47 protein-coding genes and 1 riboswitch (2 of these 48 cut by a window edge) are annotated in these 57,671 nt (G+C 43.9%); of the genes, 36 read left to right on the top strand and 11 right to left on the bottom strand.

The window, feature by feature from the left end; translation table 11 throughout:
- Window positions 1-3,219, top strand: the 3' portion of a protein-coding gene (metH, locus tag ACOSVQ_RS16565) for a methionine synthase (protein WP_491983591.1). Its footprint begins 462 nt before the window's first position; the window shows 3,219 of its 3,681 coding nt (coding positions 463-3,681); its start codon lies beyond the left edge, outside the window; the stop codon is at window positions 3,217-3,219.
- A 69-nt stretch (window positions 3,220-3,288) separates the two neighbouring features.
- On the opposite strand, the gene lysC is transcribed toward metH, so the two are convergent.
- A complete protein-coding gene (gene lysC, locus ACOSVQ_RS16560; protein WP_491983590.1) occupies window positions 3,289-4,641 on the bottom strand; it encodes a lysine-sensitive aspartokinase 3 in 1,353 nt (450 codons plus the stop codon).
- Between the two features lie 116 nt (window positions 4,642-4,757).
- Window positions 4,758-4,935: riboswitch (Lysine riboswitch) on the bottom strand.
- Window positions 4,936-5,152: 217 nt separating this feature from the next.
- Here lysC and ACOSVQ_RS16555 point away from each other — a divergent pair.
- Window positions 5,153-6,274 (top strand): pyridoxal-phosphate-dependent aminotransferase family protein, encoded by a 1,122-nt coding sequence (locus ACOSVQ_RS16555; RefSeq protein WP_491983589.1) that lies wholly within the window; start codon window positions 5,153-5,155, stop codon window positions 6,272-6,274.
- A gap of 34 nt (window positions 6,275-6,308) precedes the next feature.
- Here ACOSVQ_RS16555 and ACOSVQ_RS16550 read toward each other — a convergent pair whose 3' ends face one another.
- The 4 genes from ACOSVQ_RS16550 to ACOSVQ_RS16535 form a co-directional block, all read right to left on the bottom strand.
- Complete coding sequence (locus tag ACOSVQ_RS16550; protein ID WP_491983588.1) at window positions 6,309-8,075, bottom strand: PglL family O-oligosaccharyltransferase; 1,767 nt, start codon at window positions 8,073-8,075, stop codon at window positions 6,309-6,311.
- 158 nt (window positions 8,076-8,233) lie between these two features.
- Window positions 8,234-11,056, bottom strand: a complete 2,823-nt coding sequence (gene uvrA / locus ACOSVQ_RS16545) for an excinuclease ABC subunit UvrA (protein ID WP_491983587.1) — start codon at window positions 11,054-11,056, stop codon at window positions 8,234-8,236.
- 146 nt (window positions 11,057-11,202) lie between these two features.
- Entirely contained in the window at window positions 11,203-12,072 is an 870-nt protein-coding gene (gene galU / locus ACOSVQ_RS16540) for a UTP--glucose-1-phosphate uridylyltransferase GalU (protein ID WP_491983586.1), read from the bottom strand.
- 147 nt (window positions 12,073-12,219) lie between these two features.
- Window positions 12,220-12,867, bottom strand: coding sequence for a LuxR C-terminal-related transcriptional regulator (locus tag ACOSVQ_RS16535; protein ID WP_491983585.1), 648 nt, complete (start codon window positions 12,865-12,867; stop codon window positions 12,220-12,222).
- 291 nt (window positions 12,868-13,158) lie between these two features.
- Between ACOSVQ_RS16535 and ACOSVQ_RS16530 the strand changes: the two genes are divergently transcribed.
- The 27 genes from ACOSVQ_RS16530 to ACOSVQ_RS16400 all read left to right on the top strand — a co-directional run bounded on the left by ACOSVQ_RS16530 (window position 13,159) and on the right by ACOSVQ_RS16400 (window position 44,534).
- The gene (locus tag ACOSVQ_RS16530; protein ID WP_491983584.1) at window positions 13,159-13,686 is read left to right on the top strand and encodes a single-stranded DNA-binding protein; all 528 of its coding nucleotides are present in this window, start codon (window positions 13,159-13,161) and stop codon (window positions 13,684-13,686) included.
- Between the two features lie 138 nt (window positions 13,687-13,824).
- Entirely contained in the window at window positions 13,825-15,816 is a 1,992-nt protein-coding gene (csrD, locus tag ACOSVQ_RS16525) for an RNase E specificity factor CsrD (RefSeq protein ID WP_491983583.1), read from the top strand.
- A 6-nt stretch (window positions 15,817-15,822) separates the two neighbouring features.
- Window positions 15,823-17,271 (top strand): MSHA biogenesis protein MshI, encoded by a 1,449-nt coding sequence (locus tag ACOSVQ_RS16520; RefSeq protein ID WP_491983582.1) that lies wholly within the window; start codon window positions 15,823-15,825, stop codon window positions 17,269-17,271.
- Window positions 17,268-17,909, top strand: coding sequence for an MSHA biogenesis protein MshJ (locus ACOSVQ_RS16515; RefSeq protein WP_491983581.1), 642 nt, complete (start codon window positions 17,268-17,270; stop codon window positions 17,907-17,909). The genes ACOSVQ_RS16520 and ACOSVQ_RS16515 overlap by 4 nt, the downstream gene beginning before the upstream one ends.
- Window positions 17,902-18,264, top strand: coding sequence for an MSHA biogenesis protein MshK (locus tag ACOSVQ_RS16510; protein WP_491983580.1), 363 nt, complete (start codon window positions 17,902-17,904; stop codon window positions 18,262-18,264). The genes ACOSVQ_RS16515 and ACOSVQ_RS16510 overlap by 8 nt, the downstream gene beginning before the upstream one ends.
- Window positions 18,265-18,278: 14 nt before the next feature.
- Window positions 18,279-19,982: a pilus (MSHA type) biogenesis protein MshL gene (gene mshL, locus ACOSVQ_RS16505; RefSeq protein ID WP_491983579.1), complete on the top strand. Its 1,704-nt coding sequence runs from the start codon at window positions 18,279-18,281 to the stop codon at window positions 19,980-19,982.
- A 5-nt stretch (window positions 19,983-19,987) separates the two neighbouring features.
- Window positions 19,988-20,830 carry an ExeA family protein gene (locus ACOSVQ_RS16500; protein ID WP_491983578.1) on the top strand — a complete coding sequence of 281 codons (843 nt, stop codon included), beginning with the start codon at window positions 19,988-19,990 and terminating at the stop codon, window positions 20,828-20,830.
- A complete protein-coding gene (locus ACOSVQ_RS16495; RefSeq protein WP_491983577.1) occupies window positions 20,830-21,993 on the top strand; it encodes a tetratricopeptide repeat protein in 1,164 nt (387 codons plus the stop codon). Before ACOSVQ_RS16500 ends, ACOSVQ_RS16495 begins: the two co-directional genes overlap by 1 nt.
- Window positions 21,983-23,707, top strand: coding sequence for an MSHA fimbrial ATPase MshE (mshE, locus tag ACOSVQ_RS16490; protein WP_491983576.1), 1,725 nt, complete (start codon window positions 21,983-21,985; stop codon window positions 23,705-23,707). Before ACOSVQ_RS16495 ends, mshE begins: the two co-directional genes overlap by 11 nt.
- A gap of 8 nt (window positions 23,708-23,715) precedes the next feature.
- Window positions 23,716-24,939, top strand: coding sequence for a type II secretion system F family protein (locus ACOSVQ_RS16485; protein WP_491983575.1), 1,224 nt, complete (start codon window positions 23,716-23,718; stop codon window positions 24,937-24,939).
- Window positions 24,940-25,058: 119 nt separating this feature from the next.
- The gene (locus tag ACOSVQ_RS16480) at window positions 25,059-25,628 is read left to right on the top strand and encodes a type II secretion system protein (RefSeq protein ID WP_491983574.1); all 570 of its coding nucleotides are present in this window, start codon (window positions 25,059-25,061) and stop codon (window positions 25,626-25,628) included.
- A gap of 31 nt (window positions 25,629-25,659) precedes the next feature.
- Window positions 25,660-26,175, top strand: a complete 516-nt coding sequence (locus tag ACOSVQ_RS16475) for a prepilin-type N-terminal cleavage/methylation domain-containing protein (protein WP_491983573.1) — start codon at window positions 25,660-25,662, stop codon at window positions 26,173-26,175.
- A 112-nt stretch (window positions 26,176-26,287) separates the two neighbouring features.
- Window positions 26,288-26,767, top strand: coding sequence for a pilus assembly FimT family protein (locus ACOSVQ_RS16470; protein WP_491983572.1), 480 nt, complete (start codon window positions 26,288-26,290; stop codon window positions 26,765-26,767).
- Complete coding sequence (locus ACOSVQ_RS16465; RefSeq protein WP_491983571.1) at window positions 26,767-27,309, top strand: type IV pilus modification PilV family protein; 543 nt, start codon at window positions 26,767-26,769, stop codon at window positions 27,307-27,309. Before ACOSVQ_RS16470 ends, ACOSVQ_RS16465 begins: the two co-directional genes overlap by 1 nt.
- Complete coding sequence (locus ACOSVQ_RS16460) at window positions 27,309-28,007, top strand: PilW family protein (protein WP_491983570.1); 699 nt, start codon at window positions 27,309-27,311, stop codon at window positions 28,005-28,007. The genes ACOSVQ_RS16465 and ACOSVQ_RS16460 overlap by 1 nt, the downstream gene beginning before the upstream one ends.
- Window positions 27,997-28,446 carry an MSHA biogenesis protein MshP gene (locus ACOSVQ_RS16455; RefSeq protein WP_491983569.1) on the top strand — a complete coding sequence of 150 codons (450 nt, stop codon included), beginning with the start codon at window positions 27,997-27,999 and terminating at the stop codon, window positions 28,444-28,446. The genes ACOSVQ_RS16460 and ACOSVQ_RS16455 overlap by 11 nt, the downstream gene beginning before the upstream one ends.
- A 2-nt stretch (window positions 28,447-28,448) precedes the next feature.
- Window positions 28,449-32,039 carry a hypothetical protein gene (locus ACOSVQ_RS16450; protein ID WP_491983568.1) on the top strand — a complete coding sequence of 1,197 codons (3,591 nt, stop codon included), beginning with the start codon at window positions 28,449-28,451 and terminating at the stop codon, window positions 32,037-32,039.
- A gap of 149 nt (window positions 32,040-32,188) precedes the next feature.
- Window positions 32,189-33,232: a rod shape-determining protein gene (locus tag ACOSVQ_RS16445; protein ID WP_042489310.1), complete on the top strand. Its 1,044-nt coding sequence runs from the start codon at window positions 32,189-32,191 to the stop codon at window positions 33,230-33,232.
- 57 nt (window positions 33,233-33,289) lie between these two features.
- Window positions 33,290-34,177 carry a rod shape-determining protein MreC gene (mreC, locus tag ACOSVQ_RS16440; protein WP_491983567.1) on the top strand — a complete coding sequence of 296 codons (888 nt, stop codon included), beginning with the start codon at window positions 33,290-33,292 and terminating at the stop codon, window positions 34,175-34,177.
- Window positions 34,167-34,655, top strand: coding sequence for a rod shape-determining protein MreD (gene mreD / locus ACOSVQ_RS16435; RefSeq protein ID WP_491983566.1), 489 nt, complete (start codon window positions 34,167-34,169; stop codon window positions 34,653-34,655). The genes mreC and mreD overlap by 11 nt, the downstream gene beginning before the upstream one ends.
- 1 nt (window position 34,656) lies before the next feature.
- A complete protein-coding gene (locus tag ACOSVQ_RS16430) occupies window positions 34,657-35,259 on the top strand; it encodes a Maf family protein (RefSeq protein ID WP_491983565.1) in 603 nt (200 codons plus the stop codon).
- A 16-nt stretch (window positions 35,260-35,275) separates the two neighbouring features.
- Window positions 35,276-36,745, top strand: a complete 1,470-nt coding sequence (gene rng / locus ACOSVQ_RS16425; RefSeq protein WP_491983564.1) for a ribonuclease G — start codon at window positions 35,276-35,278, stop codon at window positions 36,743-36,745.
- An 11-nt stretch (window positions 36,746-36,756) separates the two neighbouring features.
- Entirely contained in the window at window positions 36,757-40,641 is a 3,885-nt protein-coding gene (locus ACOSVQ_RS16420; RefSeq protein WP_491983563.1) for a YhdP family protein, read from the top strand.
- 30 nt (window positions 40,642-40,671) lie between these two features.
- Window positions 40,672-41,499 carry a carbon-nitrogen hydrolase family protein gene (locus ACOSVQ_RS16415; RefSeq protein WP_491983562.1) on the top strand — a complete coding sequence of 276 codons (828 nt, stop codon included), beginning with the start codon at window positions 40,672-40,674 and terminating at the stop codon, window positions 41,497-41,499.
- 46 nt (window positions 41,500-41,545) lie between these two features.
- Complete coding sequence (gene tldD, locus ACOSVQ_RS16410) at window positions 41,546-42,991, top strand: metalloprotease TldD (RefSeq protein WP_491983561.1); 1,446 nt, start codon at window positions 41,546-41,548, stop codon at window positions 42,989-42,991.
- Window positions 42,992-43,205: 214 nt separating this feature from the next.
- Window positions 43,206-43,625 (top strand): ribonuclease E inhibitor RraB, encoded by a 420-nt coding sequence (rraB, locus tag ACOSVQ_RS16405; protein WP_491983560.1) that lies wholly within the window; start codon window positions 43,206-43,208, stop codon window positions 43,623-43,625.
- Window positions 43,626-43,739: 114 nt separating this feature from the next.
- Window positions 43,740-44,534 (top strand): glycosyl hydrolase 2 galactose-binding domain-containing protein, encoded by a 795-nt coding sequence (locus ACOSVQ_RS16400; protein ID WP_491983559.1) that lies wholly within the window; start codon window positions 43,740-43,742, stop codon window positions 44,532-44,534.
- Between the two features lie 83 nt (window positions 44,535-44,617).
- Here the strand turns inward: ACOSVQ_RS16400 and ACOSVQ_RS16395 are convergent, their stop codons facing one another.
- The 5 genes from ACOSVQ_RS16395 to argR all read right to left on the bottom strand — a co-directional run bounded on the left by ACOSVQ_RS16395 (window position 44,618) and on the right by argR (window position 50,205).
- Window positions 44,618-45,004 carry a DUF2061 domain-containing protein gene (locus ACOSVQ_RS16395; protein ID WP_491983558.1) on the bottom strand — a complete coding sequence of 129 codons (387 nt, stop codon included), beginning with the start codon at window positions 45,002-45,004 and terminating at the stop codon, window positions 44,618-44,620.
- Window positions 45,005-45,172: 168 nt separating this feature from the next.
- On the bottom strand, window positions 45,173-45,610 hold the full coding sequence (locus tag ACOSVQ_RS16390; RefSeq protein WP_491983557.1) for a universal stress protein: 438 nt from the start codon (window positions 45,608-45,610) through the stop codon (window positions 45,173-45,175).
- A gap of 66 nt (window positions 45,611-45,676) precedes the next feature.
- Window positions 45,677-48,256: a TRAP transporter permease gene (locus ACOSVQ_RS16385; RefSeq protein ID WP_491983556.1), complete on the bottom strand. Its 2,580-nt coding sequence runs from the start codon at window positions 48,254-48,256 to the stop codon at window positions 45,677-45,679.
- A 140-nt stretch (window positions 48,257-48,396) separates the two neighbouring features.
- A complete protein-coding gene (locus tag ACOSVQ_RS16380) occupies window positions 48,397-49,365 on the bottom strand; it encodes a TAXI family TRAP transporter solute-binding subunit (protein ID WP_491983555.1) in 969 nt (322 codons plus the stop codon).
- Between the two features lie 369 nt (window positions 49,366-49,734).
- Complete coding sequence (argR, locus tag ACOSVQ_RS16375) at window positions 49,735-50,205, bottom strand: transcriptional regulator ArgR (protein WP_165312363.1); 471 nt, start codon at window positions 50,203-50,205, stop codon at window positions 49,735-49,737.
- A 323-nt stretch (window positions 50,206-50,528) separates the two neighbouring features.
- On the opposite strand from argR, the gene mdh reads away from it, so the two are divergent.
- Both mdh and ACOSVQ_RS16365 read left to right on the top strand, forming a co-directional pair.
- On the top strand, window positions 50,529-51,461 hold the full coding sequence (gene mdh / locus ACOSVQ_RS16370; protein ID WP_491983554.1) for a malate dehydrogenase: 933 nt from the start codon (window positions 50,529-50,531) through the stop codon (window positions 51,459-51,461).
- Between the two features lie 318 nt (window positions 51,462-51,779).
- Window positions 51,780-53,192 carry a basic amino acid/polyamine antiporter gene (locus ACOSVQ_RS16365; RefSeq protein WP_491983553.1) on the top strand — a complete coding sequence of 471 codons (1,413 nt, stop codon included), beginning with the start codon at window positions 51,780-51,782 and terminating at the stop codon, window positions 53,190-53,192.
- 58 nt (window positions 53,193-53,250) lie between these two features.
- Here ACOSVQ_RS16365 and ispB read toward each other — a convergent pair whose 3' ends face one another.
- Window positions 53,251-54,222 carry an octaprenyl diphosphate synthase gene (gene ispB, locus ACOSVQ_RS16360; protein ID WP_491983552.1) on the bottom strand — a complete coding sequence of 324 codons (972 nt, stop codon included), beginning with the start codon at window positions 54,220-54,222 and terminating at the stop codon, window positions 53,251-53,253.
- A 268-nt stretch (window positions 54,223-54,490) separates the two neighbouring features.
- On the opposite strand from ispB, the gene rplU reads away from it, so the two are divergent.
- From rplU to ACOSVQ_RS16335, 5 genes are all read left to right on the top strand, one after another.
- Window positions 54,491-54,802 (top strand): 50S ribosomal protein L21, encoded by a 312-nt coding sequence (gene rplU, locus ACOSVQ_RS16355; protein WP_010320620.1) that lies wholly within the window; start codon window positions 54,491-54,493, stop codon window positions 54,800-54,802.
- A 21-nt stretch (window positions 54,803-54,823) separates the two neighbouring features.
- Complete coding sequence (gene rpmA, locus ACOSVQ_RS16350) at window positions 54,824-55,081, top strand: 50S ribosomal protein L27 (protein ID WP_004409945.1); 258 nt, start codon at window positions 54,824-54,826, stop codon at window positions 55,079-55,081.
- A gap of 212 nt (window positions 55,082-55,293) precedes the next feature.
- Window positions 55,294-56,469 (top strand): Obg family GTPase CgtA, encoded by a 1,176-nt coding sequence (cgtA, locus tag ACOSVQ_RS16345; protein WP_491983551.1) that lies wholly within the window; start codon window positions 55,294-55,296, stop codon window positions 56,467-56,469.
- 145 nt (window positions 56,470-56,614) lie between these two features.
- Entirely contained in the window at window positions 56,615-57,376 is a 762-nt protein-coding gene (locus ACOSVQ_RS16340) for a threonine/serine exporter family protein (RefSeq protein WP_491983550.1), read from the top strand.
- Between the two features lie 2 nt (window positions 57,377-57,378).
- Window positions 57,379-57,671 carry the 5' portion of a threonine/serine exporter family protein gene (locus ACOSVQ_RS16335; protein WP_491983549.1) on the top strand. It continues 181 nt past the right edge of the window, so only the first 293 of its 474 coding nucleotides appear in the window; its start codon is at window positions 57,379-57,381; the stop codon falls past the right edge of the window.

The raw sequence follows: 57,671 nt of genomic DNA, 5'->3' as shown, positions 1-57,671 counted from the left end.
ATCGAATTCGATCAGTTAGTGACGGCTTATTCTGAATCTACACGTGCGCTAATAAAAGGCGGCTGTGACCTGATTCTGATTGAAACTATTTTTGATACCTTGAACGCGAAAGCGTGTGCTTTTGCTGTTGATGCAGTGTTCGAAGAGCTTGGTATTCAATTACCTGTCATGATCTCCGGTACGATTACCGATGCATCTGGTCGTACTCTTTCTGGTCAAACAACCGAAGCATTCTATAACTCTTTACGTCATGTTCGTCCTATCTCATTTGGCTTGAACTGTGCTTTAGGCCCAGACGAGCTGCGTCAATATGTCGAAGAGCTTTCTCGCATTTCAGAATGCTATGTATCTGCGCACCCGAATGCGGGTTTGCCGAACGCATTTGGTGAATATGACCTGTCACCAGAGGATATGGCTGAGCATATTGGTGAATGGGCTCAGGCAGGTTTCCTCAACTTGGTTGGTGGCTGTTGTGGTACGACACCTGCTCATATCGCTGCGATGGCTAAAGTGGTTGAGGGTGTTACGCCGCGCGAGATTCCTGAGATTAGCGTTGAATGTCGACTCTCTGGCCTAGAGCCATTGAGCATTGCCGCTGATACTCTATTCGTTAACGTTGGTGAACGTACCAACGTTACCGGCTCCGCTCGCTTCAAGCGTCTCATCAAAGAAGAATTGTACGATGAGGCTTTAGACGTTGCCCGTGAGCAAGTTGAGAATGGCGCTCAAATCATCGATATCAACATGGATGAAGGTATGTTGGATGCGATGGCTTGTATGGAGCGATTCCTCAAGCTGTGTGCATCAGAGCCTGAAATCTCGAAAGTGCCAATCATGGTTGACTCTTCGAAATGGGAAGTTATCGAAGCGGGTCTGAAATGTATTCAAGGTAAGGGCATCGTAAACTCTATCTCGCTAAAAGAAGGCGAGGAAAAGTTTATTCATCAGGCGAAACTGATTCGTCGTTACGGTGCAGCCGTTATCGTAATGGCGTTTGACGAAGTTGGTCAGGCAGACACTCGTGAACGTAAAATTGAAATCTGTCGCCGCGCTTACAATATTCTTGTTGAGCAAGTAGGTTTCCCTGCGGAAGACATTATTTTTGACCCGAATATCTTTGCCGTTGCAACTGGTATTGATGAACACAATAACTACGCGCTTGATTTCATCAATGCAGTAGCAGACATCAAACGTGAGCTTCCTCATGCGATGATTTCTGGTGGTGTATCTAACGTTTCTTTCTCTTTCCGCGGTAACAACTACGTGCGTGAAGCGATTCATGCTGTGTTCCTATACCACTGTTTCAAGAATGGTATGGATATGGGTATCGTTAATGCTGGCCAGCTTGAGATATACGACAACGTTCCAGAGAAACTGCGAAATGCGGTTGAAGACGTTATTCTCAACCGTGACAACGGTGCAACAGAGCGTCTGCTTGAGATAGCAGAAGAATACCGTGAAAACGCAGTAGGCAAAGAAGAAGACGCATCTCTACTTGAGTGGCGTACTTGGCCGGTTGAAAAGCGTTTAGAGCACGCACTGGTTAAAGGTATTACTGAATTTATCGTTGAAGATACTGAAGAAGCCCGCTCTAAGGCATCGAAGCCACTTGAAGTTATCGAAGGTCCATTAATGGACGGTATGAACGTGGTGGGTGACCTGTTTGGCGAGGGCAAAATGTTCCTGCCGCAAGTAGTGAAATCGGCTCGCGTAATGAAGCAGGCGGTTGCTTACTTAGAGCCTTACATTAACGCGATGAAGCAGTCTGGCTCTTCAAACGGCAAAATTCTACTCGCGACAGTGAAAGGCGATGTTCACGATATCGGCAAGAACATTGTTGGTGTTGTACTGCAATGTAACAACTACGAGATCATCGACCTTGGCGTGATGGTGCCGTGTGAGACCATTCTTAAAGTCGCACGGGAACAGAAGGTGGACATTATCGGTCTTTCCGGTTTGATTACTCCATCTCTGGATGAAATGGTGCACGTTGCTAAAGAGATGGAACGCCAAGGCTTTGATTTGCCGCTGCTGATCGGCGGCGCAACAACCTCTAAAGCGCATACGGCTGTGAAGATTGAGCAGAACTATCACCAACCTGTGGTGTATGTGAACAACGCATCGCGCGCCGTTGGTGTGTGTTCAGCATTGCTCTCTGATGAGCGTCGTTCAGAATTCGTAGAGCGTCTAAATCTGGATTACGAAAGAACCCGTGAACAACATGCTCGTAAAAAACCGAAGAGCCGTCCTGTAACTCTGGAGCAAGCGCGTGCTAATAAAGCTGCAATTGATTGGCAGACTTATACGCCACCTGCACCAGTTAAACCGGGTATTCATGTATTCAAAGACTTTGATGTTTCTGTGCTACGTCAGTACATCGACTGGACGCCATTCTTCATGACTTGGTCACTGTCTGGCAAGTTCCCAGCGATTCTCGATCACGAGTTGGTCGGGGAAGAAGCTCGCAAGCTGTACAAAGATGCCAATGATTGGTTAGACCGTATTGAGCAAGAAGGTCTGATGAAGGCTAATGGTATTTGCGGTTTGTTCCCAGCAGCGAGCATTGATGATGATATTGAAGTGTATGCGGATGAATCGCGTCAACAAGTGATAAAAGTGCTGCACAACCTTCGTCAGCAGACTGAGAAGCCAAAAGGTGCTAACTATTGTTTGTCTGATTTTGTTGCCTCAAAGCATAGTGGTAAACAAGACTGGGTAGGTATGTTTGCTGTTACTGGTGGTATTGGCGAGCGAGCGCTGGCGGATGACTTCAAAGCCAAAGGTGACGACTACAATGCGATCATGGTGCAAGCGGTTGCCGACCGTTTAGCAGAAGCTTTTGCTGAATATCTACACATGAAAGTACGTACTGAGATATGGGGTTATGCACCTGATGAGAATCTCAGCAACGAAGATTTGATTCGTGAAAAGTATCAGGGTATTCGTCCAGCACCGGGTTATGCGGCTTGTCCTGAACATACGGAAAAAGGCGCTATTTGGGAGCTGCTAGGCGTACAAGAACAGATTGGTATGGAACTGACAACCAGTTACGCAATGATGCCCGGCGCATCTGTTTCCGGTTGGTATTTCTCGCACCCTGACTCACGCTATTTTGCTGTAGCACAGATTCAAGATGATCAGGTTCAGAGTTATTCCGAGCGCAAAGGTTGGGACAGTGTTGAAGCCGAAAAATGGCTAGGTCCTAACATCAACGGTTAGAATCACCAACTCTATAAATGAAAAAGGTCACCACTTGGTGACCTTTCTTTTACTTGACGATCTATCTGATTATCGATTCTCGAACAGATCCAAATGCAGCTTCTGAATTACCGCTTTAGATTCATGAGCATCAACAAGGAAGCAAAGGTTATGGTCACTTGCTCCGTAGCAAATCATACGTAGGTTAAAGTCGCCTAATGTGCTGAACACTTCTTTCGCATAACCTTTTGTCTCCATGTGGTTACCAATCAAGGCAACAAGACATAGGTTATGTTCCACTTCTACCGTACACAGCTCTTGTAGTTCTTCTCTTGCTTCTTGTGGTAGCTCTGGTGCGCCACCTGAAGTGTCTGTCTTATCTAGAGTCAGTGACACACTGATTTCAGAGGTCGTGATAAGGTCAACAGAGATTTTGTATTTCGCTAGAATTTCGAACACTTTTGCCAAGAAGCCATAAGCATGGAACATTTTCGCACTGCGCAGTGTCACCATTGTTTGGTTGCAACGTAGAGCCAGTGCGCGGAACTGTGGCGAGTTCTCCACTTGTTGACGAATCCACGTGCCACCTTTTTCTGGCTCTTTAGATGAACCGACAAACACTGGGATTTCATGGCGTAGTGCTGGTACTAGAGTCGAAGGGTGCAGAATTTTTGCCCCAAAGTTAGCCATTTCAGAGGCTTCACTAAAGCTTATCTCTGGAATTGGCGCAGCTTTTGGCGCTATGCGTGGGTCTGTTGTGTAGATCCCAGGTACGTCTGTCCAAATCTCTAAGCCAGAAGCTTTTACTGATTCAGCAATCAGAGCAGCAGAGTAATCACTGCCACCGCGACCAAGTGTTGTGGTATTACCTTGCTCATCAGAGCCGATGAAACCTTGAGTAACCACCACATATTCAGCACAAAGTGGAGCAAGCTTCTCTTGTGCCAGTTTAGCGATTTCTTCAACTTGTGGCTCTGCGCGACCGTAGTTATTGTCCGTTCTTAATACTTCGCGAATATCGAAACGAATAGTATTTACGCCGCGCTCACGCATTAATTGAGTCAGAATATAGGTCGACATCAATTCGCCGCAAGCAACAAGATGATCGGTTAATTTCTTACTTGATTGGAAAGAGGCAGCTTCAGCAGCGCTTGCGATGCTATCAAGCATCGAATGTACTTCTTTTTCTACTTTGGTTGGATCTGCTAATTGGTCGATAATCGCATCATGGATATCAGCCAATTGCTTCATAATGTTAAGTCTTTGCTCAGCATCTTGAACACCATTAGCAAGCTCAACAAGTAAGTTCGTTACGCCAGAGCATGCACTGCTGACGACTAATCGTGTTTGTGGATTATTTTCAATAATTGCAGAGCAACGGCTCATTGCTTCAAAATTTGCAACACTTGTTCCACCAAACTTGGCGACATTGAATGCGCTCACTACATTTCTCCCGGACTTCCTAGAAATAAAAAAGGGTTGGTAATCCAACTTCCAATGTTTTGAAGAGAGTTTCTTAGAGCAAAAAAGAGGTGTAACAACAGGCAGGTTGTATAAAATTCCTCAGAAGCTCTTCATCAGCATAGCACTGATGACAGTTGAAGGGATTCAACCCTTACAACCGATAAGCCAAAGCCACAACTTAGACTCATCTCGGCACTACTCCCCCTGAATGTTTTGTTTTGGAGTTGAGGCTCCACAAAACATCTGCCTGGGCAGTGCTCCTCTTCTGCCATACTCTCACTGCTGATTGCAGCTTGTTAGAGTACAGATAGCTCACTCATTGAACGGTTTTGTGAAACTGATGTCAATTGTAAATTTGTGATAAGTGAAAATAAATGTGTCGAAAGAGTCAGGCAGCATAGACCTCTGTCGAATTGTCGATGTTTAGATTCTGCCGTACTCTATATTTTCGTCTGTGAACGCTTATCTACTAATAAAATTGGGAGCACCTATGACTATACAAAGCTTCATTCCTCCACATAGAATTTTGATGGGACCTGGACCATCAGATATCTCTCCTCAAGTTCTTCAGGCGCTAAGCCGCCCAACTGTAGGGCACTTGGATCCACTATTCGTTGCAATGATGGACGAGCTGAAGGTGCTTTTGAAATATGCCTTCCAAACTGAAAACGAGTTTACTATCGCGGTTTCAGCTCCTGGTAGCGCTGGGATGGAAGCGTGTTTTGTAAACTTAGTTGAACCCGGTGATAAGGTTATCGTTTGTCGAAATGGTGTTTTCGGTGAACGTATGCGTGAGAACGTGGTTCGCTGTGGTGGTATCGCGATTACGGTAGAAGATGAGTGGGGAACTCCTGTTTCTGTCAGTAAAGTTGAACAAGCGATTAGCCAACATCCGGATGCGAAAATTCTGGCGTTTGTTCATGCAGAAACTTCAACTGGTGCTCTCAGTGATGCTGAGACCTTAGGTGCTTTGGCGAAGCAAAATAACATGCTGACGATTGTTGATGCGGTAACCTCTCTAGGTGGTGTGCCTCTGCTGGTGGATAAGTGGCAATTGGATGCAGTTTATTCTGGAAGCCAAAAATGTTTGTCTTGCGTACCGGGTCTCTCTCCTTTGACACTCTCTTCGAAGGCGATCGAAAAGATCCAAGCGCGGAAAGCTCCGATCCAAAGTTGGTTTTTAGATCAAAGCTTAGTGTTGGGCTATTGGAGTGGCGGCAGTAAACGCAGCTACCACCATACAGCGCCAGTAAACAGCTTATATGCACTACACGAAGCACTGCTTATTTTGAAAAATGAAGGGTTAGAAAATGCTTGGACCCGTCATAAAGCAATGCATGAGAAGCTCAAAGCTGGTTTAGAAAAACTTGGATTTAAGTTTGTAGTCGATGAGGAATATCGTCTGCCTCAATTAAACGCTGTGTACATTCCCGATGGTGTTGACGACGCAAAAGTACGTAGCCATCTACTTAATGAATACAATTTAGAAATTGGTGCAGGTCTTGGTGCACTTGCAGGTAAGGCGTGGCGTATAGGTGTGATGGGCTATGGTGCTCGTTCTGAAAATATTGCCCTGTGCTTAAGAGCACTTGAAGAGTCTCTAACTCAATAAATGAAGGTAAGAAAGGTGGCATTAGCCACCTTTTTTATTCTGTATCTACGTCTGTTTCTACTTCGTTTTCAATTAAGGCTGGGTAGGCTATTTGGCTAAAATCTAAATCTGGAAACAAAAACATCGCTTCAGTTCTTGTCTGTTCGGCTCGGCTGGCATCGCCGATAGCTTGGTAAGCCTTGATCAGATTTTCATACAATCCCGGTCTTGGTTTGTTTTGAATAATATCCAACGACCAATCGATATAGGGTTGAATATATTCCGCTTTCTTTTCATTTAGCCCTAGGTCTAAATAAGTGCTGTACATCTCCCAATCCAGTCTATCTTTAATCAAAACTGGGTTGACGACCTTATTCAATATATCCAGTTGTTTAGGGGTAGATGTTTCAAATTTAGTGAGATAGTAATTGGTATGCAGCACACTCACCATATAAAAACTGGTGATTATAGGCAAAGTTAAACTTGCGATCCGAAGCAGTGTCCTGCTGAATTTACTAAAACGAAATACTCTGTATTTCGCGACACGTTGGTCTATCCAAAACAGCAAAATCATAAAGGTTAGCCAGTGAATGCTCGACTGGTAAAAAGGAGCATCAACTAGACTATGAATGACGATTGGTAGCAACAGTGCAAACATGGCTAGACGGGTGCCTTTTTTGGCGGAGTAAATCCTGATAAGCACAAAGCTTGCCGCCAATATCATTCCTAAAACGGGTAACAAACCACCTTCGATACCCCAAAATAAAATTTCGTTGTGCGGATGCTCCATTGAAGGAACGCCCGTTTGATAGTTCGGGTTAAGCTGGTGCTGTCTAGCGGTATAGAGAATGTAACTCGACTCGAACTTTCCATAGCCGTAACCGGTAAATGGCTTTTCTATCAACATATCGATAGCTTGTGGAAGCACTTTGCCGTAAGGAATCGACGAGATATAAGGTTCGGTTTCGGTATCTTGATTATGATGGTAGTACAAAGTACCGAAGCCAATAATCAGCCCTGAAACAGCCGCGATCACCCAGTTGATAAAACGCTGGCGAGGAGAGAATCGGTACAAATACGGTAATATGAACAAAAGCCCTAATGCTGCTGAAACCCAGCCAACTAAAGAGTGCAACACTAATAATACTGGGATTGAAACCACAGGTGTGATGTAGAGTAGACTGACTTCACTGAGTTTCTTGTTGTATTTCTTAGGCTGACGAGCCAACAAATAACCTGAAAGAATCAACCCTGTAGCGAGAAAACTTGCCATCGCATCAGGGTGCTGAAAAATACCATAAGGCAAATTTCGAATTGTATCGTAGTCAAACAGGTTGCCCGGATTTAACAGGGTGTATTGATAAAGGCCAAACATCCCTTCAATGACACTTCCGAATACAATATAGAGAAGAAATTTCTGCTTACTTTTATTGCTGAAGTGAAATTGTTGTAAAACAAATAACAGTGAAAACCCAGCCCATAAACCAATGATCCTGCTCAGTTCGCTATGCCATTGCGCGTTAGTAAAAAACAAAGGGATCGACATGATCACACAACATATCCAAAGACCGATCGTCAATTTGGAATATCTTACGTGTCGATAGCTCCCTATTTGATATAAACCGAGAGCAATCGGGAAACTAATGGCAATCCATGTGGTGGCGTTAAAAGGGAGGGACAATCCATCACCGCCTAAATTTGGCATAAAAACGTGCATTGCTACTAGATAAACAAAGCTAACCGCCATGAGGAACGGTTTGTTTTTAGGCACACTCGGTGCTTGAGGCTCAAGTTGTGTTCCGCTTAACAGCAAGGTTGCCATAAGTGTATTGATGTCCTTTACGAATAAACTGCTACGCTAAGCAGGTAAATTAGGGGCAAGAGCCCTAATCTACCGTTTTTTTCCGATTCGATATATCTTTTCTATCTCAACGTAGTTTTTCTACTACAACATGGCTTTTTTACTACAGCATAGTTTTTCTATTTCAGCATAGGTTTTAAGAAACGAGCTGTATGGGAAACTTTACTCTTCGCGACATCTTCAGGCGTACCTTCGGCAATGATGTCACCACCGCCTTGGCCACCTTCTGGCCCTAAGTCAACGATCCAGTCAGCAGTCTTAATCACATCAAGGTTGTGTTCAATAACTACAACTGTGTTGCCGTGATCTCTTAGGCGATGTAGAACATTTAGTAGTTGCTGAATATCGTGGAAGTGCAGACCTGTAGTTGGTTCATCCAAAATATAAAGTGTCTTGCCTGTATCTCGTTTTGAAAGCTCTCTAGACAGTTTGACCCGTTGAGCTTCACCACCAGATAAGGTTGTTGCTGATTGACCTAGGCGTATATAAGACAAACCTACGTCCATTAAGGTTTGTAGTTTGCGTGCGATGACAGGTACTGGTTCAAAAAACGTATGAGCATCTTCGATAGTCATATCAAGAACTTCATCAATCGTTTTGCCTTTGTAACGAACTTCTAAGGTTTCGCGGTTATAGCGTTTTCCTTTACATACATCACAAGGAACGTACACATCAGGTAAGAAGTGCATTTCTACTTTGATTACGCCATCGCCCTGACAAGCTTCACAGCGACCACCGCGAACGTTAAAACTGAAGCGTCCCGGCTTGTAGCCACGAGAGCGAGATTCCTGAGTTCCAGAAAACAGCTCTCGAATCGGTGTAAAAATACCAGTGTAGGTTGCTGGGTTTGAGCGTGGCGTTCTACCAATAGGACTCTGGTCGATATCGATAACTTTATCGAAATGCTCGAGACCTTTAATCGATTTGTATGGAGCAGGAGTTGAAGTTGTTGCGCCATTTAAAGCAATGTGGGCGATGTTGAAGAATGTATCATTGATCAACGTTGACTTGCCTGAGCCCGAAACGCCAGTTACACAGGTAAACAGACCGACAGGAATTGATAAGTCGACATTTTTCAGGTTGTTACCTGTTGCACCAATCAGCTCTACTGTTTTGTTGGCGTCTATTGGTGTTCTCTGTTTTGGTACCGCAATCTCTTTCACACCGCTTAGATATTGTCCTGTAAGCGAGTTCGGATTGTTGATGATATCGGTGACGTTACCTTCAGCTACAACACTACCACCATGTACGCCTGCGCCTGGACCAATATCAATCACATGGTCAGCCAGACGAATCGCATCTTCATCATGCTCAACCACTAATACGGTATTACCCAAATCTCGAAGGTGCTCTAGAGTTTTCAGCAGTCTTTCGTTATCTCGCTGGTGGAGACCAATTGACGGTTCGTCCAATACATACATTACACCGACCAGTCCAGCGCCGATTTGGCTTGCTAAACGAATTCGCTGTGCTTCACCACCCGAAAGAGTCTCTGCACTTCGTGATAAATTCAAATAATTCAGACCCACATTGACCAAAAATTGCAGACGGTCGTTGACCTCTTTCATGATTTTTTCGGCAATTTGTGCCCGCTGACCTTCAAGTTTCAAAGACTGGAAGAACTCAAGTGCCTCAGCAATGCTAAGTTCCACCACTTGTGGTAGCGCGGTGTTATTCACGAAGACGTTGCGAGCTTCTAAGCGTAGGCGAGTGCCTTCACAGTGCGCACAGGGCTTGTTGGAAATGTATTTCACTAACTCTTCACGAACAGAATTGGATTCAGTATCGCGGTAGCGGCGCTCTAAGTTATTTAAGATACCTTCAAACGGGTGGCGTTTTACGCGAATGTCACCACGATCATTGATGTAATTAAATTCAATTTCGGTACGACCTGAACCGTGCAGGATAATCTCTTGCAGCTTCTTACCTAACTTATTGAATGGGGTATGAAGGTCAAAATCGTAATGAGCTGCTAAAGAGCTGAGCATTTGGAAATAGTAGTAGTTCTTTTGATCCCATCCGCGAATAGCACCTTCAGCCAAGCTGAGTTTTTCATCTTGAATAACGCGGCTAGGGTCAAAATATTGCTGAACACCAAGACCATCACACGTCTGACAAGCACCTGCTGGATTGTTAAATGAGAACAAACGTGGTTCAAGTTCACGCATACTATAACCACAATGCGGGCAGGCAAAGTTAGCAGAGAAAATCTGTTCTTCACCTTCTTCATCCATTGGAGCTACTACAACGTTGCCGCCGGACAGTTCCAGTGCTGTTTCAAACGATTCAGCCAAACGTTGCTGTAAATCAGAGCGTACTTTGAAACGGTCAACGACTACTTCAATGGTGTGTTTCTTATGCAGTTCTAGCGTTGGTGGATCGGACAAATCACAAATGTCGCCGTCGATCCGCGCACGAATAAAGCCTTGAGCTGCTAAGTTTTCTAATGTCTTAACGTGTTCACCCTTACGCTCTTTCACGATTGGCGCCAGCAACATCAGCTTCGAACCTTCTGGAAGTTCGAGAACTTTATCTACCATTTGGCTGATGGTTTGAGCTGCAAGTGGTGTTTTGTGCTCAGGGCAGCGTGGTTCGCCGACACGAGCAAACAGCAAACGGAGGTAATCGTAGATTTCGGTAATGGTACCTACCGTTGAGCGAGGGTTGTGAGATGTCGACTTCTGCTCAATTGAGATTGCTGGTGATAAGCCTTCAATATGGTCTACATCTGGCTTTTCCATCAAAGACAAGAACTGGCGAGCGTAAGCAGAGAGAGATTCAACATAACGTCTCTGACCTTCTGCGTATAAGGTATCAAAGGCTAAAGACGATTTCCCTGAACCAGAGAGGCCGGTAATGACAATCAGTTTGTCACGAGGAATCGTGAGATTGATGTTTTTCAGGTTATGGGTACGAGCACCACGTACTTCGATTTTGTCCATTTGATTTGCTCTGTCTTGCTTGTGAAAGGCTAAGTCGAGCAAGTATTACATAGAGTGAGAAATGTGCAAGAAATACTGGATATAAAAACAGTTAACAATAAAAAGAGCCGCGTGATAGCGGCTCTCAAAAACAATCAATAAGTCTATTAGCTCTTACGTGTAGAGTGTTTTGCTAAAGAAACTTGTTGCTCGTTTTTCTTATAAAGATTTTCGTAGCAGTAGTTAGTTGCTTCGATGTAACCCTCTACGCTACCGCAGTCAAAACGCTTACCTTTAAATTTGTAAGCCAGCACACAACCAGATTTTGCCTGTTTTAAAAGCGCGTCGGTGATTTGGATTTCACCACCTTTACCTGGTTCAGTTTGCTCGATAAGTTCAAAGATATCTGGAGTAAGAATGTAGCGACCAATAATCGCTAGGTTACTTGGCGCAGTGCCTGGTTCTGGTTTTTCAACCATGTCATCAACACGGAAAAGATCATCTTTAATCATTTCACCAGAAATAACACCATACTTATGCGTTTCATCAGCAGGCACTTCTTGTACGGCAACGATTGAACAGCGGAACTGGTTATACAGTGCAACCATCTGTGCCAATACGCCTTTATCTTCGTTAACGCAAAGGTCATCCGCCAGAACAACAGCAAATGGCTCATCACCAACAAGCTCACGGCCAGTCAGAATTGCATGTCCTAAGCCTTTCATTTCTCGTTGGCGAATAAAGGTAAAGTTAGCCGTTTCAATAATGTCTCGGATATCGACCAATAGATCTTCTTTGTTCGTCCCTTGGATTTGATGTTCTAGCTCGTAGTTCATATCAAAGTGATCCATGATCGAGTGCTTTCCTCGACCTGTCACTATGCACATCCCGTTCATACCCGCTTGAATTGCTTCTTCAACGCCATACTCAATAAGAGGTTTGTTAACGATTGGCATCATTTCTTTTGGCATTGATTTGGTCGCTGGTAGAAAACGAGTACCGTAGCCAGCTGCCGGAAAGAGGCATTTCTTAATCATTTTTGCGCCCTGCTAAACTAATTGTTTATTGTCTTTAAACGGTTATGTCATGTTTAAACATAGATTTGTTTCAGACTTTAGCATGATATTTTCGTGAGATTCAGCACATTCTGTGTCGCGAGAATGAAAATGTGCTGATTGGCTCATTTATGAGAGCAGGTTCTGATTTGCCCAACTGATAGCTTGGACTCGGTTTTTTACGGATAGCTTTTTAAATATCTGATATAGATGAGATTTCACTGTGAACTCGCTAATAAAGAGGCTTTCTGCCATCTGCATATTAGAGGCTCCAGTCTGTAGACAGCGTAGAATCTGAATTTCTCGCGCAGTTAAGTCAACCGATGCTTGAGCATGATGCGCTTGGAAATGATATCGGTAGTAATGAAGAAGTTGGCTAGATGCATGGCGAGGGAGCCAGTTTTGCCCGTTAATAATTTCTCCTAACCCCTCACAAATGCTTTCTGGACTATCGCTAAGGTAAAACAATCCTTTTAAATTGCCAAAAGTGAGCAGCTCTTCTGTGTGCAATCTCTTATCTACATTGAACAAAATGGTTTCAAAGTGAGGGCTGGTAATTTTCAGCGCTTTCAAATTTTGCCTAATTAATAGATGCTCCTGATAATTAATCAGCAAAATTTTATGTTTATCAGTGTGGTAGTTTTGTAAAAGTTGCTCGGGAAGAATTTGCGGAATTGGTAAGGCAAGGAGCTCTAAAGCTTTTCCCAGTTGCTGAGGGACGCTCGTATCGTCCATGCAGAGAAAATATATGGTTCTAGCATAGTTATGTTTTGGCATGGATTATTCCTTAACAGGATGCGGTGAAATGCCTCAACAATGCCTAAAATTATACGGTAGAGCGAATTGAGATAATGAGTTTGCGTGGGATTTCAATTGATTAGGTAAATGAGATTTCTATCATGTTGCAAATGAAAGATTTCTCCCGAAAATTAGATGCTTACAAATGAAAGTGGCATGAGTTTTTGATAACAATTTCAGCGGTCATTTAAGCACAGGAAAAAGCGTGTTATCCTACCTGACTGTTTGAAAATTTTTCAAAATTTATACGATTTATAGACGGAGCGAAACATGGCAAGCCGTGGCGTGAATAAAGTAATTTTGGTTGGCAACTTGGGTGGAGATCCTGAAGTTCGCTATATGCCGAGTGGCGGTGCTGTTGCGAACATCACGATTGCAACGTCAGAAACATGGCGTGATAAAGCAACGGGCGAACAGCGTGAAAAAACTGAGTGGCACCGAGTTGCTCTGTATGGAAAACTTGCTGAAGTAGCGGGTGAATACCTACGCAAAGGTTCTCAAGTTTACATCGAAGGTCAATTGCAAACTCGTAAGTGGCAAGATCAAAGCGGCCAAGAACGTTACTCTACTGAAGTGGTTGTTCAAGGTTACAACGGCATTATGCAAATGTTGGGTGGTCGCCAACAACAAGGCGGTGGCATGAACCAAGGTCAGCCACAACAACAAGGCGGTGGTTGGGGACAACCGCAGCAGCCAGCGAGACAGAGCCAACCTGCTTATCAGCCAGCAGCTCAACAAGCTTCGCAGCCTCAATACAACGAACCACCAATGGATTTTGACGACGACATCCCGTTTTAATTGTCATGATTTTAAAAAAGCCGCAAATTTTGTGGCTTTTTTTATATACTTAGCCAACTGTTTACGTAAATTTTTGCGAGCAGCCTCCTTCGATGACGACTGCCAGTCATCGGTAAATTGAAAGGGAATTCAATTTTTATGCGCTACACGCCAACGCTAAAACTCAGTACTCGCTTAGTGGTTTTTGTCACATTGATTGTGACCAGTGCGATGTTTATTTTGTTTATTGGCGGAACCTTATCTTTCCAGCGTTTAGGACAGGAATATCTCAATCACTACATGCAAGGTATTGTTGAAGTAGTAGATAAAGAGATGGAAGATCCTGATGCAGCGTATTCAATGCAGCGTTGGATGCCGAAGATGCTGCAAGCAAGTAACATCGTTGAGATGGAGCTATCTTCTCAGGCAGGAATCATTTATCGATTCAAAGATACTTCTTCCAAAGTAGACCCTGCGCGTTTGTATCAAGCGGATTTCCCGTTACAGCGCATTCAGGGGTATTCCGTTCATTTTAAAGTTGTTCCCCCTTATGTTGGCTTTAGTTATTCCATTGGAGCGATGTGGTCGATAACACTTGCTGTGTTATTTATCGTTTTCTGTCTGGTACAAAGCGTAAAGTGGTTGCGTTCTCAGCTTTTAGGCTCCGAGTTGCTCGAAGAGCGAGGTCGTATGATCTTAGCTGGCCGTGTTGAACAGTATGCAAAAGGGGACGATAAAGAGTGGCCATATACCGCAAGCGAAGCTTTAGATGTCTTGATTGAAGAATTGCAAGACGCCCGTCAAGAGCGGAGCCGCTTTGATACGTTTATCCGCACTCAGACATTCCTTGACCAACTAACAGGCACTGCAAACCGAGTTCTTTTTGATAGCAAACTTGAATCCGCTCTTCAGGAAAGCGGCGCGCAAGGCGGCGTGTTAATGCTGCGTATTGATGATCTTGATTTGGCTAAAGAAGAGAATGAAAAACGGGTTATCGATGACTTTGTAGTCGAAGTTGGAGAGTGTATTTCTAATGTGATTAGCCGTTACCCGGATGTTATTTTGTCTCGCTACTATGATTCAGTTTTCGCCTTGTTTATGCCTCATCAAACAGCAAAAGATGTATCTCACGTGGCTTCCCAATGTTTGAAATTTATTGAGCGTCTAACTCCGCCAAATCCACTGGATCAAGACAACTGGTTCCACATTGGCGTTAGTATGTACAAGGAGGGTGAACGTAGAGGTCGTATTATCGATGAAACTGAAACCGCTTTGAAAGGTGCTCAACTGCAAAGAGTGAATGCTTGGAACCAGTTTGAGAAGGCAGCAATATCAGATGACAGAGGAAGTGTACGTTGGCGTACTTTGTTCGATAAGGCTCTTATTGATGACAATATCATCCTATTCCGACAGGCTTGCTATTTGTCGAGTAGTTCTAATGACTTAGAATTATTGCATAACGAATTGTTCGCTCGAATTAACGATCCTGATAAAGGGGTGCTTAAAGCATCTCGATTTAGTTCTGCGATAGAGACAGTGGGGTATGAAGCTGTCTTAGATAAAGCAGTGATGAGAAGAACTTTGCAATTGATAAAGTCTTCGGTGAATGAATCACCTTTATCCGTAAACCTTTATGTACTTCCATTTTCTGATAAACAGTATTTTCGTTGGTTTCGCAATGAGTTAATGCAACTAACGTTCAGCCAGCGTGGTCAGTTATCGTTTGAATTTTCTGAAGGGCATTTAGTGCAGCATCTGGACTATATGCGCCCAGTCTTAAGAACAATATCAGCGCTAGGATGTGAGTTAGTTGTTGGTCAAGCGGGGCGAACAATTGTTGCAACCCACTATATCAAAGACTTAAAAATCAACTATCTTAAATTACATCGAAGCTTAATAAAGCAAATCGATCAAAGACATGAAAATCAGTTGATTGTGCGAAGCCTTTTAGGGGTTTGTAAAGGAACACAAACCAAGGTCATTGCAGTGGGAGTTGAAACACAGTCCGAGTTGCAGGTGTTACAGAATCTAGGTGTAGATGGTGTTCAGGGAAGGTTATTTGAAAATGAGCAGCCATTAAATCCAAACAAATTACCTGTGACGGAAAGTCAAATTAAGCCCGGTAAACGAAACCGATGGCGAACAAAGTAGTGATAAATGAAGATTGATGCATTATTAAAGCGGTTCTCAAGAAAAAAATCTAAGCAGCTGGCAGTGTATGCAGTGATTCAACCTGATGCGATTTATTTCTCGTCATCAGAGTCACTCACTTTGCCTGAACACTACCCGCTCAAGGGGCAACAGTGGCCGCAAGCTTTAGTTAATGCACTTCTCACTACTGGAACCAAAGGGTTCAATGTCCACGTTGTTCTGCATGCTCAATTATTCCAAAGCTACCAAATTGATAAGCCATCCATTCCTCAAGAGGAGTGGCCAAGCGCACTACCATTTTTACTAAAAGACCTTATTACTGAAAAATCTTCTGAGGTAATTGCCGATGCTTACCCGCTCGAAGGTAGCAATAAAGCTCAAGCCTATGTGATTAACAAGAAGGTTGTTTTAGAAGCAAGTAGTTTACTTGAGAGTGTTGGTTGCCATCTTGAGAGTATTGTTCCCGAGCAAGAGGTTTGGGGACGCAGCAAAGGCGATTTAAAAAATTACCTGTTAGTACAACGGAGTAAAGGCAGTCATTTTAAGCTGGATGCTTTTGTCAAAGAACGTTGTATTTTTCAACGCACTCTTCGTGGCGTGGTTGCGCCTATCACTGGCGTAGCCAGCACGGCACTGCAATTGGATGGTCTTGCTCTTGAGCTGCAACGTTCAATTGACTATTTATCTTCTCAGTTTAAAGGCACCTCTCTTCATCAGTTAAAAGTGTGTTGTGACGAAGAAGAACATACCGAATTAGTACAAGCCTTAGGGGAGCGTTTAAGCGTTAAAGTTACTCCGCTGGTGGAAGGTGCGGAACATATTGTCTCTGGAAAAGTATTAGCAGAGAGAGCGCCTCTTGTTCCTGAAGATGCGATTAACTTCTATCAAGAGCACCTTAAGCCTAAAAAAGAGTTAATGACGCTGTCTTCTATCGGTGTGGTTTGGGGAGCGGTTGCTCTCATCATGTTGTGTTTATTTGCATGGTTTCAGTTTCAAAATATTCAAATACAACAGCAGCTTAAAATAGCAAATCAACAGAACGCTCAACTGACTGGGCAACTGGGTGAGCTAAAGCAAAAACAGGCGAAGCATTTACCATCGGCAGAAAAAGTTGCGGCTTCGGCCAGATTAAAAAAAGAAATTGCATCACAACAGGCATCGTTAGCGGCAATAGGTCAATACGATGCAAGCCAACAATTGGGCTATTCCGGTGTGATGGATGGATTAGCCAAGCTTTCTCGTCGAGATATCAGCTTAAGTGAAATTGGCATCAGCGAAACGACTCTAGATGTGAAAGGGATAGCGAGAGATGCTAATACCATCCCTACGTGGATAGCACAGTTTAAAGACGAAGTGAGTTTAACTGGCCGTAGTTTCGAGCAGTTGACAATCGGGCGTGATGAGCAAGATGTTGTGACATTTGAACTGAAATCAAAACGAGGTGAGGATAAATGAACGAACGCTGGCAAAAATGGAGTCAACGGTTCGCAGACAGAGCGCCTCGTGAGAAGTGGTTGATTGCCATATGCGGTTTAATTGTCATCGTCATGATGATACAGACTTTATTGATTGATCCTCTGCTTCAGCAGAGAAAAGATGCTCAGCAGAAATTGATGTCTCAACAATCTTCCAATCAACGAATGCAAAGTGAAATCGTCATTTTGCAACGAGAGTTGGCAAAAGATCCCAATGCCGACATCAACAAAGAGCTAGAGCAACTTCAAGAGCAGAGTCAGGAACTGTCGATGCAGCTGGCTGAAGTCATGAGTAACTTGGTTTCACCATCACAGATGGCTAACTTGCTGCAGAGTGTGCTAGACCATAGTGCTAAATTGAAATTAGTGAGTTTAACGTCGTTGCCTGCAAGTCCAATAAATGAGACAGATAGCAATGCGCAATATTTCCTACATCCGGTTCGGATGGAGCTGAATGGCACTTACTTCGCTATCAGAGATTATTTGCACGCGTTAGAAAGCCTGCCTGTGAAATATTATTGGCGTAGTTTTCAGTATCAAGTTGAAACCTACCCTAATGCGAAATTGGTAGTAGAAGTTTATACGCTTGGAACTCGTGAGGAGTTTATCGGTGGATAGAGTATCGAAGGCAAAACGAATCTCAATGGGTAGTCATGCATGGTGGATGTCGGCGCTTGCGGCTATTTCGGTATCTGTATCAGCGAACCAAGAACAAGATCCAACGGCTCCTCTGGGTTGGGCAAAAACAGAACAAGTGAAAAAAACAAAAAAAACTGTGCCTGTTCCTGAGCTACAAAGTATTGTTTGTAAAGATAATAACCAATGCTATGCCATTTTAAATGATAAGGTGGTTGATAAAGGCGACAGTGTGTCTGGTTACAAAGTTTCGAATGTCACATCGTCTCAAGTCGAACTTAAGCAAGGCAATAAAAGTTGGACACTCAAGTTGTTCTCTCTGGACATTAAGAAATAAGGTTAAGAATTCGTATGCGTAATATGATCATCGGCGCAGTAGTGGTGAGTTTAGTGGGTTGCTCGATGGGGCATCGTGAACCTGTTGAAGCCAAACAATCGCTGAATCAAGCTATCAATGAAGCGAATAGCCGCAATCTGGATAATCTACCTCCATCGGTAGAGGCAGACCTTATGCCTGAAATAGACGGAGCTATTGCAACCACAGAGCACAATCTAAAGCGTTTTCGAATTCAGGCTAATGGTGTTCAAGCTAAAGCGTTTTTTGCCAGCTTAGTGAAAGGTACGGAATACAGTGTAGCTATTCATCCAATGGTGGATGGTCAAGTGACTGTAAACCTTTCCGAAGTTACTTTGGATGAAGTGCTAGACGTTGTCCGAGATCTCTACGGTTACCAAATTGAAAAAGTAGGCAAGGTAATACAGGTTTACCCTGCGGGCCTACGTACGGTGACTATTCCGGTTGATTACCTACAGTTCAAACGCAGTGGTCGCTCACTGACTACGATCACCACTGGCACGATTACCAATACGGATACTAGTTCAAGTGACAGTTCGTCATCAACGAATCGTTCAAGCAGTTATAGTAATTCTAGTGACGGAAGTAGTGGTAATAGTGATGTTAAATCGAGTACTGACCGAGGTGGTACAGAGATTGAAACCATCAGTGAGAGTGATTTTTGGCCACAGCTTCAAACTGCGGTGACGCAATTAGTGGGCTCTGGTCGTGGACAAAGTGTTGTTGTCACTCCGCAAGCAAGCGTGATTACCTTGCGTGCCTATCCAGATGAAATCCGTGAAGTTCGCCGTTTCTTAGGTATCTCCCAAGAGCGTATGCATCGTCAGGTCATCATGGAAGCTAAGATCTTAGAAGTAACGTTGAGCGATGGTTATCAGCAGGGGATCAACTGGAACAAAATGTTCACTTCAAACGGAGTGAATTACAGCATTGGTGTTGGAGATACATCGTCGGCGGGTACTGTCGTGAATTCTGGTTTAGGTAGTTTGGGCAGCACAGTTGCGGCGTTACCAGGAATAGGCACTATCGGCACATTACTTGGTGGGCAAACAAACATTGTAATGTCGAGTGGCAGTTTTGAATCCGTTCTCAGTTTCATGGCAACGCAAGGTGACTTAAACGTACTTTCAAGTCCTCGCGTTACCGCTGCAAATAACCAAAAAGCAGTTATCAAAGTGGGTACGGATGAGTACTACGTTACTGATTTATCAAGTGTGGTAGGCAGTGGCGATAATTCAGAAGCATCACCTGACGTAGAGCTAACGCCGTTTTTCTCGGGTATATCTCTGGATGTGACTCCTCAAATCGATGACAAAGGCCACGTGTTATTGCACGTACACCCTGCGGTTATTGAAGTTGAGCAACAAAACAAGACCATCACATACAACGACAAGGTGATCTCTCTGCCTTTGGCGAGAAGTTCGATTCGTGAATCAGACTCAGTTATCCGTGCTAAAGATGGCGATGTGGTTGTGATTGGTGGCTTGATGAAAACCAATACTCTGAACCAGACGTCAAAAGTGCCTTTCTTGGGGGATATTCCTGTATTAGGTCATGCGTTCCGCAACACATCTCAAGTGACACAAAAAACAGAGTTAGTCATTTTGCTAAAACCAACAGTAGTTGGCGTAAACACTTGGCAAAAAGAATTAGAGCGTTCACGAGATTTGTTGCAAGAGTGGTTCCCTGATTCTGAGTAATCACTATGTATTTGGACCACTTTGGTTTTACTCAACAGCCTTTTAACTTAACGCCTGATACGAGTTTGTTTCTGGGGCTAAATCCTCACTATGAAGCGATTCAAACCGTAAGTGCTGCTCTGCAAATGGGCGAAGGCGTGATTAAAGTAACGGGTGAAGTTGGAACCGGTAAAACTATGGTGTGTCGGATGTTGCTGACCCACTTAAAAGATTATGTTCAGCTTATTTACTTACCGAACCCCGCTTTAAGCGGTGATGATTTACGCACAGCCATAGCGACAGAACTCAATATCGATGCACGTTCTAAAGTTGGGTTAGTTGAAGAGATTCAAGCACGGCTTATAGAACATCATCGTAATGGTAAGCGAGTCGTTGCCTTATTGGATGAAGCGCAAGCTCTGTCTGATGAAGCTTTGGAAGTGTTGCGATTATTCGGCAATTTGGAAACAGAACAGACAAAGTTATTACAGTTGGTATTGATAGGTCAGCCTGAACTGGATGAAAGACTTGAGCAGTTTCATCTGCGACAGTTTCGCCAGCGTATTACCTTTAACGCGAAGCTAAGGCCGTTAGATATGGCTGAAACCGTGGCTTATATTGACAATCGCCTGTCCAAATCGGGTTATGAAGGAAAGCTGTTTAGCTTGAATCAGAAGAAAGCCATTTGGAAAGCGTGTCAGGGTACACCTCGTCTTATTAATCAGGTGTGCCATAAAGCCTTGTTGCTAGCGTTCTATGAAAAGACGCAACAAGTGAAGAATCAACACATATATGCCGCGATTCACGATACCTACGATACCTGTAAACCGAAACACAAAACTCCAGTTATCTGGGGATGGAGCCATTGATGAGTGTTATGAACAAAGCTTTATCTCAACTTGCCGATAAGCAGCAATCATCAATTGATCCAATTGAAAAGGCACATGTTGAACCAATTAAAACTCGTCCGGTTTGGGTGTGGATGATGGCTGGGTTTGGTTTGAGTTTAGCTGTAGGTGGTTGGGCGGTATCTCAGCAAGCTCCGCAAATTCAAACTACGCAAGTACTTACTCAACCTATAGAAGTCAAAGCGTTGGTTGAACCTGCGCCTAGACTTTCGTCACCGACACAAAAAGTGAATCAAGCGGAGGTGGTGGTTTATCACTCTGCATCCATTGAAAAGCCACTATTAGAATCTGAAGATGTAACAGAAATCGCATTGGCTTCACAACCAGTAGAATCAACAGAAGTTACTCCAGACGCAACAGCAACCAATACTGCGTCTGTAAATCAGGTAAAGATTCAAAAGCCGTTGCTATTGGCGAGCAATGTGTCTTCAACACCAGCTAAACCAGAGACAGCGCCTGAAGTACCTGTTTCTGCCCAGAGCAATAAAGCAACATCTGACAATATCGTAACCATTGAACAAGTTGAAATGAGTGCTGAAAAACTGGCAGAAAAAGCGATTTCACGTGCCATAAAAGCGATGGATGCGAATGATTTCCAGAATGCGGTGAGCGCATACAGCGAAGCGCTTCGCTATACACCGGACAATGAATCTGTTCGTCAAAAACTGGCTGCTTTGTATTACGGCAAAGGTGAAGTGCGCAAAGCATTCGATCTGATGCAGCGAGGAATCGAGCTAAATCCAGAAGGTGAAACGCTAAGAATTGCGTTGTCTAAGTTACTGATGAAAGAGCAGCAATCTGAAGCCGCATTAACACCACTTGCGTACTTACCTGCTTCAGTGAGCGTTGAATATTTGTCACTACGTGCAGCACTTGCTCAAAAAGTGAAACAGAATGAAATCGCATTGGAAAGCTACCAGAAGCTCACAGAGCAAGATGCCAATAATGGCCGTTGGTGGTTGGGCTTAGCAATTCAACAAGAACGTTCATTTTTGTTAGAAGAGGCCAAGGCGTCTTACCAAAATGCGTTAACAAAAGTTGGGGTATCGATTCAGTCACAAGCCTTCATTCGAAATCGTCTAGATGTGCTGAATCACCTAGAGGAGAACAACAATGCAAATTAAGTTAAGAAAACGACTGGGTGACTTACTCGTCGAAGAAGGCATTGTTACTGACGACCAGATTGGGCAGGCATTGTCAGCTCAGAAAAATACTGGACGTAAACTGGGTGATACCTTAATTGAGTTAGGCTTCTTATCTGAGCAGCAAATGCTGAGCTTTTTGTCTCAGCAATTGGCAATTCCTCTTATCGATCTAAGCCGAGCAACGGTAGATATCGATGCGGTACAGCTTCTATCAGAGGTACATGCTCGCCGTCTGCGTGCGCTAGTGATAGGGCGCAGTGGCGATACTTTACGTGTCGCCATGAGTGATCCTGCGGACTTGTTTGCACAAGAATCATTACTCAACCAGTTGCCTCAATACAGTTTTGAATTCGTAATTGCACCAGAGAAACAGCTGGTGGATGGCTTTGATCGCTACTATCGCCGCACTAAAGAAATCGCCTCGTTTGCAGAACAACTGCAAGCTGAGCACCAAGTGACTGAAGCTTTCGATTTCGATATAGCCAACGATGACAGTGAGGAAGTGACGGTTGTAAAACTGATCAACTCTCTGTTTGAAGACGCCATTCAGGTCGGCGCGTCGGATATTCACATCGAGCCGGACTCTAATTTATTACGTATTCGTCAACGTGTAGATGGTGTTCTGCATGAAACCGTACTTAATGAAGTCGGTATCGCTTCTGCGCTAGTTTCACGTCTGAAGCTAATGGCTAACCTTGATATCTCGGAAAAGCGTTTGCCGCAAGATGGTCGCTTTAATATTCGCGCCAAAGGTCAGTCGGTGGATATTCGTATGTCGACGATGCCTGTGCAATATGGTGAGTCAGTCGTAATGCGACTTTTGAATCAGTCGTCAGGTATTCGCGAGCTGGATAAATCAGGCATTCCTGACATCTTGTTGCAGCGCTTCCGACGTCAGCTTAAGCGCCCACATGGTATGATTCTTGTTACTGGCCCAACAGGCTCTGGTAAAACAACGACGCTATATGGCGCTCTGACTGAGCTCAATGAAGTCGGCAAAAAGATTATTACTGCGGAAGATCCTGTTGAATATCGCTTGTCACGTATTCAGCAGGTGCAAGTAAACTCGCGCATTGGACTGGATTTCTCGACTCTGCTAAGAACCTTCTTGCGTCAAGACCCAGACATCATTCTGATTGGTGAGATGCGTGACCAAGAGACGGTTGAAATCGGTTTAAGAGCTGCACTAACTGGTCACTTAGTTCTGAGTACATTGCACACAAACGATGCAGTAGAGACAGCTTTGCGCTTGATTGACATGGGCGCTCCCGGCTATTTGGTTGCGAGTGCTGTGCGTGCCGTTATTGCACAGCGATTAGTACGTAAAGTTTGTCCTGATTGCAAAACGCATGACGAGTTAGATGAAGCTAAAAAACAGTGGCTGACGGTTCGCTTCCCCAATCAGGTGAACACTCCGTTTGTTCGTGGCCGTGGGTGTCAAAACTGTAACCTTACGGGCTATCGAGGTCGTATCGGTGTATTCGAAATGCTTGAGCTGGAACATCATATGATGGATGCCCTGCGTGCCGACGATGCAATTGGTTTTGCAGCTGCTGCGCGCGCGTCTGAAAATTACAAACCATTACTCGCTTCTGCTATGGAGCTGGCGATAAAAGGTATCGTCAGTTTTGATGAAGTGATGGCGCTTGGTGAAGGTGATGCAGTCGCTGCTGCTGAACCCATTTATCTGTAAGGGATAGTATGCCGACCTATCAGTACCAAGGGCGAAATTTAGATGGCAGTGCAACCAAAGGTAGCTTAGAAGCACCGAATGAAGATATTGCTGCTGAGACACTGATTAATAAAGGAATTATTCCAACCTCGATAAGCCAGGGGAAATCAGGTGTCAGTGTTGCCACTATTGATTGGAAAGAGCTGTTTGCTCCCGTTGTACCATTGGAAGTACTGGTTATTTTTTGTCGCCAGTTATACAGCTTGGTCAAAGCTGGCGTTCCTCTACTGCGTTCGATGAGAGGTCTAGCTCAGAATTGTGAAAACAAACAGCTAAAAGAAGCGCTGGAACAAATTTGTAGTGAAGTGACTAACGGCCGTAGTTTATCGGCAGCGATGCAACTTCATACTAGGGTATTCAGTTCTCTGTTTGTTTCTATGGTACACGTAGGTGAGAACACGGGTCGGTTGGATCAAGCATTACTTCAACTGGCAAACTATTACGAACAAGAAGTAGAAACGCGAAAACGAATAAAAACAGCGATGCGTTATCCTACATTTGTTATTGGTTTTATCGTTATTGCGATGTTCATTTTGAACGTTAAGGTCATTCCGCAGTTCGCCACTATGTTTAACCGCTTTGGTGTTGATTTGCCGTTACCAACAAGAATTCTGATTGGTATGTCGGATTTCTTTGTGAACTACTGGTTATTGATGTTGGCTGCTATGGCTGCAGCATTTTTTGGTTTTCGATCTTGGTTGGGAACGTCAAAGGGAAGAGAAAGTTGGGATAAATTTCGATTACGAATGCCAATTGTTGGCGGAATCGTTAATCGAGCACAGTTATCTCGCTTCTCACGTACGTTTTCTCTGATGTTGCATTCAGGCGTTCCGTTAAATCAGTCTTTGGCGTTGTCAGCTGAGGCTTTGGATAATAAATTCCTCGAAGCCCGATTATTAGAGATGAAAGCGGCTATTGAAGCGGGTAGTAGTGTTTCTTCAACAGCGATTAATGCCAATATTTTCACGCCATTAGTTATTCAAATGATTTCGGTTGGTGAAGAGACCGGCCGAATTGACGAATTGTTGTTGGAAGTCTCGGACTTTTATGACCGAGAAGTGGATTATGACTTAAAGACATTAACGGCAAGGATCGAACCGATTCTTTTAGTCATCGTAGCGGGTATGGTTCTCATTCTTGCATTGGGCATTTTCTTGCCTATGTGGAACATGATGGATGCAATGAAAGGCTAGTCACGTTGGATAAAGTTATTGTCAAAACATTGGCTTTAACGGTTTGTTGACATTGCTCATGTGTTATTCCGTATGTGAGATTGTATAATTGCCAGTATACATGGGATAGTGGTACTAGAATGAAAAAGAAGCCTTCGGGTTTTACCTTGCTTGAATTGGTTATTGTTATTGTCATTGTTGGTTTGCTTGCAGCTACGGCTTTGCCAAGATTATTTGGCACCATTGATGATGCGAAAGAGGCAAGTATTCAAGGCATAGCGAGCGGTTTCTCATCTGGCGTGATGGGAGCTCGTACTCAATGGGAAGCTCAGACAAGGCCCACAGTTACATCCGGCGGGGAAAAATATAACGTCGTTGATTATGACGGAGTTGAGTTTTGGTTAACCCGTTCCAAAACAAGTTCAGGCAATAGCACGGGTTTTAGCGATGGCTATCCAATTGCCTTAAAAGAAAACAGTTTTCCTGATTCGATTACGGATCAAACGTGTGTGGACTTGATGGAAAATTTGCTTCATAGCTCTCCAAAGGTCGGGACTGCGAGTGAAGCTAGTAGTGACTCTACTCTGCAATATTCAGCTATGGCTGATAATGAGAGTGCAAGTTGTACTTACATACAGCAAGAAAAGAGCAGTGCATATCAGTTTGTTTACAACATTAAAACCGGCCGTGTAGCGGTCACTTTAAATTAATCTTTAGTCTATTTAGTAAGAGAGACATTTCATGAAAAGACAAGGTGGTTTTACCCTTATCGAATTGGTAGTGGTAATCGTAATTCTGGGTATCCTTGCAGTAACCGCTGCTCCTCGTTTCTTAAACCTACAAGGTGATGCTCGTGTTTCTGCGCTTCAGGGTTTAAAAGGTGCAATGGATGGTGCAGCTGGTATTGTTTACGGTAAAGCAGCAATTCAAGGTCTTGAAGGTCTGGCTGGTCAATCTTTATTAGATACTGATGGTACAACAACATTAGTTACAACGGATTTCGGATACCCTTCTGCTGACGCTACTGGTATGGTTTCGTCGGTTAAAGGTCTAAGTACAGATTGGGGGTGGGCTGCCTCATCTGACACAACTTTAGTAGCTACATTTCCTTCCGGTACTACTATCACTGTAGGTGATAATTCAACGGATAATGGTGCAGCTATAATAGCGACCAATTGTTATATCCAATATAACGAGGCAACTTCAACGGCTGTAGCTGACTCAGCAACTACAACGGTTGTATCAACTGGCTGTTAATTGTTCAGTTTTGAGTTGAATTATACGATTTTTTTGGCGCAGTAACCTTCGGGGCTGCGCCATTTCATCTATAATTTTTAAATACTTACTGGCTAACATGGTGAGCAAGCCAATGCAGAGAAACCAGCAACGAATGCGAGGTTTTACATTAGTTGAATTGATTGTAGTGATACTGCTCGTGTCAATTCTCTCTGTTTATGCTGCTAGCCGTTTTTCTGGTGTTTCCAGTGTTTCTGCGTTTGCTGCACAAGAGCAAGTCATCTCTATTATTCGTCAAATTCAAATTGACCGAATGCAGTCCAACTTAACCACTACATCTGCTAACAGTGATTATGCGTTACAGATAACAAGCCACTGCATCGGTTCCGTTCAGGCTTGCAGTTCTTCAAATGATGACAGAAGAAGTGATCTTTTGCGTAACGATGAGCTGACGTTTACCAGTTCTCCATCAATATCCGTCATTGAATTTAGTCTGTTGGGTAATCCTTTAGGTAGTGCCGCAAGTGGTGTCTCGATCAATATTACGTCTTCTGGCAGTTCAACATCGGTATGTTTGAACTCCGAAGGGTATGTGGCGAAAGGAAGTTGCTGATGGGACGAATCAAAGGCTTTACTCTGGTAGAGAGCATAATGGCGATGGTTATCCTCGGCTTTGCCATGGTGACACTGGTTAGCTTCCTTTATCCGCAAGTCGAAAAATCGGCAACCCCTCACTACCAAACTCGAGCCGCTAATCTTGGGCAAAGCTTGATGAGCCAGATACTGGCCAGAGGTTTTGATAACAATAGTGACTTTGATGGTGGGCAGTATCGTTGTGGTGAACCTGATAAAAATAATTCAGCTAACCCATGCACGACAACTTTGGGACGAGATGGCGGCGAAAGTAACCCTTCTCAGTTTAATGATGTTGATGACTACATAGGTTGCTGGTGGACAGACAGCGCGAGTGATTGTAGTGATACAGGGTATCCTCTTAGCAATATTTTAGGTACTGAGATAGCCAGTAAATATGCGCACTTTACGGTGACGATTGGTGTTGGCTATGAAACTGCCACGATGAAGAAAATCCAGATCAGTATTGATACTGGGCGTTACGGTGAGTTTGATTTCACTGGCTTTCGAGGAAACTACTAATGAAAGTTCGTGGTTTCACTCTGGTTGAAATGGTCTTGACCATGGTGGTCGGCTCGATACTTATTCTAGGTATTGCGGGCTTTGTTGAGCTTGGTAGTAAAGGGTATTCAGATACGGTTGCGAGGCAAAGGCTACAAACACAGGCCAAGTTCGTTTTAGAAAAAATGACCCGTGAAATTCGTCATGCAGTTCCGAACAGCTTTGCTATCAGTAGTTCGTCAAATCTACAATGCTTGTCGTTTTATCCTATTGTTTACTCGGGTTTTTACGCTTTGTCAGGCAGTGATGATAAAACCATAAAATTTATTGTTGGTAATACGCCGACACCGACGAGTTACGATGGTTTGAGGATGATCATTAACCCTTCACGGCAGACGGATTTTTCAGTTGGGCAGAGTACCAATATTGCATTAAGCGGCAGCAGTACCAGTTTTACATTGTCATCTCCATTACCCAGTCAATCTGTTGCTCAGCGTCAGTATGTTTATGATGGTATGGTGACTTATTGCTTAGATTTCTCTGCACAAAGTGTTACTCGTAATGGCGTACAAGTAGCGGATAGTGTTAATGCGGGGGAGCTGAGTTATGCGGAGCCAACTCTTCAGAGGGGTGGTGTTGTGCATCTGGCTTTAACCTTTGCTCAAAATGGTGAATCCAGCCACTTTGATATGGATGTGCAGGTGCTCAATGTCCCTTAGAAAAAGCGTATTCCCTAGTGTTAAAAAGCAAGCGGGTAATCTCTACATCGTTGCCATCTTCGTTATCGTGGTTATGGGCTTTCTTGCCAATGCGCTTGCTCGTATGGAATGGTCAAATCGCGATGCTTTATCAAAGGATTTGCTCGGAACTCGCGCTTGGTTTGCGGCGCATTCTGTCAATGAGTTAGCGCTTACTCAGTTGTATCCACTTAACACAACTACCAGCGTGGTAGCTAATGTCTGCCTAAGCAATTGGGGGGACGTGCAAAGAGCTGCAAATGACCTCGTTACGCAATTCGCAGGATGTTCTGTGAGCACACAATGTTACTCACTCGGCACGTTAGATTCCTCAAGCTATTACAAGGTTGAAAGTACGGCGGTGTGCGGCAGTGGGCAATTTCAGGTTGAACGTAAACAAGAAGTTTGGGTGAAGGAGTAAACATGGCTAAGTTATTTCGTTGTCTGCCACTGTTACTTTTGTTTTTTATACAAAGTGCTTTTGCTGAAACATGTACGTTCAAAGGTCAAAAGTTTGCTGTTATTGAATTCACAGTTGTAGGTAGCCCTGGAGTCTTTCAGTCGGCGACTTTTCAAGAAACAGGTAACAATCTGCTAAAAACGTTGTGGTACACGGAACAGCATGTATCCGATAGCCGATATTTTTTTAATGATCATACTCTGCAGCAAAATACTCGCTATAGAGTGAGAATTCTCAACGAAGCTACAGGCTCAATTCCTAGCCGTTATTACCGAAAAAATTTGGATTCAAATGTAAACAGTTGGGCGCTTATCGACTCCATGGCGATGGAGATGAAGCCAGGTAATGTTACGGTTCAGACAGCAGATGGCTCGGATCTAACTTGTGAAGCCGTAGAACCAGAAGATATTGAGGATTACATCCCACCTACTTTCGATCAATGTGAATATTTCCCGCAAGCGGTTCAGAGTTGGAAAACCGACGGGACGGTATATTCTGGTTATGGTCCTAGTTCATTTACCGCAAACAACGCCACTGAGAATATTGTAGGTTGGTCTGACAATTATGTTAATGATGCTCAGAATGTGTTCCGCTACCAGCCATGGTGGGGAGCCGAATTTCGACAAGCGTTGCGGATTGGCTTTGATACCACCCAAAACAGCAATACCTATGTTGCCAATTGTCAGGGCTACGGCTGTGGTACGAAATCTCTGCATGTAACGTTTGAAGGTGCGGATTACGATATTGACGATGGGCTGTTTGAAGACAGAAAAGCAGAGCCACCAGAGCCATTAAACGTTTCGTTTGATTCTGTCGATGAGTTGTATATTCAAGTTAACGATAGCGCTAGCGACTTTAGTTCTTTCTGTAATAGCAATGGATTGTGTTCATACAGTACGTCTGGAAGTTATTTTGAATTAACCATACTGAAAAACTTGAAATCGCTGAAGATTGAGAATGTTCGAAGTGACAAAAAACTAAACGTACGTCTGTCTCCTGGTCTAAAAATAGAAACCTTTTCAGTCAATGGTAATACCGCCGTCTATTTTGGTGAAGATGACGCTTTGCTATTAGGAACAGCTTCTATCGGCGAGTGGGGGGACACTCAGGTTTACTTAGGAAGTGATGCTGTTATCAGTATCGCCGGAGACGGAGATGATAGCACCAGTGACCTGACTACAGGTGTTATTCGTTTCATTCCAATCTCGCCATCGAATGGTTCTTCAACTTACCAAAAGCCACTATTTTATGGGCCAGCTGCAAACTATCACATAAAGGCAAGCGGAGTTCTCGAAGCGTATTTGCTAGCGAAATCCATGAACTTCGACGTCGGTATATCGATAAAGGGTTCTATCACGGCCCATACTTTAAACGTGGTTGGCAACGTTACGGTTACTCGTGACTCCGCTGACCCTGAATGTTGGAACGAGACTGATACAGACAAAAGTTACAATCTGATACTACAGCCTAAATCTGATATTGCGCTTGTGTGTCAGACATTGGAGCCTGAGCTATCGGTTTTCTCAGATGGTGTGCTAGCGACAGATTTTACGGGCACTGTTGTTGTTACGGTAGATGGTGTGACAACCTCATATTCAGTAACGAATGGTAGCTTCAATTTACCTGTGCTTCTTAGTACGACAACAAGTAAAAGCATACCGATTGTCGCGTACATAGACGGTGACGAGGCGAACAACACCGTGAGTGGTAGTTATGAATTTGTCCCTTACAAGTTGAGCGTTAACCCACAGTACGTTATTGCCAATAAACCGATTGAAGTCACAGCGTCAGCTCAGGCATGTAATGATGAAGGCGGTGTTGTGGATCTGGGCTATAGCGGCTCTCCAACGATTCAGTCTTCTTGGGTTACACCATCGTCAGGTATAGGGAGTTTAAGTTACACACCTGTATTTAATGATGGTCAATCGACCTCCGATCTTACCTTGGAAGAATCCGGTGAGTATCTAGTGACGATGACTGATGACAACTTCAGCTGCTCCGGTGACAGCTGCCCTATCGAAGGTGGAACATTAAAAGGGCAGTTCACGGTTTATTCTCGTCCTTGGACATTCGCAATTTGCTCAGCAAATAATGCCGCTATGGACGGTAATATCACCGATGCTTCGAGCACAGGGTTTACCTCAGCGGGTAATGCGTTTGCGCTAAATGTGCTGCCACTGCGTTGGGTTTCGACTGGCAGTGACAGCGATCCCGTTAGTGGTAGTGAAGCCATTGAGACTTCGAGTTACTGCAATTCTCCGGTGACTCAAAACTTTTTCATTGCAGATAGTGAGTTGATTTCCACTGTTGAACTGACTCATGCTGTTGCCCAACCAAGTGGCGGTGCGGATGGCGCTTTGTCAGGAACACTCGCGCATAGCAATAGCGAAGGCGTCAGTAATAGCTACTTACCATTTAGCGGATTAGCATGGAGCGAAGTCGGCGTATTGCGTGTTAATGCTGATACGCAAGCGAGCTATTGGGGTATGAACGTCAATCAAGGATATCGAGACATTGGTCGATTCTACCCAGCATGGCTGTCGCTCATCAGTAATGATTGGGATTACGCATCAAGTCACGATGATTTTATGTATATGAGTCAGCCCATTACGTATGATTTCGTTGTAGAAGCGCAAAATATGCAGGGTGGTTCAACAACGAACTACAGTAGCTTTAGTTCGAGCCTGATTGCGGATGTGAAGCTTCTTGCGGTTGATACTTCTGATAACAATAGTGAATTTAGCACTCGTGTTGAAGATTATGATCTGCATTTTTGGGATGGCAGCAGTAAATGGTCTGGTGCTCAGTTGCAAGTCAGTGATGCAGCATTTCAGTTTAATAAACTAGAAACCAGTGCTAGCCCAGTGATTACCAGTGCTGATGGTCCATACGAAGAGGGTTTCGGCCTTCGTGTGACAGCCAACGCTTCTGGGGTCAAAGTCGATGGTGTTGACTTCAACACATCCGAAGGGACCAACCTTGAACTCATCAGTTCTGGTATCACCTTAGATACTGGCAAACCCTTTTCAATTCAGCCAGATATTCGTTATGGACGAATGGTGTTATCAGATGTAGGCGGTACATCAACAAGTACGATTCAAATACCTTTGCGAACCGAATACTGGAATGGCACGAGGTTTATTACCAATGATGACGATTCGGGATCGAAGTTCGTTTCACTCGGCGGATATGTTTGCCAGCAAACGGTTTGGTCAAGCTCTGGTTCAGCTTCAGACGCGTCACTTCAAGGTGCAGATTCTGAAGTCGCTGTTGCTGATGGGGTGAGTAATCAGCTCTCTGCGAAACCACATTCAAGCGTGGACGCCAGTTCTTTAAGAGAACAAATTCGTTTTTGGTTAAGAATGTCAAATACATCACCACAATTATCAGAAATGAATGTAAGCTGTGGTACAAGTTATACAAATCAACCTTGGTTACAATACAACTGGCGAGATCTGGGCGATGAAGATCCATCCGCTGTTGTAACGTTTGGTGTCTATCGTGGCAACGATCGTATTATTTTCCGAGGTGAAAGTGGGCTAACGGGACAATAGCAAGCGATTTTTCTTAACCTAAGTTAGGAATATGTTAGAAATTGCGTGTTTGAGTCCATGTTTATGCGTCAATGCCTTGCTGTGACGGCAAGGCATTGGTACATTTAGTGCAATTTTTATCTTCAATTCTTGCAGGATGAACGAAGAATATGTTCAAAAAACTTCGTGGCATGTTTTCAAACGACCTATCAATTGACTTAGGTACTGCCAACACTCTTATTTATGTTAAAGGTCAAGGCATTGTCCTTGATGAACCATCTGTAGTTGCTATTCGCCAAGATAAAGGTCGTGGTGGCAAAACTGTAGCGGCTGTCGGTCATGCAGCTAAACAAATGTTAGGTCGTACGCCGGGCAACATCTCTGCAATTCGTCCAATGAAAGATGGTGTTATTGCTGACTTCTACGTGACTGAAAAAATGCTTCAGCACTTTATTCGTCAAGTTCATGACAACAGCTTCCTTAAACCAAGTCCACGCGTACTAGTTTGTGTTCCTTGTGGTTCAACTCAAGTTGAGCGTCGTGCAATTCGTGAATCTGCACTAGGTGCGGGTGCGCGTGAAGTTCACCTAATCGACGAACCAATGGCAGCAGCAATCGGTGCGGGTCTGCGTGTATCTGAGCCTACTGGTTCAATGGTGGTCGATATCGGTGGTGGTACAACGGAAGTTGCAGTTATCTCTTTGAACGGCGTTGTTTACTCTTCTTCTGTACGTATCGGTGGTGACCGTTTCGATGAAGCGATCATCAACTACGTTCGTCGTAACTACGGTAGCTTAATCGGTGAAGCAACCGCTGAGAAAATTAAACACGAAATCGGTTCTGCTTACCCAGGCGATGAAGTGATGGAAATTGAAGTTCGTGGTCGTAACTTAGCTGAAGGTGTTCCACGTAGCTTTACTCTAAACTCAAATGAAATTTTAGAAGCGCTGCAAGAGCCGCTAACAGGTATCGTTTCTGCTGTGATGGTTGCGCTTGAGCAATGTCCACCAGAGCTGGCTTCTGATATTTCTGAAAACGGTATGGTTCTGACTGGTGGTGGTGCACTACTCAAAGATCTTGATCGTCTATTAACTGAAGAAACCGGCATTCCAGTTGTTATCGCTGAAGAACCACTAACATGTGTGGCTCGTGGCGGCGGTAAAGCTCTAGAAATGATCGATATGCATGGCGGTGATCTGTTCAGCGATGAGTAATGGCTTGTCAGGCACCTTGTTATGAGGTGCCTTATACAAATCTAGGATTGTTATAAGATGAAGCCAATATTTGGTCGAGGACCATCTCTCCAACAACGACTGTTCTTCGCGGTCATGTTATCAGCCAGCCTAATGCTGGCTGATAGTCGTTTAGGAGCATTCGCAAATGTACGTTATTTGCTCAATAGCTTAGTGGCGCCTATTCAGTACGCTGCGGACTTGCCGCGTACCATGTTCAACGATTTTTATTCCTTGTTTAGCACTCGTGACCAACTCATGAGTTCGAATCAAAGTCTCAAACGTGAAGTGATGACGCTAAAAAGCGATCTCACTCTGCTTGATCAATATCGTGAAGAAAACCAACGCTTACGTAAGCTTTTAGGTTCTGAATTTGTCCGTGATGAGAAGAAAGTTGTTACAGAAGTAATGGCTGTGGATACATCACCATACCGCCATCAAGTGGTGATTGATAAAGGCAGAACTGACGGTGTTTATGAAGGTCAGCCAGTGATCAATGAAAAAGGTATTGTCGGTCAGGTGACATTCGTTGCTGCGCACAATAGCCGAGTATTACTGCTGATTGACCCGAATAACGCCATTCCAGTACAGAACATCCGCAACGATATTCGTGTGATTGCTTCTGGTAACGGGCAAAGTGATGAAATTCAGCTAGAGCACATTCCAACCAGTACCGATATTGATGTCGGTGACATGCTAGTAACGTCCGGTTTGGGTGGCGTGTATCCTGAAGGTTACCCAGTGGCTTATATTACAGACGTGGATAAAGACACTCGCCGCGAATTTGCCTCCATCAAAGCTAAGCCAGTGGTCGATTTTGATCGATTACGTTATCTGCTCTTGATTTGGCCGAATGAAGACCGTCAGCAAAAAGTGTTACTAGCAAACCCAGAAGATATAGAAGAGGGTACAACCGATGGGCAGTAGTGATTGGGGAGGCCGATTTGTTATTTGGGGCTCTTTCCTGTGTGCCTTAATTTTTCAGACTATACCTTGGCCGGGTACGCTTGATCTATTGAGACCATCATGGGTCTTATTGGTGACTTGCTACTGGGTATTGGCATTGCCGCATCGTGTAAACGTAGGTTCAGCTCTTGTTCTAGGGTTACTGTGGGATTTGCTTTTAGGCTCGACTCTCGGCATTCGAGGCATGATGATGTCGATAGTGATCTACATTGTCGCCATGAACTTTCTCGTTATGCGCAATATGGCGCTTTGGCAGCAAGCTTTCGTCGTTGGTCTACTCGCTATGGCTCTAGAGGTGCTGATATTCTTTGGTGAATATCTCATTCAAGATGTCACATTTAACCCATTATCTCTCTGGAGTGGTTTAATTAGCTGTATACTTTGGCCATGGATGTTTTTATTGCTACGCCGCGTTCGACGCCACTGGCACATAAAATAGAATGAGCAAACAAAAATTAATTCTGGCGTCAGGTTCGCCTAGACGCCGTGAGCTTCTCGCACAATTGGGCTATCACTTTGATGTGTTAGTTCCTAATGTCGAAGAGAAGCGTTTAGACAGTGAGTCTCCTGTCCAATATGTAGAGCGTTTATCTCGCGATAAAGCTTTAGCTGGTTTAGAACTAGCAAAGGAAAACACGGCTAAGCACGATGATGAAGAGCAAGACTATGTGGTTTTAGGCTCGGATACGATAGTCGTTCAAGATGATCGCGTTTTAGAAAAGCCACAAGACTTTTCTCACGCCAAAGAGATGCTCGAGTATCTATCAGGATCTCGACATCAAGTAATGACGGCCGTGACGGTCGCAGCAGAAGAAAAATATCATACTGTGGTAGTAACCACAGACGTATGGTTCAAACCCTTGTCAGAGCAAGAAATAGAACAATATTGGCAAAGCGGTGAACCTTGCGATAAAGCTGGCAGTTATGGCATTCAAGGATTGGGTGGGCGATTTGTAACTAGGATTGAAGGTAGCTACCACGCAGTGGTGGGATTACCACTCTATGAAACTGACCAGCTCTTGCACGAATTCTTATTATTTTAAACATTGAGGTGCGCTCATGAGTGCAGAGTTGATCTTGAATGTCACCCCGAGTGAAACTCGGGTGGCAATGATTGAAGGCGGCGTCCTTCAAGAGATCCATATCGAACGTGAAGCAAAAAGGGGCATTGTCGGAAACATCTATAAGGGTAAAGTGAGTCGAGTTTTACCTGGTATGCAAGCCGCTTTTGTGGATATTGGCTTAGACAAAGCAGCTTTCTTACACGCTTCAGATATCGTTCCTCACACAGAATGTGTGGCAGAAAATGAAAAACAACAATTCCAAGTTCGTGACATTTCTGAGTTGGTTCGCCAAGGTCAGGATATTGTTGTGCAAGTCGTTAAAGATCCATTGGGTACCAAAGGTGCTCGTTTAACTACAGATATCACCTTGCCTTCGCGCTATTTAGTTTACATGCCAGGGTCTGCGCATGTGGGCGTCTCTCAACGTATTGAAAGTGAAGCTGAACGCAACCGCCTTAAAGCAGTGGTGGCGCAATATTGCGATGAGCATGGTGGCTTCATTATCCGTACGGCAGCGGAAGGCGCGGACGAGAAAGAGTTGGCGCAAGACGCAGCTTTCTTAAAGCGTCTCTGGGTTAAGGTCATGGAGCGCCGTTCAAAATACAAAACCCGCTCGACCCTTTATGGCGAACCCGGTTTATCACAGCGTATTATCCGTGATTTCGTTGGTACCGAACTGACCAGCATTCTAGTCGATTCTCGCCTAGAATTCGAAAACCTCAAAGAGTTCACCTCGGAATTCGTTCCTGAGCTAACCGACAAACTTGAGCTTTACGAAGGTGATAAACCTATCTTCGATATGTATGACACCGAGAACGAAATTCAACGTTCTTTGGAGCGTAAAGTTGAGCTTAAATCCGGCGGTTATCTGATTATTGACCAAACGGAAGCGATGACTACGGTTGATATCAACACTGGTGCTTTTGTTGGGCGTCGTAATCTCGAAGAGACCATCTTCAATACCAATATCGAAGCAACACAAGCGATTGCTCGTCAACTTCGTCTACGCAATTTGGGCGGGATTATCATTATCGACTTTATCGATATGGCTTCTGATGATCACCGTAAGCGAGTACTCGCCTCGTTGGACGCCGCTCTGAGTAAAGACCGAGTGAAAACCAACATCAATGGTTTTACCCAGTTGGGCTTGGTTGAAATGACTCGTAAGCGGACACGAGAAAGTATTGAACATGTTCTATGTTCAACTTGTCCAACTTGTGAAGGGCGCGGAGCTGTGAAAACCGTTGAAACGGTTTGCTTTGAAATTCTGCGTGAAATTACACGTGTTAACCGTGCTTACGATTCTGACAAGTTTGTGGTCTACGCATCTCCTGCAGTGGCAGACACTTTGCAAGGAGAAGAGTCTCATGCGCTTGCAGAGTTAGAGCTGTTTATTGGTAAGGAAGTTCGTATTCAAGCTGAACCTCTGTATATCCAAGAACAATTTGATGTTGTGATGATGTAAAAGGATATTGAGTGATCTCAACCTTTACCCGCCTTGGGCGATTTGTTTTATGGCTGCTCGTTAGCCTATTGGTTTTATTGGCTATTGCGGTAACTGCATTGCGGGTGCTACTGCCTGAAATGAATCGCTATCAAGGTGAGATAGAGCGCTGGGCGACGGAACAATCCAATATCCAACTTAAAATTACCGATGTGCGTGGTTTCTGGAAAAACACGCACCCATCTTTGGCGCTTAAAGCTGTGCGTGCAGAGCTTCCAGCCAGCAGTCGCGTTCATATATCTACTCAGCAAATTGATATCGAATTTGATTTACTTCAGTCGTTACTGAACCGTAAACCAGTGATTGCTGACATGAGTATTCATGGTATGAAGCTCGATATCAGTTCTATCAATTGGAACAACCTAAATAACACCAGCTCTTCTGAAACTGAAAGCGAAAGCAGTCAGAGTCAGGCTGTTCAACGTCTGGATGACCTATTTTTACGTCAATTAGATAACTTCTCCTTGCTTGATTCGACCATTTTATATCAGACGATAGCGGGTGAAGTTCGTCAGTTGGACATCGAAAAACTTCGTTGGCGTAACAATGGTTCTCACCATTTTGCTGAAGGTGAAGTGAGCTTAGTTGATACTAATATTAACTCATTGTTAGTGAGTGCTGACTTTGAAGATCATGGTTCACTTAGGGATATCTCTGGCAACTTTTACGCAAGTGCAGACAGCTTACGCGTTACTCCTTGGCTTACTCGCTATTTGAAAGAAGAAACAGGCATTGAACGTGGCAGAGTGAGCTTCAATGCATGGATGACGCTCGATCACAATCAGCCCGTTGATGGTTATGTTGAACTTAAACCTTCTGAACTTATTTGGGGTGAAGAAGGGCAAACTAACGAGCTGCTTCTTGAATCGGGTATTGTGAAACTCATTCCTGCGGGTAAAGGGTGGCAAGTTAATGCTCACTCACTTCAGTTACGTACGAATGATACAGCGTGGCCTGATCTTGATGTCGCTTTAGATTGGCAACCGGAAGGCTGGACATTAAACCTTTCACAATTAGATATCGAAACATTGTTGCCTGTCGTCGGTTTGATGCCGGATTCTCAGCAATCGACAAAGTTGATTGATAACCTCAAACCGGGTGGCCTATTGGAAGATGTTCGTGTTTCTATGGGACAGAGCATTGATTCTCTTCGATATTCAGCTCAGTTAACGGAAGGACGAATCGCGCAGTGGGAGTTATTGCCTGAAGTTCATCAGCTTCAAGCGAAGATCACAGGGTCTGCAGATATTGCCAAAATTCATGCCTCGTTGATTGATGATACCTTGCCTTATGGCGATGTATTTCAAGCGCCATTAAATATCCGTTACGGCGACGCGAATTTAGTTTGGCAAAAAGACAGCGATGGTTGGTCACTATGGTCTGATAAAGTCTCGGTTGCTACACCTGACTTGCAGGCTTTGGGTGCATTTCGACTGGACTTTCCCCATGAGAAAAGTCCGTTCCTATCCTTCTATTTAGAAGCGGATGCATACAACGCGGGTGAAACGTGGCGTTATTTGCCGACTCTCGCCCTAGGTGAAGATCTGACTGATTATTTATCTACAGCGATTCAAGGTGGCCGCGTTGAGACTGCCAAACTGATTTGGTATGGCGATTTAGGGGCTTTCCCTTACCACAACCACGATGGTGTATTCCAAGCGTGGGTTGGATTAAAAGAGGGTAAGTTCAGTTTCGATACTGCTTGGCCAACAATCACGAATTTGCAGTTAGATTTACTGTTTGAAAATGAAGCCATGTACTTGGATTCAAACGCTGCCACGTTAATGGATGTGACTGCGAAGCGTATTACAGGACGCATTCCAAGCTTAGCGCCGGATGGTCATATAGAAATTGAAGCCAACGCAGTAGCGGAAGGTAATGCTGTAAGGGCGTACATGACGGCAACTCCGCTTGTTGATTCCGTTGGTGCGGCGTTAAACGCTGTTCAGGTCAGCGGCGAAGTGACTTCTGAGTTCCAGTTAAATATTCCATTTACCAGAGACAAAGAACCTCGCGCCTGGGGCTGGGCTGATCTATCGAAAAACCACGTGGATATCGAAGCTCCCCCAATGGTATTGGATTCAGTTTCAGGTCGAATCAACTTTGACAATGATGTCATCACAGCGGCGGGGCTATCCTCGAAACTGCTTAAACAGCCAATTTCGTTTGATTTCCAAGGGGAAAGTATACCGCAAGGCTATGCAGTTAACATCGATGTTATTGGTGATTGGGATGTGAAGCCTCTTGTTCCCTACGTCGGTGAACGCTGGCTTAAACGTCTGAAAGGTCATGCTCCGTGGCAAACCAGTGTTGCTTTACAGCTGAACGATGTTGGTTTTACCTATCAGATAGATAGCAGTGCTGATCTGAAAATGGTATCGAGTGACTATCCGTATCCGCTAGCAAAACAAACGAAAGAAGCAGGGAAAGCGCTTCTTCAGGCCTCCGGTAATCAGGAATCGATTACCGCACGACTGCAGCTTCCTAAGGCTAAGTATCAGGCTGAAATAGATATCAGACCGAAGACACCAGTGTTAACGGCAACCAACCTGATACTTGGTCAGGGTAGTTTTAAAATCAGCCCGGTAGTGGGGCATCATGCGCAGGCTCGTATTGACCGTTTTAATCTGGATGATTGGATTTCGGTGATGAATGATCAACCAGCAGCAAAAGTTGGGAAGTCGAGTCTCGATAAAATGAATACGCCAGAAATACCGCTACCGCAGCGTGTGGATTTAAAAACTCAAGAGCTTACGCTAGCTGGTATTGAGTGGCACGATGTGGACTTTAACGCGCGCCAAAAAGGGCTTGGTTGGGTGCTGAATTTAGATAGCCAAGAAGCGAAAGGGCAAGCTAATTACATCGAGCCCTATGACCTTTCAGTATCATTTGACCGTCTGCATGTATTCGTTCCATCGTTGGATGAAGAAAAGCCGAAGCCTTTGTTGACCTCACACACCAAACAATCGGATCCGCTGATTTCCGATTTTGACCGAGAGTTTCATCGCTTGATGCCTAATCTTACTTTGGTTATTCAAGATTTTTGGCTGCAAGGATATAAAGTCGGTAAGGTGAACGTTGACTTCCAACGTAGAGGAGACACGCTAGAGTGGAAAAAGATTGATGTGGTCAGTGGTACCAATACAGTTCATATGAGCGGTGGTTGGACACTAACAGACACAACCAGCCACACTAAGCTAAAGTTTGATGTTCAGGGTGAAAACAACAGTGATCTGATGGAGCGTTTTGGTATCAGCTCCGGTATTCAGAAAGCCTCGTTCAACATGTGGAGCGATTTGCAGTGGGACGGTGCACCTTGGTCAATGAAAGTCAGCACAGTACAAGGCAACGTGAAAACAGAACTGGGCAAGGGCGTCATTTCTGATGTTAGCGGTGCTGCTAAGTTTTTAGGCTTATTCAGTTTGGATTCCATCATTCGCAAAATGCAGCTCGATTTCAGTGACGTATTTGATAAGGGTATGGCATTTGATTCGATAACGGGCAGCGGAGAGGTTGATAAAGGCGTCTTTGTTACCAATGATATAAAGATGGACGCGATAGCTGGTGATATGACGATCAAAGGATTAGCCGATCTCAACACTCGTACCGTAGATGCTGAAGTGAACTTTGTGCCAGACATTACATCAGGTATTCCGGTGTTAACGGCCTTTGCTGTAACACCACAAACGGCTTTATATGTGTTGGCGATTACCACAGTGATTGCGCCAGTGGTTGAAGTGTTTACAGAAGTAAATTATGAGGTGAAAGGACCAATGGATTCACCGACTGTAAAAGAACTTTCTCGTAGTCGCGGTGAATTTAAACTGCCGAAAAAGCTCAGAGATCTCGCGAAATAGTCTGATAAAAACATAGGTTGGAATCGTTACATGGAACGTATTGGTTTAATTCAAATGACATCCAGTTCGGATGTAGATGAGAATCTCACTTATATTGAGCAGCAGACTGCACAACTGGCTGAACAGGGCGCTAAATGGGTGATAACCCCAGAAAATGCGGTCGTGTTCGGTAAAAGAGAGGACTACCACCACAATGCTGAAATATTGGGTGATGGACCAATTCAAGCGAGAATGTCACGTTTGGCACAAGCGGAAAATGTTTGGATTCTTATCGGCAGTATGCCTATTTTAAGTGAAGCATCTAAAGTAGTGACCACAACGTCGGTTCTGTTTAATCCGCAAGGTGATATCGTCGCTCACTATGATAAGCTGCATATGTTTGATGTTGATGTTGCCGACGGACACAAGCGTTATCGAGAGTCAGAGACCTTTACTCCAGGTAATGAGATTGTAGTTACTGAGTCTCCATTTGGTATGTTGGGGCTTTCCATTTGCTACGATCTACGTTTCCCGAATTTATATTCAGAGTTACGTCGTTTAGGCGCTCAGATTTTAGTAGTGCCCGCAGCTTTTACCGCAGTCACGGGTAAAGCTCACTGGGAAGTTCTGTTAAGAGCGCGTGCGATTGAAAACCAGTGTTGGGTGATCGCAGTAGGTCAGGGCGGACATCATGTTTGCGGAAGAGAAACTTGGGGACATTCAATGGTGATTAACCCATGGGGTGAGGTTATCGCCTCATTAGACCAAGATGCTGCAAGTTTGATTGCTGATATCGAACTTGAACAAATAGAAAGTGTGCGTAGAGCTATGCCAATCAGCGCACACACGCGCTTTCATAATCAATTTATTTTTTCATAATCAATTTATTTCCCATAATCAATGTTATAGAGAAAAAGAGCTAAACATGAGTATTAACCGCATTGAAGAAGCATTACTAAAACCGGCAGGGCTCACCGAGCAGGACATTGCAGATACTCTGTCGAGCATCGCAACCCGTCAGATTGATTATGCCGATATTTATTTCCAGTCTAGCTGGCATGAATCATTAGTTTTAGAAGACAGTATTATCAAAGATGGCTCATTCAACATCGACCGTGGTGTGGGTGTTCGAGCTGTCACTGGCGAAAAAACAGGTTTCGCCTATTCAGATCAGATCCAGTTAGAAGGACTACAACAGAGTGCGATTGCAGCTCGTGGCATCGCGCAGCTTGGTCAGTCTGGCTCACTACAGGCTTTTAAACGCAATAGCAACCAAGCTTACTACGATGCAGTAAACCCGCTAGAGAGCTGGGAAAAGCAGAAAAAAACTGAGCTATTACAGCAGGTTGATGCTTACATTCGTACTAAAGAGCCATTGATTCAAGAAGTATCAGTGAGTCTAAGCGGTGTACATGAACAAATTTTGGTAGCTGCAACGGATGGTACATACGCTGGCGATATCCGCCCATTAGTGCGTTTGTCTATCAGTGTTTTAGCTCAACGTGGCGACCGTCGTGAACGCGGTAGTGCTGGTGGCGGTGGCCGTTTTACTTACGATTACTTCCTCAATGAAGAAAATGGACAGAAGATTGTTTTCTCTTACGCAGATGAAGCAATTCGTCAGGCGCTGGTGAACTTAGATGCGGATGCTGCTCCTGCTGGCACTATGCCAGTGGTATTGGGCTCTGGTTGGCCGGGCGTTCTGCTGCATGAAGCTGTAGGTCATGGTTTAGAAGGTGACTTTAACCGCAAAGAGTCATCAGTGTTCTCAGGTAAAGTTGGGCAGAAAGTGACTTCTGATCTTTGTACTATTGTTGACGACGGTACATTGAAAGATCTTCGTGGTTCATTGAACGTTGACGATGAAGGTGTTAATGGTCAATACAATGTTCTGATCGAAAACGGCATTCTTAAAGGCTATATGCAGGATAAGCTCAATGCTCGCTTAATGGGAGTTGCACCAACAGGTAACGGTCGTCGTGAGTCCTACGCACATCTGCCTATGCCACGTATGACCAACACTTATATGCTACCGGGGCAGCATACTCCGGAAGAGATCATCTCAACGGTGAAGAAAGGCGTGTATGCACCTAACTTTGGTGGTGGTCAGGTTGATATCACTTCCGGTAAGTTTGTGTTCTCTGCGTCAGAAGCTTATTTGATCGAAAACGGTAAAGTAACTCGCCCAATTAAAGGCGCGACCTTGATTGGTTCTGGCATTGAAGCGATGCAGCAGGTTTCAATGGTCGGTAATGACTTGAGCATTGACCGTGGTGTTGGTGTCTGTGGTAAGGCTGGTCAAAGTGTTCCTGTCGGTGTTGGTCAGCCAACACTTAAGCTGGATGCATTGACGGTCGGTGGTACTGAATAACCAGCTTCTACTGAAATAGAAAATTTCAAATCAAAGCCTATAGTTTTCTGTAGGCTTTATTATTTATTCGCAATACATGGTTTATTCGTAATAGGTTGTCTATTGCCAGAAAGATCGTTTTAAGATCGTCTTGCTGGTGGTAATTGACAACGATCCATGCGATATTGCGCGCAATTAAATTGTTACCCTTTTTGTACACTCTGGAGCACATTTTATGTCTCAACAAGATGATTATCTATCAGTGGAAGACTTCCTTGAAATTCAAAAGGAAGATACTCGCGAAATCATTCAAGCATTGCTAGAAGATGGCAGTGATCCTGAAGCGATGTATGAAATTGAACATCACTTTTTCGCTGAAGATTTCGATAAGCTAGAAAAAGCGGCTGTTGAAGCTTTCAAAATGGGCTTTGAAGTTCTTGAAGCAGAAGAAGCAGAAGATGAAGACGGCAGCAAACTGCTGTGTTTTGATGCGACAATGCAATCTACTCTAGATCCAGAGACGATCGACGCTCAAGTTGAGAAGTTGGTTAATCTGGCTGAAAAATACGACATCATTTATGACGGTTGGGGTACTTACTACGAAGGTGAAGATGCCTTGTATCCTGCCGAAGATGAAGACGATGATGAAGAGTAAGTCTTAAAACAAATACCAGCTTAGGCTGGTATTTTTTATGGCTGCTATGTTTAAATGATGAAAACGTTTATATAACAAAACGAAAACAAATTAAGTCAATCAATAAGAAGTACTATGCAGCTTTCTCTCGCCGGATTATGGCAACTTTCACCGCTCACTGATCTATCTATACCACAGGACGATATTACCTTTCCTTCTCCGTTAAGCGCGGTTTTACCTCAAAGCTTGTCTGAAGAGGATATTGCTCAGCAAGAGTGGCATTTAATGCATGATATTGAAGTGGATGAAAGTATGCTCAATTTCGGTGCCATCGATCTTGTTCTTGAAGGTATTGATTATCACGCTGAAGTTCGATTAAACGGAGTCGCGCTGTTTGATTGCGATGGTACACAGAAGGTTTATCGCAAGGATGTACTGTCACAACTAAATTTAGGACGAAACCGATTCGAGATTCTGTTTCTAGAGCAAGATGAAGATTGGCTTTTGGATGAGCAGGAACCGGATATCTGCTCGTTAACTGAAGAAGTTGAAAAGTACGATGACAGAATAGGTATATGGTGTGAACCTTATTTGCAGTTTATTCGTCATGTACGTTTAGGCGCTGTCACTACTGAACAAATTTGGCACCATGGTGGTGGGTGTGAGCTGATGGTGAATTTACATTTCACACCTTTCACTCCGGGATTAGTTTCAGCGGCAGTCAAATTTGATGGTATGACGTATCAGTTACCGATCGATATTCGCAGTGATCATGTCAGCGCTTTGTTTCAGGTTGAAGCCCCAAAGTATTACGACAAAGCAAATCCCAATCCAAAAGATCTTTATGAATTAAGTGTTATGTTGGATGGTCAGAGCAAGATGTTTAAGTTGGGTTTGTCAAAAGACTCCTGCGTGTCCTATTTCTTGTAGGCAATAATTAATTGAAGTGACGAAAAAACCCCAGTTTGAAGCTGGGGCTTTTTGTTTACCACTTTCTGTAAAGGTGGACACTGTTAGTGAGCACATTGCCAGTGATTATTGTGGAATTTGTTTTGCCAGAATTTCTCATGGAAGTAGTAAGCACAAGTATTAAAGCTAGGCTCAATCAACGCCATAACACCACCAATTAACCAGCTGCCTGTCAGCATGTATGCCACGTTGAAAGCCACTGTGTAGTGAATCACGGCAAAACTCATGGTTTTGATTCTTGGGTTATGAGCATAACGTTGTAGTGGAGTGTACTTATCCCAAGCTTTTTCATGGAAGTAAAACGCTACGGTATTAACCATTGGTTCTAGCATTGCAATCAGGCTGCCTAAAATGATGTCGCCTGTCAGTACGTATGCAACGGTAAAGGCAATGCTGAAATGTAATGCTGCAAAACTGATAGTCTTTTTCATAATTAGTCCAACCTTGTATCTCTTTGTTGAACTTATTATTGATAATTATTCGTATTATCGCTAGGCGGATTTTTAAATTAGTGTGATAGGTAAAAACTAATAAGTAAAAAATAGATAAAGGCGCATTAAGCGCCTTTATCTATGTGTTAAGTGTTTCAAACTACCCAATCAACCATTTGGTTTGATAACAAGGACGTTTACTGGAGAGTTCTCAACAACCTTGCTGGCGACAGAACCTAATACCACTTTGTCGATACGAGAACGTTTATGGCTTGGCATCACAATCAAGTCAGCTTCAACTTTCTTAGCATAATCAAGAATGGTGCTATAAGGTTTACCTTCGGCAACGTAAACATCAAATTCAACGCCTTCTGCGGTGTATTGTTGTGCAAATTTTTTCAGCTGTTGTTTCACGTCTTCTTTCATTTGCTTTGCTGCTTCTTTTGGGAAGTAGGTAGCAACCATAGACATGTGAATACCGGGCAGAACATTGAGCAGATGGATTTTTGCGTTGCTTTGTTTAGCATGCCAAACCGCATGTTCAACAGCTTTGTCACAGAAGCCGTGCTCATTTAAATCAACAGGAACAAGAATGTGTTTATACATAATGCTTTTCTCTGAATAAAGCCAAGTTAATTACTGATAAACATCATAAATTAACTTGGCAGGTAATTATGCGTCCGCCTGCTCTTTTTGAGCTCTTCTTCGCTGATTCCAGCCAAGTAAAATCGTCAGTAGTAGAGCCGGTAGGAATACCCATTCTTTCATCGGTCGCTCACTGTCAATCACGATCGATTCAATTTCCCAACCGAAATCGATACCTGCAGATTCAGCAGGGCTACCGAACTCAACCATATCAACCATCATCTTTTTGCCATCATTGTTGAGCATCAGACCCATTGAAGAAATGCGTTCTTCTGGTGTTGCCGCTCTGTCATCAAATGGCAGTACAACGGTTTTAGATACAAAATTGCCTTCAAGTGTCTCACCAGCAACAAGTAACTGAAGCGGTTGACCGACAGGTGTTTTCTCTACGATTTGAGCCAACTCAACACCAGGGTGAACTTCTTGCGCTGGATAAACCATATCCCACCAGAAGCCAGGGCGGAAGAAGGTAAATGTCAGAGCTAGAAGCGCAACAATTTCCCACCATTTGGTTTTGGTAAACCACCATCCTTGTGTCGCGGCTGAGAACAGCAACATCGCAATAATCGATGATATGACTGTTAATCCGAGATGCCACCAAGTATCAATACCCATCAATAGTAGCTGAGTGTTGAACACAAACATGAATGGCAAAATGGCCGTTCGTATATCGTAGGCAAAACCTTGTAGACCTGTACGTATTGGGTCGGACTTGGCAATTGCAGCTGCGGCAAAAGCGGCTAGACCCACAGGAGGGGTATCGTCCGCCAAGATACCGAAGTAGAACACGAATAAGTGTACAGCGATAAGCGGAATAATCAGACCGTGCTGAGCACCCAGAGTCACGATAACAGGAGCCATCAAAGTCGATACTACGATGTAGTTCGCAGTCGTTGGCAGACCCATGCCCAAGATCAAGCTGATTACGGCGGTGAACAGCAGCATCATGATCACGCTACCGCCAGAGATGAACTCAACGAAATCAGTCATCACCAGACCAATACCTGTCAGGGTTACTACGCCTACAACAGTACCAGCCGCTGCCGTCGCAACACCGATACCAATCATGTTACGGCCGCCAGACACTAAGCTTTCTAGCAGATCGGTCACGCCCAATTTTGCTTGTTCTGCAGCATCATTTGACTGGTTAAATACCGCCATTAGCGGACGTTGAGTCAGCAAAATGAACATCATGAACACGGTTGCCCAAAATGCCGATAGACCCGGTGAGAATCGCTCAACAGTCAAACACCAAACAAGTACCACGATTGGCAATAGGAAATGCAGCCCCGATTTTACAGTAGGACCTACATCTGGAATCTCTTGAATGTCGTCTTCAAATTCAAAGCCACCTTCTTTAGCGTGCTTTGCCGACACTTTCACGAGAGCTACGTAGGAGGCAAGAAGAGCAATGCCAACCAAGAAAGTTGCAGCAGAGCCAAAGACATCTTTCGTCCAGCCAATACCGTAATAAACCACTGCGCTAATTACACAAATCGCCAGTACTGTGCCTGTAAATGAAAGCAAGCTTTGCAAGAATGTTGAAGTATGACGTCTTGGCAGACCTTGCATACCTGCTTTACACGCTTCTAAATGCACAATGTAGATTAGGGCGATATATGAAATCAGAGCCGGTAACAGAGCAGCTTTGATCACTTCCACATAGGAAATGCCTACATATTCCACCATCAAGAATGCCGCTGCGCCCATGATTGGTGGTGTTAGCTGACCGTTAGTTGAAGCCGCAACTTCTACCGCGCCCGCTTTTGAAGCTGGAAAGCCTACTTTCTTCATCAGTGGAATCGTAAAAGTACCGGTTGTTACTACGTTGGCAATCGACGAGCCTGAAACTAGACCCGATAAACCAGAAGCAACAACTGCTGCTTTGGCAGGACCACCGCGCATGTGTCCTAGCAAAGAGAAAGCAACTTTAATGAAGTATGCTCCTGCACCCGCTCTTTCCAGCATGGCGCCAAAGAGTACGAACAAGAATACAAACGAAGTAGAAACGCCTAACGCAACACCAAATACACCTTCAGTGGTTAACCATAGGTGTGACATGGCTTTGTTTAAACTCGCTCCTTTGTGAGCAATCACTTCTGGCATATATGGGCCAGCAAAGGTGTAGAGCAAGAATACAGCGGCAACCGCCATTAGCGGTGGACCTAATGCTCGGCGAGTTGCTTCTAGTAGCAGTAGCATACCAGCAGATGCAGTGACTACATCAGCCAGTGTTGGCGCACCCGAGCGGCCAGCTAGTTGCTCATAGAATAGATAAATGTAGGCAGCACAAAAGCTACCGACAAGTGCAAACGCCCAATCAATCAGAGGGATTCGGTCTCGTGGCGAATTTTTTAATGCCGGATAGGCAGTAAATGCAAGAAAGACAGCAAACGATAAATGGATCGCTCGAGCTTGTGTGTCGTTAAGTACGCCGAAATTGAAAATGAACGGTAATGGAGAGGCGTACCAAAGTTGGAATAAAGACCAACATAGTGGCACAAACCACAAGATACGACCTGGAATACCGCTCGGGTTTCTCGCGCCTGTATCTGCTTGTGCGACCATCTCTTGCACATCTTGAGACGGAGAATTTGTCTGCGTCATGTACATTATCCTTTTAATGATGGTAAAGAGTAACAACGAAAAGAGGTTCTCAAATTTGAGTGAAAACCAAAAAATCTGAAACTTGCTAGAAGATAAATGAATAGGGAGGCGCGTGGCCTCCCTATCCGAGGTAGCCTTAATTATTTAAGCAAACCGATTTCTTTGTAGTACTTCGCAGCACCTGGGTGTAGAGGGATAGAAAGACCCGCTTTAACCATGTCTTCTTTCTTCAAGTTTGCAAATGCAGGGTGCAAACGAGTGAAAGTTTCGAAGTTTTCAAATACTGCTTTTGCAACGTTGTATGCAACTTCATCTGAAACGTCAGATGTAGTCACTAGTGTTGCTGCTACACCGAAGCTCTTCACATCTTGATCTGTGCCACGGTACATACCCGCTGGTACTGTGCTATATGCATAGTATGGGTTATCCGCAACGATCTTATCGATCTGCTCGCCAGTTGCTGGAACTAGCTTAGCATCACATGAAGTTGTCGCTTCTTTGATTGAACCATTTGGGTGGCCAACCATGTAGATGAATGCGTCGATTTTGTTATCACAAAGAGCTTGAGAGCGCTCAGAGCCTTTTAGCTCAGAAGCCAATGTGAAGCTGTCATTAGTCCAGCCAAATGCATCCATAACCACTTGCATAGTTGCACGGTCACCAGAGCCTGGGTTACCAATGTTTACACGCTTACCTGCGAGATCTGCTACACCGTTAATGCCAGCGTCAGAACGAGCGATGATGTTAAAAGGTTCTGTGTGAAGAGAGAACATCGCGCGTAATTTCTTGAATGGGCCTTGCTCTGCGAATTCACTTGTGCCGTTGTAGCCGTGGTATTGCCAGTCAGATTGCACGATACCGAAATCAAGTTCGCCAGAACGAATAGTATTTACGTTGTAGATAGAACCGCCGGTAGATTCCACAGAGCAGCGAATGTTGTGTTCTTTACGATCTTTGTTAACAAGTTTACAGATTGCACCACCTGTTGGGTAATAAACACCAGTGACAGAACCAGTACCAATAGTGATGAACTCTTGAGCGTTAACCGCGCTTGCCCCAAGGATTGTTGCAGCAATAGCGCCGACCTTTATGATTTTATTCAATGCCATGAATTTCCCTTCCTTCATTCATAATTCCCCAAAACAAGTGTAGTTGCTTTGGTCGTTTCTTCATGAGAAACAATGCCTTTTTCAATCCTTATGTTGAAAAAGTGTCAGGATAATAGCAAAAAAACATCACATAATAATAGTGATGTTTAAAAATGTAGTCATAAAAGCTAATTATTACCAGTAACTTAGTATGAATTGTTTAAGAATGTTTAAACTTTGTAATGAATGGGTTACGTTACTTTTGAGGGATAAAATGGTTGTAGTTTTTGTGGTCAGAAGAAAGAAAAAAGTCACGTATTGATCCCAGTACGTGACTTAAAGAAAAGTAATAATGTTTAGCGATTAATGAGTTACACTCAGAACGGCTAATTAGCCTGCGTATTCAAATAACTCGCAGACCGAAGTAAATAGTTGCTTAGTGGTAATGTTAAGCGTAGGGGTAATGAAGATAGTATCGTCACCAGCGACAACACCAAGGATACCTTCAGACTTACCTAGAGAATCCAGTAAACGAGCGATAAGTTGAGCAGCACCTGGACCAGTATGAATCACAACGAGTGCATTGTTGTAGTCGACGTCCAGCACTAACTCTCTTAGAGAGCTTGATACAGTAGGTACGCCTAATTCTGCTGGTAAACAATATACCATTTCCATTTTTGCGTTACGTGTGCGCACTGCGCCAAACTTCGTAAGCATGCGGGAGACTTTAGATTGGTTAATGTTGTCAAAGCCTTCATTTTTAAGAGCGTCTACGATATCGCCTTGAGATCCGAATCGTTCTTCTTTTAATAAAGCTTTAAAAGCGCGGACTAGGTTGTCTTGTTTATCTACACTACGCATGTTTCTGTTACCACTGATTCAATAATGGTGCATATTCTCGCATAGATATTCACTTATAGGCAAATTAAGCTTCAAAACTGTCTAAAAGGTCACTGTAAATAGCAATATTTAGAGCTCAGGAAGAGCAAAAAGGGAGATATAAGGGAGCAACGGATATGTCAGTACCCCGTCGGTGATTGGCGATTTGGCTAGTAAGTGTTCAAAGTCGCAAAGCTGACGTTAATTGTTTGTAATCAAGTTGTGATTGCTATAATTTTTTTTGGTCAGATATTAAACAACCCTACAAAACATAATTAAGACAATAACTCTCAAGGAGAACGATAATGAAAGTCTCTGTAATTGGTGCCGCTGGCGGCATTGGTCAAGCCCTCGCTTTACTTCTTAAGAACCGTTTACCTGCTGGATCTGATCTCGCTCTGTATGACATTGCCCCTGTAACACCTGGTGTTGCTGCGGATCTTAGTCATATTCCAACTCCTGTTTCTATAAAAGGCTATTGTGGAGAGGATCCAACTCCTGCCCTAGAAGGCTCTGATGTAGTTTTAATCTCCGCTGGTGTTGCTCGTAAACCGGGTATGGATCGTGCGGATCTCTTCAATGTGAATGCGGGGATTGTAAGATCTCTTGCTGAGCGTATCGCGGTGGTATGTCCGAATGCTTGTGTGGGTATCATTACTAACCCAGTAAACACAACGGTTCCAATTGCTGCTGAAGTTCTAAAAAAAGCGGGTGTTTACGACAAACGTAAACTGTTCGGTGTTACCACTCTTGATGTTATTCGTGCGGAGACTTTCGTTGCTGAGTTAAAACAGAAAGATCCGGGTGATATTCGTGTTCCTGTGATTGGTGGTCACTCTGGTGTAACTATTCTGCCTCTTCTTTCTCAAGTTCAAGGTGTCGAGTTTACTGAGGCTGAAGTGGAAGCGTTAACTAAACGTATTCAAAACGCGGGTACTGAAGTTGTTGAAGCAAAAGCGGGTGGCGGTAGTGCAACTCTATCTATGGGACAAGCAGCATGTCGATTTGGTTTGTCTTTAGTTAAAGCTCTGCAAGGCGAAGATGTTATTGAATACGCTTATGTTGATGGTAATGGCGAACATGCTCCATTCTTTGCTCAGCCAGTTAAACTAGGCAAAAATGGCGTGGAAGAAGTATTGAGTTACGGCCCATTAAGCCAATATGAAAAAGCAGCTTTAGATGGCATGTTGGAAACGCTGAATGGTGATATTGAAACTGGCGTAGAATTCGTTAAGTAATTGCTTTAACTATCCTAAGAGCCGCTCCTTTATGGGGCGGTTTTTTTATAGATATAAATAGCTAAATGGGAGTCGTTCAAATTCGATTGATGGTTAATTTCACAATCAAACACACTTATTATTGATATAGTTCGTATTAAATGTTCTGGTTTTTCTTATAAAATTAGTTTTTGAATCTGCTTTTAAACCCATTTCCAATTTCAATATGCAATTTTCTAGTCTAATACTTGCAAAGTAATTTCATTAGCTTAGCCGTTTAATGGGCTAAATTTTCATAGAAGAGTTTCTCTTAATTTCAAAATACTCACTGGATACACCATGGATAACAAACTTGGTATCGGAGCTTTGACCGCTTTAGTCATTGGTTCGATGATTGGCGCGGGCGTTTTCAGCTTGCCGCAAAATATGGCTTCAGTCGCTAGCCCACTCGCAGTCATTTTGGGGTGGGGAATTACAGGCATTGGGATGATATTTCTCGCTCTGTCATTTCAACAGTTAACAGAACTCAAGCCAGAAATAGACAGTGGTGTGTTCGGTTTTGCTCGAGCTGGCTTTGGAGATTTCGTCGGTTTCTGCTCAGCTTGGGGTTACTGGTTCAGTGCGATGCTAGCAAACGTCTCTTATCTTGTTATCGTATTCAGTACGTTAGGCTTGCTGTTTGATACGCCAGATAATGTCATGTTTGGTTCGGGCAACACATTAGTCGCTATGATTGGCGCATCTGTATTATTGTGGATCATGCATGGTTTGGTTTTGCGCGGAGTAAAAACAGCAGCGCTGATCAATATGATCACGACTTTTGCCAAAATGATTCCTCTGATCACTTTCATCATTTGCGCAGCCATCGCATTCAGATGGGAGACTTTCACTGTCGATCTTACTGGTTTGCATTTCGATGAGAGCTACGATCTTTGGGCGCAAGTTAAAGGCACCATGCTGATTACTGTGTGGGTGTTTATTGGGATTGAAGGAGCTGTTGTTGTATCGAGCCGAGCCAGACATCGTAAAGATGTTGGTCGAGCGACGATTTTAGGCTTGCTTACCGCCTTATCAATTTACGTGTTGGTCACTTTATTATCGATGGGCGTTATCAAACCTGTCGAGTTGGCTGGTTATCAGAACCCTTCAATGGCGAAAGTGTTGACGGAGATTGTTGGTCCTTGGGGACGATATATTATCGGACTAGGGCTGATTGTGTCAGTATGTGGGGCATTTTTAAGTTGGACGGTACTTGCGTCTGAAGCTCCATTTTTGTGTGCACGTGATGGTATCTTCCCGAAAAAATACTTACGTCAAAACAGAGCAGGTAGCCCAGTAAAATCGCTGACGCTTACTAATATCTGTATTCAAGTGTCACTTGTTGTCGTAATGTATGCGGGTAGTACTTACGACACTTTATTGATCATTGCCTCCGAAATGATCCTCGTACCGTATCTATTAGTTGGTGCCTATGCTTTAAAGCTCGCTATTGAGCAAAGAAAGGGCAGTAAGCTTCTGTTTATTGGTATTGGAGCAAGTATCTATGGTGTATGGCTGTTATACGCGTCTGGTTTAGACTATTTACTGCTTTCTTCGTTACTGTATTTCCCTGGGCTCTATTTCTATTTGAAAGCCAAGAAAGAGCAGGGGCTTTCACGGTTTGTCGGCAAAGAGAAATGGGGGATGATAGTTTTAGCATTTGCTGCGGTATCAGCAACTGTTTCAATTATTACCAACAGTATTTCTGTATAGAAGAACTGAGAATAAAAAACCTCGCAGCTGCGAGGTTTTTTATTCTTACTGGATTCGTTTACTTGCTGCGATTAACCGCCATATGAGCAAGCGTCACTAAAGCTTGTTTGTATTCACTTTCCGGTAGCACAGTAAGCTCAGCAATCGCTTTGTCGGCTTCTTCTAACGCTTTGTTCACTGTATAAGTAAGAGAGCCGGCTTGCTCCATTGCTGCGAGTATGTCGTTAAGACGTTCCATACCGTTTGCGTGTTCTATCGCTTCACGGATCATCTCAGTTTGTTCAGGAGTACCATTACGCATTGCGTGCAGCAGTGGAAGTGTCGGTTTGCCTTCTGCTAGGTCGTCACCCACATTCTTACCCATTTCTTCGCCGTCAGATGTGTAATCCATGACGTCATCAATAAGCTGGAATGCAGTACCTAAATATTTACCGTAGTTCTGTAATGCTGTTTCTACTTCTTGTGGAGCATCCACTAGAATCGCACCGATTTGCGTTGCTGCTTCAAACAAGCGCGCGGTTTTAGAGTAGATAACCTGCATATAAAGATCTTCAGTGGTGTTTGGATCGTTGCAGTTCATCAATTGTTGAACTTCGCCTTCAGCGATCACGTTTACTGCATCACTCATCAGCTTAAGGATCTTCATTGATCCTAGCTCTGTCATCATTTGAAATGAGCGAGTGTAGATAAAATCACCCACTAACACGCTAGCCGCATTTCCAAAAGCAGCATTAGCAGTTTCTTTACCACGGCGCATGTCTGATTCATCGACGACATCATCGTGCAACAGGGTTGCTGTATGAATAAATTCAATAAACGCTGCCGCAGTAGTGTGAGCCGTCCCTTCATAGCCCAGTGCTTTTGCTGATAAAACCGCTAACAAAGGTCTTAAACGCTTGCCGCCACTACCGACAATATAGAACCCGAGTTGGTTGATTAAAGAGACATCAGAGTTGAGTTGAGCTTGAATTGTTTCATTCACTTTTGCCATGTCATCGGCAGTAAGCGCTTGGATAGCTTTAAAATCCATTGTACATCCGGCTGAAGTTAGAGCTTGTAAGGCATTTTGTCTTCTAGAATTGTTGAATAATACACTAAAAAGCATTGATTAATACACGCCATAAAGGCATGATTGCGGCACTTTTGTTTGGCGATTAGCTTTTCGCCAATTTTTTTAAAATATGGCTTGTCATAGGCACATCATTCACGTAGAATCTGCGCCCTATTGATGATTAGTTTAGCGCACACCCTCATTGCTCACATATGGCATAGGCTGTGCGGAAAGAGCGGAGTAAAATATGTACGCTGTTTTCCAATCTGGTGGTAAACAACACCGTGTAAGCGAAGGTCAAACTCTTCGTTTAGAGAAATTAGACGTTGAAACTGGTGCAACTGTTGAATTTGATAAAGTTCTTCTAGTTGCTAACGGTGAGCAAATCACTGTTGGTGCACCTCTTGTTGAAGGCGGTAAAATTACTGCTGAAGTAGTACAACACGGCCGTGGCGATAAAGTTAAAATCGTTAAGTTCCGTCGTCGTAAACACTCTCGTAAACAACAAGGCCACCGTCAGTGGTTCACTGAAGTGAAAATTACTGGCATCAACGCTTAAGTAACTTAGGAGAGTTTAACAATGGCACACAAAAAAGCTGGCGGTTCTACTCGTAACGGCCGTGATTCAGAAAGTAAACGTCTTGGTGTTAAGCGTTTCGGTGGTGAGTCTGTATTAGCAGGTAACATCATCGTTCGTCAACGTGGTACTAAGTTCCACGCTGGCACTAACGTTGGTATCGGTAAAGACCATACTCTTTTCGCTCTTACTGAAGGTAAAGTGAAATTTGAAGTTAAAGGTCCTAAAAACCGTAAATTTGTTAGCATCGAAGCTGAATAAGTTTAATACCTAACTGAATTCAAAAGCCCTACCGTTACGGTGGGGTTTTTTATTTATGCAGAACAAAAAAGAAGGGGTTCTTCAGCAGAAGAATTAGAGTCTCTCCTTATCTGTTCCAATATGTAGGTTTAGATCACGATGAGTCTGGATCTGCTAAAATTTATATCACTGGTAATAGGTGATATTGCAACGCAAGTAATGCGGAGTAAGTAATGAAATTCGTTGATGAAGCGGTAATTAAAGTCGAAGCGGGCGATGGCGGTAACGGTGTTGTTAGCTTTTGGCGTGAAAAATTCGTAACGAAAGGTGGCCCTGACGGTGGCGACGGCGGTGATGGTGGCGATGTCTACATCCAAGCTGACGAGAACTTAAATACACTTGTTGACTATCGTTTCCAGCGTTTCTACGCGGCAGAACGTGGTCAAAATGGTGGTGGCGGTAACTGTACTGGTAAACGTGGTAAAGATATTACTCTGAAAGTGCCAGTAGGTACTCGCGCAGTGGATATTCACACCAATGAGATCGTTGGTGAAGTGGCTGAGCACGGCAAGAAAGTGATGGTTGCAAAGGGCGGCTGGCACGGTCTTGGTAACACTCGTTTTAAATCGTCTGTAAACCGCGCTCCACGTCAAAAGACTATGGGTACTAAGGGTGAGGTTCGTGAACTTCGTCTTGAGCTGCTTCTGCTTGCTGACGTAGGTATGCTAGGTTTGCCAAATGCGGGTAAATCAACTTTCATTCGTTCTGTATCAGCAGCGAAACCAAAGGTAGCGGATTATCCGTTTACAACACTGATCCCAAGCTTAGGTGTAGTGAGTGTTGTTCCAGAGAAAAGCTTTGTTGTTGCTGACATCCCTGGACTTATCGAAGGTGCCGCTGAAGGCGCTGGTTTAGGTATTCGTTTCTTGAAGCACCTAGAACGTTGTCGTGTGCTTCTACATATGATCGATATTTTACCTATCGACGGAAGTGAACCAGCACAAAACGCTTTGACCATTATGGATGAGCTAGAGCAGTACAGCGAAAAGTTAGCTAAGAAACCAGTTTGGTTAGTATTTAACAAAGCAGATCTGATGCTTGAAGAAGAAGCCGATGAAAAGATCCAAGAGATCTTGGAAGCGCTCGCGTGGGAAGGTCCACACTTCAAAGTATCAGCAATCAACAAGCAAGGTACTGCAGAACTTTGTCGCGAACTTGCTGACTTCATGGAAACTCTACCTCGTGCAGAAGAAGAGTTAACTGAAGAGCAAAAAGTTGAGTTTATGTGGGACGATTACCACAAAGACGCAATGGCTGGTCGCAATGTTATCACTGAAGATGATGACGACGATTGGGATGACTGGGACGATGAAGAAGATGACGGTCACGTTATCTATGTTCGTGAATAAACAAGTTCGCGAATAATTCTGTCGAATGAATTTAGCCGCAATTATTTATTGCGGCTTTTTTGTGTCTAAATCATATTTAGCTTTGCTATTTTCATGCAAACTAGTGCTTCGCAATTTTTACCCTTAGGAAGTTAGGAAAGGAATCATGGCATCCAGACAGAGAGCCGTATCGAGGTTAATCGCACAAGCTGGTCAAATGTTACTGGCTCACGGTGCAGAAAGTGCACTGGTGGTTGGGATCATGGAACGGATGGGACGCGCCTGCGGTATGACAGAGGTTGAAGTGTCTCTATCAGCAGGATCATTGGTTGTCACAACTTTGGAAAGCGATCACTGCATTACCACAACTAGACGTTGTGCGGATCGTGGTATCAACATGCGTGCAGTTACTCAGATCCAACGTATCTGCATCATGATGGAGAAAGGACTACTTGATCATACTCTCGCACAAAAGAAATTGAATAAGATCAGTCCTGAACGCTACAACCGCTGGCTAGTGGTATTCATGATTGGCTTATCTTGTTCCTCGTTTGCTCGTCTAGCAGGTGGCGACTGGACGGTATTTGCTATTACCTTTGTTGCCTCTGCTGTCGGTATGTTCGTTCGTCAGGAAATAGGGCACCGTCATTTCAACCCGCTGTTGAACTTTGCTGCAACTGCTTTTGTCACTTCTGTCATTTCTGCTCAAGCTGTGATTTACCAGCTTGGCAACAAACCAACCATAGTAATGGCATCTTCGGTGCTGATGTTAGTACCCGGTTTTCCATTAATTAACTCTGTTGCGGATATGCTCAAAGGCTTTGTGAACGTAGGTATCGCACGTTTTGTGATGGCAAGCCTGCTGACACTTGCAACCTGTCTAGGAATTATCGCAGCCATGAGTATTACTGGCGTATGGGGGTGGTAGAGATGATAAGTTGGCAATTATTGTTTGGTCTAATTAACGACATGTTCTTTGCTTCCATTCCTGCAGTGGGGTTTGCGTTAGTGTTCAACGTTCCTGTTCCTGCACTGAAATATTGTGCCTTGGGTGGAGCAATCGGGCATGGCTCTCGTTATCTTATGATGCAGTTTGGTATTCCGATTGAGTGGGCGACTTTCTTTGCTGCCACAATTGTCGGCATGATTGGTGTTCATTGGTCGCATAAGTTTTTGGCGCATCCAAAAGTGTTTACAGTCGCCGCATTAATTCCGATGGTACC

Source organism: Vibrio sp. HM8-C, assembly GCF_058630515.1.
Note: the sequence above shows the minus strand (reverse complement) of the source record. Positions and strands in the feature narration are given on the sequence as shown.

What these genes read in the sequence shown, in the direction of transcription:
- mshE (WP_491983576.1), top strand. Translation starts at nt 21,983, where the DNA reads ATGCAAATTAAGTTAAGAAAACGACTGGGTGACTTACTCGTCGAAGAA.
- ACOSVQ_RS16365 (WP_491983553.1), top strand. Translation starts at nt 51,780, where the DNA reads ATGGATAACAAACTTGGTATCGGAGCTTTGACCGCTTTAGTCATTGGT.
- mshL (WP_491983579.1), top strand. Translation starts at nt 18,279, where the DNA reads ATGCGTAATATGATCATCGGCGCAGTAGTGGTGAGTTTAGTGGGTTGC.
- ACOSVQ_RS16385 (WP_491983556.1), bottom strand. Translation starts at nt 48,256, where the DNA reads ATGACGCAGACAAATTCTCCGTCTCAAGATGTGCAAGAGATGGTCGCA.
- argR (WP_165312363.1), bottom strand. Translation starts at nt 50,205, where the DNA reads ATGCGTAGTGTAGATAAACAAGACAACCTAGTCCGCGCTTTTAAAGCT.
- ACOSVQ_RS16550 (WP_491983588.1), bottom strand. Translation starts at nt 8,075, where the DNA reads ATGGCAACCTTGCTGTTAAGCGGAACACAACTTGAGCCTCAAGCACCG.
- tldD (WP_491983561.1), top strand. Translation starts at nt 41,546, where the DNA reads ATGAGTATTAACCGCATTGAAGAAGCATTACTAAAACCGGCAGGGCTC.
- ACOSVQ_RS16480 (WP_491983574.1), top strand. Translation starts at nt 25,059, where the DNA reads ATGAAAAAGAAGCCTTCGGGTTTTACCTTGCTTGAATTGGTTATTGTT.
- cgtA (WP_491983551.1), top strand. Translation starts at nt 55,294, where the DNA reads ATGAAATTCGTTGATGAAGCGGTAATTAAAGTCGAAGCGGGCGATGGC.
- mreC (WP_491983567.1), top strand. Translation starts at nt 33,290, where the DNA reads ATGAAGCCAATATTTGGTCGAGGACCATCTCTCCAACAACGACTGTTC.
- ACOSVQ_RS16400 (WP_491983559.1), top strand. Translation starts at nt 43,740, where the DNA reads ATGCAGCTTTCTCTCGCCGGATTATGGCAACTTTCACCGCTCACTGAT.
- ACOSVQ_RS16340 (WP_491983550.1), top strand. Translation starts at nt 56,615, where the DNA reads ATGGCATCCAGACAGAGAGCCGTATCGAGGTTAATCGCACAAGCTGGT.
- ACOSVQ_RS16495 (WP_491983577.1), top strand. Translation starts at nt 20,830, where the DNA reads ATGAGTGTTATGAACAAAGCTTTATCTCAACTTGCCGATAAGCAGCAA.
- rraB (WP_491983560.1), top strand. Translation starts at nt 43,206, where the DNA reads ATGTCTCAACAAGATGATTATCTATCAGTGGAAGACTTCCTTGAAATT.
- ACOSVQ_RS16460 (WP_491983570.1), top strand. Translation starts at nt 27,309, where the DNA reads ATGAAAGTTCGTGGTTTCACTCTGGTTGAAATGGTCTTGACCATGGTG.
- csrD (WP_491983583.1), top strand. Translation starts at nt 13,825, where the DNA reads ATGCGCTACACGCCAACGCTAAAACTCAGTACTCGCTTAGTGGTTTTT.
- ACOSVQ_RS16470 (WP_491983572.1), top strand. Translation starts at nt 26,288, where the DNA reads ATGCAGAGAAACCAGCAACGAATGCGAGGTTTTACATTAGTTGAATTG.
- mdh (WP_491983554.1), top strand. Translation starts at nt 50,529, where the DNA reads ATGAAAGTCTCTGTAATTGGTGCCGCTGGCGGCATTGGTCAAGCCCTC.
- mreD (WP_491983566.1), top strand. Translation starts at nt 34,167, where the DNA reads ATGGGCAGTAGTGATTGGGGAGGCCGATTTGTTATTTGGGGCTCTTTC.
- rplU (WP_010320620.1), top strand. Translation starts at nt 54,491, where the DNA reads ATGTACGCTGTTTTCCAATCTGGTGGTAAACAACACCGTGTAAGCGAA.
- ACOSVQ_RS16395 (WP_491983558.1), bottom strand. Translation starts at nt 45,004, where the DNA reads ATGAAAAAGACTATCAGTTTTGCAGCATTACATTTCAGCATTGCCTTT.
- rng (WP_491983564.1), top strand. Translation starts at nt 35,276, where the DNA reads ATGAGTGCAGAGTTGATCTTGAATGTCACCCCGAGTGAAACTCGGGTG.
- ACOSVQ_RS16475 (WP_491983573.1), top strand. Translation starts at nt 25,660, where the DNA reads ATGAAAAGACAAGGTGGTTTTACCCTTATCGAATTGGTAGTGGTAATC.
- rpmA (WP_004409945.1), top strand. Translation starts at nt 54,824, where the DNA reads ATGGCACACAAAAAAGCTGGCGGTTCTACTCGTAACGGCCGTGATTCA.
- ACOSVQ_RS16500 (WP_491983578.1), top strand. Translation starts at nt 19,988, where the DNA reads ATGTATTTGGACCACTTTGGTTTTACTCAACAGCCTTTTAACTTAACG.
- ACOSVQ_RS16430 (WP_491983565.1), top strand. Translation starts at nt 34,657, where the DNA reads ATGAGCAAACAAAAATTAATTCTGGCGTCAGGTTCGCCTAGACGCCGT.
- galU (WP_491983586.1), bottom strand. Translation starts at nt 12,072, where the DNA reads ATGATTAAGAAATGCCTCTTTCCGGCAGCTGGCTACGGTACTCGTTTT.
- ACOSVQ_RS16485 (WP_491983575.1), top strand. Translation starts at nt 23,716, where the DNA reads ATGCCGACCTATCAGTACCAAGGGCGAAATTTAGATGGCAGTGCAACC.
- ACOSVQ_RS16455 (WP_491983569.1), top strand. Translation starts at nt 27,997, where the DNA reads ATGTCCCTTAGAAAAAGCGTATTCCCTAGTGTTAAAAAGCAAGCGGGT.
- ACOSVQ_RS16555 (WP_491983589.1), top strand. Translation starts at nt 5,153, where the DNA reads ATGACTATACAAAGCTTCATTCCTCCACATAGAATTTTGATGGGACCT.
- ACOSVQ_RS16445 (WP_042489310.1), top strand. Translation starts at nt 32,189, where the DNA reads ATGTTCAAAAAACTTCGTGGCATGTTTTCAAACGACCTATCAATTGAC.
- ACOSVQ_RS16535 (WP_491983585.1), bottom strand. Translation starts at nt 12,867, where the DNA reads ATGCCAAAACATAACTATGCTAGAACCATATATTTTCTCTGCATGGAC.
- ACOSVQ_RS16520 (WP_491983582.1), top strand. Translation starts at nt 15,823, where the DNA reads ATGAAGATTGATGCATTATTAAAGCGGTTCTCAAGAAAAAAATCTAAG.
- ACOSVQ_RS16530 (WP_491983584.1), top strand. Translation starts at nt 13,159, where the DNA reads ATGGCAAGCCGTGGCGTGAATAAAGTAATTTTGGTTGGCAACTTGGGT.
- ACOSVQ_RS16380 (WP_491983555.1), bottom strand. Translation starts at nt 49,365, where the DNA reads ATGGCATTGAATAAAATCATAAAGGTCGGCGCTATTGCTGCAACAATC.
- uvrA (WP_491983587.1), bottom strand. Translation starts at nt 11,056, where the DNA reads ATGGACAAAATCGAAGTACGTGGTGCTCGTACCCATAACCTGAAAAAC.
- ACOSVQ_RS16415 (WP_491983562.1), top strand. Translation starts at nt 40,672, where the DNA reads ATGGAACGTATTGGTTTAATTCAAATGACATCCAGTTCGGATGTAGAT.
- ACOSVQ_RS16465 (WP_491983571.1), top strand. Translation starts at nt 26,767, where the DNA reads ATGGGACGAATCAAAGGCTTTACTCTGGTAGAGAGCATAATGGCGATG.
- ACOSVQ_RS16515 (WP_491983581.1), top strand. Translation starts at nt 17,268, where the DNA reads ATGAACGAACGCTGGCAAAAATGGAGTCAACGGTTCGCAGACAGAGCG.
- ispB (WP_491983552.1), bottom strand. Translation starts at nt 54,222, where the DNA reads ATGGATTTTAAAGCTATCCAAGCGCTTACTGCCGATGACATGGCAAAA.
- ACOSVQ_RS16390 (WP_491983557.1), bottom strand. Translation starts at nt 45,610, where the DNA reads ATGTATAAACACATTCTTGTTCCTGTTGATTTAAATGAGCACGGCTTC.
- ACOSVQ_RS16450 (WP_491983568.1), top strand. Translation starts at nt 28,449, where the DNA reads ATGGCTAAGTTATTTCGTTGTCTGCCACTGTTACTTTTGTTTTTTATA.